Raw genomic sequence first — 45,417 nt, forward strand, 5'->3', positions numbered from 1 at the left:
CTTTCTTGGATGTATGGTTTATAGTTTCTCGTCAACTCTATTATACCATATCCGGTGAGGGGTTATTTGTTTTTTGTAGTTAAAAAATGCCGTATTTATGCGGCTTGTGGCGTTTCGCAAACGCCTAACAAACCATTACTATTAGGAGGGACGGAAATGTCAAAGGAAATAACCAACAGGATTACAGCATTGCTTTCAAGACTTAATATGAGTCAAAAAGAGTTGTCAGTAGCAACAGGAATAACAGAATCAGCAATTTCACATTATGTGAAAGGTGACCGAGTTCCAAGAGGGGTAAATCTTATGAAAATTGCAAAAGCACTTGATACAACAGTAGATTATCTTTTGGGAAATGCAGAAGATGATCGTGAAAAAGATTTAAAAGAAGCTAAAACATTAATTGCAAGAAATGCATCAAAGATGACAAAGGAAGAAAAGATGGAACTGGTAAGTATATTGCTGAGTGAATAGCAGGGGGTAACATGCGATTATCAGATGAACAGTATGAAAACATTAAACAGACAGTAATTGATACATTTATAGAGTATGATATTAAGTGTATTCCAATAAATGCATTTGAGATGGCGTTAAAAATGAATTTGAAAATAATTCCATACTCGGCGTTAGAAGATGAAAAGAAAGAAACTGCCTTAAAGATTAGTACAGACGGATATTCTCTTGAAACTAAAGATAATGAGTGGCGTATTTATTACAATGACGCTTGCGAAAATTACGGAAGAATCAATCAAACTATTATGCATGAGATAGGTCATTTTGCTCTTGGGCATATTGATGAAGGTGAAGAGGAAGAGGCAGAAGCCAAGTTTTTTGCAAAATATGCATTAGTGCCACCACCATTGGTTCATAATATGGGCGAAGAAATAACCATCGATAACATAAAGAATAGATTTGATGTTAGTTATCAAGCCGCAAGATATGCGTATACGTATTATTGGAAATGGTTGAATCTTGGAGAAGATGATTACACAGAGTATGAGTTGAGAATGCTGGATTTGTTTGAAGTCGCTTAACAGAATATGTGATGGCAGAAATGCTTGATACATAGAAAAAAACCAAGCACCGAAGTACTTGGTCGCTTGCTGAAAGTGTTACCACATGTCAGCTGGTTATAAATTATTCTCACAAAATAATTGTAACATTGTGGTACCGCCTTTGCAAGTGAAAACTGAAAAAGGAGGGATATCTATGTACATTTTTCGTGCGTGGATTACCACAAAGGATGGCACAAAGATTTATGCAAAAACTTATGGTAAAAGAGCCTTCAGAATTTGGATTGGTCCAGGTCCTGAACCCGTAAAAGGTAACTAGAGAACTAATGAGGCGTATTTTACCAGCTGAATACGCTTCTACGCATCCAGGAAGAAAGGAGTTGTAGAAGCCATGGCAAAGACGAAGACAAGCACACGAGGTGTGCAGAACAAGAAAATCGTTGTAGTGAAACCATACAAGAGAAGTGACGGGACTAAGGTTGGCGGCCACAGAAGATCTACACCGAACTAATGAAAAGAGGCATCCTGAAGGGTGCCTTTGGTATTTTACTGATAATACTTAAGGAGAAAAATATGAGATATAAAGAATGCAAGATGATAAATGGAAAAAGGGTGTACATTAGTTTTGGCATGCATTCAAAATGTAAAAAGCATGCAATAAAGATGGTTTTAAAAACTGTAGAGATATACATGAATCTTTTTCCTGGAATTGATTTAAAGTATATTGGAGATTCCCTTTCGGTGAAAGAGTATGATGATATTTATGGTGTAGAAAGATATACAGAAGATGCAATGGGGAGTAAAGTATTTATGGATATAAACTCCCCAGACATACATGCAGTATTTACAACAATAGGATTTAATTCTGGTTGTATAGTATTTAATGCATATAATTTTAATAGTTTGTCTCTTTTGCCGTGGTTAAATTATAAAAATCGGAAGCCAGAAGCTGATATTGAAGGAAAAGAAAAATACCATGGAATTAAGGGCATGAAAAGAATAGAGGATTATGACTAACTAGAGTTGACGGTTGTTCATGAAATAGGACATGCTATTGAACGCAAATACGGCATATATAATGATCAAAATATGAAAGAGCTATTTGAAAAATACAAGGAAGAATGGAAAACTGTTTTTGAAAACGATGATATACATGAATTTATAGCGATAGGATTTATGGTTAGCGAGTTGGTAAAAGATAATCAAGTGGCAAACAAAATCAGAGAGATAATTAATGAAAGACTAAAATAAAGTACTCTATACAGAGGTGTCATATCACAATCGGTGCTTGGTTTTCTAATATCGTGGATTAGTTGGAATGTGTAACACGATATAAAGCTGAAGATGGCAGCAGGACATTGAATCTCTGATTGGAATATGATAAAATCTCGGCATGGGAAACCAGAGCGAGGCGGCTTACCCTTCTTTACGGAGGGAACACCCTCCGGACGAAAGAAAGGAGGGCGATAGCATGGTTACATATTCTGATCTGATTCAGTTTTGTATACTCTTGGTTGCCCTTGTGGGTCTGTGCTATCAGATTTTCAAGGGGACACGAAAATAGCCGCCATTACTGCGAATAATGACGGCTGTTGTAAAATAGCTTTAACATTATAATCGGGTAAGCCGCTTCCGGTTTCCCTCTTTGTGTCTTTAATATAGCATATCTGGCAGCAGGACGCAAGAATAAGCTCAAAATTGAGCATGTTCCTAAAATGGGAATAGGGTCTTAAAACGCGACCCCATAAAGGGTGGATTCTTTAACCATATTGTCGAGGTCAACCACTTTTTCCCCATACTGGCAAACCCCGCTGCATAATCAATTATCAGTTATTTCTTCGTCTGTAAACTATCATACCCGTCAGGACAGTTCCGCTTAAGAATATCAAAGCAATCCATACTTCCATCATAAAATTGCTGCCTGTCTCAGGAGCCTTTTTAACAGCAGACTGGTTAGAGGTATTAATTTGCTTATCCTTATCGGAAGTCTGACTGCCACCTTTATTTTCCGACTCCATCACCTTTTCCGTCCATTTTGCCTGTAATGTGATATCGCTGGTAATAAAAGTGTTAAAATCAAACAGGTTTTCTCCCAGATACCATCCTGCAAAAACACATCCTTCCTTCGTAGGATCTGCCGGTCTCTCTATGGAAGAATTATAAGGTATCATTATCTGCTCAACTGCAGTTCCACCATCGGAATCAAAAGAAACGGTACGATATCCCATCAGTTCTTCAAAAGTCTGGCTGAGAAACGGTTCCATATCCGGAACTTCTGCAACTTTGACGTAAAGATATTGCAAAGCCTCTGCTTTTCCGGCCTGTACTTTTTTAGATTGAAAATTGGTAATATTTACATCCAACTGCTTCAGGAGATCTATAAAATATTTTTTCTGATCCGGAGTCTCTGCTAATGCTTCAATTACTTTACCGCATGGCGTTGTCATAACTGCCTGCACCATTTCGGAATCCGGATTGTTAATATCCGGGCTAAACTGCTCTTCCAAATTCATCAATGCATCTCTTCCCTCCGGATTCATTGAAATAGCCTCTATCAATGCTCCCAAACTCTTTACAGCAGCAGCCTGCACACGTTCGGAAGGATTTACCGGTTTAGAGCCAAGATAACCTTCAAACAACTCACACAACCCCGATCCCATTTCCGGCTGTCTCGCTACATTCAGGTAAAGATAGGACAATGCTTCTGCTCTTGCCTCCTGTACCATTTCGGAATCCAGATTGTTAATATCCGGGCTAAGCTGTTCTTCCAAATCCAACAACTTACTCTTTGTCTCCGGCTGATGTGAAATCGCTTCCATCAATGCTCCCAAACTCTTTACAGCAGCTGCCTGTACACGTTCGGAAGGATTTACCGGTTTAGAGCCAAGAAAACCTTCAAACAATTCACACAACCCCGATCCCATTTCCGGCTGTCTCGCTACATTCAGGTAAAGATAGGACAATGCTTCTGCTCTTGCCTCCTGTACCATTTCGGAATCCAAATTGTTAATATCCGGGCTAAGCTGTTCTTCCAAATCCAACAACTTACTCTTTGTCTCCGGCTGATGTGAAATCGCTTCCATCAATGCTCCCAAACTCTTTACAGCAGCTGCCTGCACACGTTCGGAAGGATTTACCGGTTTCCCGCCAAGATAATCTTCAAACAACTCACACAACAAAGATTCTATTTCCGGCTGTTTCGCTACACTCAGGTAAAGATCAGCCAATGCTTCTGCTCGTGCCGCCTGTACCATTTCGGAATCCAGATTGACAATATCCGGGCTGAGTCGCTCTTCCAAATCCAAAAACGTATCTGTTGCCTCCGGATTCATTGAAATTGCTTTCAGCAATGCGCCAAAACTTTTTACAGCAGCTGCCTGCACGCGTTCGGATGGATTTACCGGTTTTCCGCCAAAATAACTTTCAAACAGCTCACATAACCCGGATTCCATTTCCGGCTGTTTCGCTACACTCAGGTAAAGATCAGCCAATGCTTCTGCTCTTGCCTCCTGTACCTTCTCACTTTCCAGATTTTGAATTGGAAGACTTAAATTTTCTTTTACAGATAAAAGAGTATCTTTACTCTCCGGCTGAACAGCTATACTATAGATTAATTCTCCATAGCTTCTGGCAACAGCAGCATCCACATCATCCTGTCCCACCTCTGCATTCATTGGGGATGTCTGCAATTCCTCTGTTGCTGATGCTTTCACTGACAAAATTCCTGATGCCAGACATATCCCGCATAAAACCGCCAAAACTCTCTTTCCCTTTTTCAACAAACCTTTCTCTCCTTTCATTCCTGCTCTTTATTTCTGCAATTTAAAAATCATACCAAATGTTTTATAATCAGTTCATATTATAGCAATATTTCATTGTATATACCAATTAAAAATATTCCAGATTTTCTCCCATAATTATATCAAGTTTTGAATAATATTTTTCTTTTTTTATCGTCTTACCATAGCAGATATTTTCAAAAAGAAGTCTGCATGCCAGATATGTCTGGGCTTCCAGGTTCTGGAAAACAACAGCATCTATCGTATTATCGGCAATATAACTGCGAATCTCCGGGAAAAGGTCGATTCCGACCAGTTTCAGATCTTCACGATGTCTGGCGCGAACAACCTTAGATATCAGTTCCAGTTGGCAGGTTTTATTGTTCCGATTCAGACACTTGCCTTCCTGTTCGCAGGTATCTGCCTCTTTACAACGTTTGGTGGAAAGACATTTGAAAACTCTGACTATGTAATGCTTACTTTTATTACACAGTATCTTCCGGTAGGGATTGCCGGATTGGTCACTGCAGGTGTTTTTGCCGCAGGTATGTCCAGTGTTGACTCTGCTTTGAATTCACTTGCAACCGTAACGATTAATGATTTCTATAAAAAATGGAAACCGGAAGCAACAGATGAACAATGTCTGAAAGTATCACGCTATATGACATTATTCTGGGGTGTTTTTGCAACAATATTTGCTTTGTTCCTCGGAGGACTCGGAACTGTACTTGACATCATAAATGTGATTGGACCAATGTTCTATCCATGTATGCTCAGTGCATTTACACTCGCTGTATTCTGTAAAAAAGGAAATGAAAAGGGCTGTATTGCAGCGATTATTACTGGCCTTATAGTAGACCTTTATATGTTCCTCTGTACAGATATTGGATCTTTGTGGTGGAATTTCTTTGGTTTCCTGGTAGCGTTTGCAGTGGGTTATATTGTAAGTATTCTTACAAATCGCAGGGAAGCACAGAAAGAAGTTGTCGGAGAATTTGCATTTGAGACAGCAACCGGAGATCAGCTGACAATCAGCAATGTGATGCAGATTGTCGTTGCAGGAAAGATTGAAGAAAAAGATGCTGATGGTTACTATGTTGTTCCTGGAAAACTGGACAAGATCGGATATGCATTGATTGCGTTCTTTGTAATTCAGTGTATTATCCTTGCATTAATCTAATCAAAATCGAGGTGAAGATCGGATGAAAATAGAATGTCTTCAGCGTGAAAATGGACGTGAGAATCGAGAGGTTCTGGCTGATTTTCTTCGAACAATGATTGCGGTAACAAAATATGGAAGAACAACGATCTATGATGGAGAACTGTACTACATCCCTTACACAGCGGTCTCTTATTATGTGCGGGAAACTGCAGAAAGATATGATTTTATTGCCAGCGAAATCAGTGAAGACGTTTCTGTATATAAGCAGGACGAACGGAACTGTCTGAAACTTCGGACGCTTGACGTAGATGAGGATTATGTTCTGAAGGGAACCCGGAGTAGTGGAGCGCTTCTGGAAGAAGTGGAAAAAAAGATTCAGTTAAATAAAAAGATGAGAAAAATGTTTCAGAAATATCATTTTGAACTGACGGAACAAAAGACGATCTATCTGCCGGAGCAGACATTTTATGGCCGTGGAAAAAAGATACACTATTTTTGGTGGATGGTTTTCTACAAAAAGTGGACTTTAAAAATTTACCATCGGTAGAAAAAAGATTTGCGGAAAATTTTCTGAAGACACAGTCACTTCTGTCTTGATATATTACAGAGCAGCAAAGAACTCACACAAATCACAATGTGTGAGTTCTTTGTTGTCTGCCTGACGGTCAGAATTACTGTGGCAAAAGAAAAAACGATCAGATTGCAAAATTGACTTTTTATAATTGCTATACTAAAATTATATTATGTTAAGCAGAGAAGGTTTCAGCAGATTCAGAAGTCGGCAAAGGCTGAAAGGGGTAGTTTGAAATGTCAGATGTCGTATTGAAAAACGAATATATAAAGATTGAAGTGAATCTTCATGGTGCAGAGCTTAAGTCTTTATATAAAATGGATACGGATACCGAATATTTATGGTGCGCTGATCCTGCGTACTGGAACCGGACGTCACCGGTACTGTTTCCATTTGTAGGAGGAGTGAAAAATGGTGTGTACCGGCATAATGGTGTGGAATACAGGATCGGACAGCATGGATTCGCAAGAGACAGAGAATTTGTGCCGGTAAGCCGGACAGAGGATACAGTGTGGTTTTCATTGGAGGATGATGAGAGCAGCAGAATGATCTATCCGTTTGCGTTTCGCCTGGAGATTGGCTACCAGCTTTTGAAAGACGGAGTGAAAGTCATGTGGAGAGTAAAGAATCCGGCAGAAACGGATATGTATTTTTCAATCGGAGCACATCCTGCCTTTAATTGTCCGTTGCGTAAAGATGAGAAGCAGACGGATTATTCTATTCGGCTTCAGGATGGAGATGACAATGATGTGGAAGCCTTTGTAAATACGATCTTCGGACAGGGAGGGACGGTTACCGCAGAGCATGAAACGGTTGAATTATATCACGGATTGTTGCCGATTACAGAGCATACATTTGATAAGGATGCAAAAGTGATTGAGAATGCACAGGTACAGAGAGTGGCATTGGTAGATGAGAGTGGGGAAGAGATTCTTGCAGTAGAATTTGATGCGCCATTGGTAGGAATCTGGTCACCTCCGAAGAAAAATGCTCCGTTTGTCTGTATTGAGCCGTGGTACGGACGCTGTGACAGCGAAGTGTTTGCAGGTGAACTGAAAGACCGGGAATGGGAGCAGGTATTAAAGCCGGGGGAAGAATTTGCCGCAGAGTATAAGATCAGAGTGTAAGAAGGGATAATGTGAGGGTGAAGAGCAGTGGCTGGAATTAAAGATGTTGCCAAGAGAGCAGGTGTCGGTGTAGGAACAGTATCCAGAATGTTGAACGACAGCGGATATGTTGCAGAAGAGACCAGAGAAAAGATTGAAGTTGCGATGCGGGAGCTTAATTATACTCCGAATGAACTGGCAAGAAATCTTTATCATAAACGGTCAGGGATCATTGCTGTGCTGGTGCCAAATGTGTCGAATCCGTTTTTTACAGAGTTTGTGGATTATGCGGAAGCGGAATTGTATGAAGCGGGATATAAGATGATGATCTGTAATACCGTAAAAGAAAGGAATGCAGAACTGGAATACCTGGATATGCTGAATCGTCATATTGTAGATGGTGTGATTACGGGTGTTCATTCACTTGACGTTGAAGAGTACAAAAAGATTCATAAACCAATCGTTGCGCTGGATCGATATCTTGGAGAGCATATCCCGGTAGTTGCAGTGAATCACAAAGAAGGCGGACGTCTGGCAGCAGAAACGTTAATTCGTAATGGCTGTAAAAAAGTGCTTCATTTTATGGGATCAAGAGCTGTTGAGTCGCCGTATCATGAAAGACATTATGAGTTTGAACGTATTATGAAAGCGAATCATATCAAAACTTATACATATGAACTGGAATGGAACCGCTTTGATTCAGAATATCACAGAGAGGCTGTACGGGACGTATTCTCGAAAGGGATAGAGTTTGACGGGGTTTTTGGGGCAGATGGACTTGCGATCGAGTGCATGAATGAGTCGATTCGGAGACATCTTAAAGTGCCGCGAGATGTAAAATTTGTTGCCTATGACGGGACCTTTATTACGGAATTAGTCGAACCGCAGATGACTTCTATTGTACAGCCGATAGAGGGTCTTGCAAAGGAGTCCGTGCGCTTGCTGCGCAATCTGATAGGAGGTAAAGAGTATAATAATAAAGAAGTGGTGCTTGGTGTGCTGCTTAGAAAGGGGAACACCACGATTGTATAATGGAATATGCATAAAAATCAACGGATGAAATTGTTGAAAACAAACAAAAAACGCCTCTTGATAAAAAGTGTATTGACATATATGCCAAAAAAGATATAATGAAATCATAGAGAAGATGATTCTCTTATGTTTTATAGCAAATGTGGAACGGGTTCCACCACTGCTATAAAACAGGAATCATTGGTAAAACAATTATTTTTTTACTCAATATGGAACCCGTTCCATGTTGAGGCATAGGTGGGAGAATATGATGGACCGGAGCTCGGAATCCTGTAAGTATATACAGGAGTAGTCTGAGAATGGGTCATTATATAAAAGTAACCTATAAGTCTAAGTCAAAAAAAGGAGGAAAAGGTATGAAAAGAAGACTTATAAGCCTGTTGCTTGTAACGGCAATGGTAGGAACTATGTTGGTTGGATGCGGAAGCTCTAAAGAGGAAGAGAGTTCCGGAGAGGAATCCAAAGGGGACAGCATTACGGTTTTAGTTGAGAGTGGTTCTCCGGCAGAAGCATTAGCTAATGAGACGGCAGCAGCATTTGAAGAAGAGACGGGATGTAAAGTTGTTGTTGATGCAGTTGCTTATACGGGTATGTATGACAAGCTTTCAACAGAGATTAAGGCAGGGGAAGCTACACACGATGTGGGATGTCTGGATGTTGTATGGCTGGCAGCATTTAAAGATGCTATTGAGCCGGTTAATGATGCAGATACAAGTGATTTTCTTCCTACACTTCAGGAGAGCGGAACGATTGATGGCAACCTGTTAGGATATCCAATGTGGGTAAATGCAAAAATTCTTATTTACAGAAAAGATCTGATTCCGGAAGATAAGGTTCCGACAACATGGGAAGAATATCAGGCACTTGCAGAAGAACTTAAAACAGATGATATGTACGGAACAACCGTATTTGGAAGTGGTTCCGATGCAGTTTGCTCATTCCTTGATTTTGCCTGCCAGGCAGGAGCAGAAGGCCTTGTGTTTGATAAAGATGGAAAAGTAAATATTACAGATCAGGCATACGTAGATGCTCTGAACTTCATGGTTGAAAATGCAAATGCAGATTATACACCGGCAGATTCTCTGTCAACAGCAGCAACTGAATCTCAGGAATTATTCACAAATGGAAAAGTTGCTATGCAGCTGAACTGGAGCCATCAGTATCCGGCAGCAGTTGAAGCATTAGGCGCAGATAAAGTTGGCTGTGCTCCGATGATTGGCGGAAGTGCAGGAGTTGGTGCTACAACAGGTCCATGGTATGAGTGCGTTATGAAGAATTCTGCTAACAAAGAGATGGCTAAAAAATACGTTGAGTATATGTATGAGCATAATGGGGATTATATGGATCTTACATTAAAGATTGCAGGAAGAACATCTGTATATGAAGAAGCAGGAAAAGAAGCAGGAAATGAACATACAACAGCAGTTCTTGAGACATTAGGAGCTGCACAGTCTCAGGCAAGACCAATGGTAACTACATGGCCTCAGATTGAGGAAGTTCTTGTGGGAGTTGTAGAATCCTGTCTTGGCGGAGCTGATATTGAGTCTACACTGGAATCAGCAGCAGCAGAGATTGAAGCAATCGGTCAATAACTGACAATGAAGTAGATAATAGAGGGCGTTTCCGAGGTGTCAGGTGTGCCGAGGGATCGCCCTCTATATTAAAAAGGTGGTTAACCAAGATGAGATTAATTTCAAGAAAAACATTATTACTATTCTTCTTACCCGGTGCGATATTTATGGGTGCGTTTCTGATATATCCCATAATCACGATGGTAATTGACAGCTTTTTTGAAATAGGAATAACCGGAGAAAAAACGTTTATAGGCTTAGATAATTACATACGGGCATTTACCGCTGGAGGATTCCTGAAACAGCTGAAAAACACGGTGGTATATATTGTTGTTGCCGTAGGTTTAGAAACGGTAATCGGACTGCTTTTTGCTTTGTTTTTTGAATTGAATTATCGTGGAAGCAAAATTATCCGCTCGCTAATGATGGCTCCGCTTATGATTGCACCGCTGGTTGCTGGTCTTACATGGAAATTGATGATGAGCTCCAGCTTTGGTATTGTAAATGAACTTCTTACAAGAGTCGGAATTTTGGCAAGCAGCAGTGATATTCTGTGGCTTGCCGATACAAAATGGTCGTTGCTTGCATGCTGTATTGCAGATATATGGTTGACAACGCCATTTATGATGTTGATGACACTTGCCGGACTTCAGGGGCTGGATTCCAGCATGCTGGAAGCTGCAAAAATCGATGGTGCGAATATGTTCCAGCAGATTATGATGATTAAACTTCCGAATATTAAACCGGTATTGCTGACTGCACTGTCTGTAAGAATTATTGATGCGGCAAGGACATTTGATATTATCTGGGCTATGACAGAAGGCGGACCAAACAGTTCATCAGAAACCATTAGTATTATTATCTATAAGACACTGGCAAGATATAATCAGGTTGGATATGCAAGTGCCATGGCTGTGATCTTCATTGCTGTATTAGTTATATTTACTTTGGTATTTATGCAGAGTTTATGGAATCCAAAGAAAAAACTGAACTAGCAGGTAAATGAAGTGTAAGGAGGATAAGAAAGTGAAGAGAAAAATTAGCATAGGAAAAAATATAGGAATTGCTTTGTCTGTGATCCTTACGGTATTCTGGCTGTTCCCATATATTTATGTAGTGTGCTGTTCTTTTAAGCCTGGCTCAGAAGTAATTGCTGTCCCTCCGAAGTTCTTTCCGAAAGTTTTTTCGGTGGAAAATTTTCTGGGACTGTTTGAACGAATGGATGCAGCACAGTATCTGGTTAATAGTTTGACGGCGGCCATTTTAAGTACGATTATTGCTCTTATATTAGGATCCCTTGCAGCATATGCGATTCAACGATCCGGAGCAAAATTGTCGGTCTTTCTTGTAGTGCTTGTACTGTGTCTGAAAATGATACCAACATCAAGTATTGTAGTTCCAATCTATGAACTGATATGTGATCTGGGACTGTATGATACAAGGATAGCATTGGTTATTGTATATGCGGCTATTAATATGCCTTTTGTCATGTGGACGATGTTAAGTTTCTATGAAGGAATACCGACAACTCTGGATGAGGCGGCATATGTTGATGGAGCCAGCAGCCTTCAGACATTCAGAAAAGTCATATTACCAATTTGTACGCCGGGACTGGCAACTGCATTTATATTTACACTGTTTCTTGCATGGAATGACTTCCTTGTTGCTCTGCTTCTTACAAGTACGGAAGCAAAGACGTTTACAGTCGGCCTTGCGGGATTCCTGTCTGCATATAATCTGGATCTTGGACCAATGTGCGCCGGAGCATTTGTATTCAGCTTCCCGGTAATGATTATATCTCTTGCAGCGCAAAAATATATTGTAAGTGGTATGACAGCGGGAGCAGTAAAAGGATAGAAAGGTAACAGAGAAAGGAGTCTTATGTCTAAAGAATTAATGCTGAAAAATATTGAAAAGGCTCAACATGAAATTGATGCAAAAAAAGATATCGTAAAAAACGGCAAAATGCGTCAGCATTATCATTTTATGGCGCAGACCGGATGGCTGAATGACCCTAATGGATTGATTTACTTCAGGGGAAAATATCACTTCTTTTTCCAGTACAATCCATATAGTGGCTTTTGGGACAGTATGCATTGGGGACATGCAGTCAGTGATGACATGGTGCACTGGGAGTATCTCCCACTGGCACTTGCACCTAGTGAAACATATGATGATCACCAGAAAGGTGGTTGCTTTTCGGGAAGCGCCATTGAACATGACGGAAAATTGTTTCTGATGTATACGGGAGTCACGAATGAAGGAAATGGTTTTGAGCCGACGCAGTGCATCGCTTACAGTGATGATGGGATTCATTTTGAAAAATATTCAGGGAATCCGGTAGTGAAGGCGCCGGAGGGGGTAACTCCGGAATTGTTCAGAGACCCCAAGATATGGAAACATGAGGATACTTTTTATATGGTGTGTGGTGCCAGTTGTAATAATAACGGGCAGGCATTGCTGTATCGGTCTAAGGATATGTTTCACTGGTCATTTTTCAATGTACTGGCAGAAAGTCGTGGAGAATGGGGCTTTATGTGGGAGTGCCCGGACTTTTTTCAACTGGGTGACAAGTATGTTCTGACATTTTCACCCATGAAATCAGGAGAGCATACTTCCGTATATCTGGTCGGAGACTTTGACTATAAAACAGGGAGATTCGACTACAGTATCTGCAATGAGATTGACTGGGGATTTGACTATTATGCACCACAGTCATTTCTTGCACCGGACGGAAGAAGAATTTTGGTCAGCTGGTCTAATGAATGGGAATGGATGCCGTTATGGAAAGACTGGGGACCGACATACAAAGAAGGTTGGTGTGGATTCTTCAACGTTCCGCGTGAAGTACGCATGATGGAAGATGGAACATTACAATTTTTACCAATCAATGAATTACAAATGATCCGAGAAAATCCAAGGCATGAAGATGTACTTGTTGTGACAGAAGAGGAAACAGAACTGACGGCAGGAGACGGAATTTCTTTTGAGATGAAATTTAAAATAGATCTCAATGAAACAGATGCAGATCAACTGGAAGTAAGTATGCGCTGTGGAGAAGGAAAAAGAACCGTGTGCCTGTTTGATTTCCAGAAAGCAGAAATGCGGGTGGACAGAGATGAAGCTGATGCATGGAGCAGGGGAATCTCAAGAAGTGTAATGAATTTGAAAGGGAAAAAAGAATTGGATGTTCATATATTTTCTGATCAGAGTTCGCTTGAGATCTTTACTGACCAGTACCGAAAGAATCAGTCCAACAATATATTTGCTTCGGATGGACAGAATCAGCTGAAGATTCGTACATACGGAGGAAAAGCAGTGATTAAAGCGTACGAGTCTTACGGAATGAAGGATTGTTTCAGATAGAAATTGAACGTATAATCAAGACATATCAGTGAAGACTTGCAGGAGGAGTTGTGAATGGCGAGTAAAAATTATTATGACGTAACGGAATGGAAAGTTGGAAACCCATATGAAGATATCGGGGAAGTAATTAATAGTATCATTGCAGACATTAAAAGCAGGCAGACGGAAAAGGACAGAAATGAGGAAGGAAAGCCGGGTGCGGTAATCTATATTCCGTCAGGCGATTATCATCTTCGCACGCAGGTGATCATAGATATCAGCTATTTGAAAATAATGGGATCCGGGCATGGGTTTACTTCTTCCAGTATTCGATTTAATACTTCGGAGAGTGACTTGTCACGTTGGCATGAAGTATGGCCGGGAGGCAGTCGGGTGCTTGTGGAACTCAAGCCGGAGGATGGCGATGATGGAGGTTCCGGAGCAGCGTTTTATGTAAAACGGAGCGGAGATCCCCGTATCAGTTCTGTAGAATTTGAAAATTTCTGTATTGACGGTCTTCATTTTGTTGATGATGGTTCTGGGAATCATGACCCGGAAAATACATATATGAATGGAAAAACGGGCATTTATATTGCAAGTGCGCAGGATTCATTCAGAATTACGGGAATGGGAATTATCTATCTGGAGCATGGAGTTGTGAGCTACAATGCAGATGCTATGTCCATTCATGACAATTTTATTGCAGAGTGTGGCAATTGTATTGAGCTTCGCGGATCAGGACAGGCATCCAAGATTACGGATAATCTGATTGGTGCGGGGTACAATGGATATTCCATTTATGCGCAGAACTTCGGGGGATTATTGATTACGTCAAACAATGTATTCCCGCGCGGTACAAGCAGTGTTCATTTTGATGGTGTGGTGCGTTCATCCGTTACCGGTAACAGATTTCATTCCTTTTATCCGGGAATGCTGGTGATGACAGGAAATTGCTCGGAAAATCTTGTTTCATCCAATCATTTCCTGCGCGATCATGAGCCATGGCCGCCGATGCAGGGATATGATAATGGGCTGGATGACCGGTATGGACTCATCCGTATCAGCGGAAATCATAATTCTGTGATAGCCAATCATATATCCGAAACAATTGATACGCAGTATATTAAGCCGACAGGAACGGTTCCGGTAATTATACATGTTGTTGCAGGAAAGGGCAACTATATTGCTAACAATCATATTGTTACGACTACAGAATCAAAGGAAACGGATTATTCTGTGGAAACGCAGACGGCAATGCTTCAGGATGAAGATGCATGTTTCTCGGCACAGGTAGGTGCACTCCTTACGATTGACAGGTTAAAAGCGCTTGATGCGGTGGCTGTGCTTGTGGAAAAAGAAGCAATGCAGAATGTAGTCCTGGACTGCGGAAGTGAAAGCCAGGTGGTGATGGACAGGACTGTGAATGTGTTCAGAGCTATTCCAGAGATTGGACTGTAAAGAAATATAGAATAGAATTAACGATACATGAACAGGACAGCCATGCGCTGTCCTGTTTGTGTTGTCCTGACTGTGGTAGCAGGTGTCATGCTGTTGATATATGCAGATTCATATGACTAGGAAAAGGGATCATTGTTCTGCCCTTTAAAATATTTTGTAAATGTGTTATAATTACTGCAAAGTGCCTATATACATGAGGAATAAATAAAAGGAGTAAAATGGTATGGATTTGATAACGATTCGAGAATTATATAAGAATAAGGAGAAGTATATTGATCAGAAGCTTACGATTGGGGGATGGGTTCGAAGTATCAGAGATTCCAAAACATTTGGATTTATTGTGGTGAATGATGGAACATTTTTTGAGCCACTCCAGGTGGTATACCATGACAAAATGGATAATTTTGCAGAGATATCCAAGCTGAATGTAGGAGCAGCGATCATCGTGACAGGAACACTGGTTGCAACACCTCAGGCAAAGCAGCCCTTTGAGATACAGGCAGATACCGTAGAAGTGGAAGGCGCATCTGCTCCGGACTATCCGCTTCAGAAGAAGCGTCACAGCTTTGAATTCCTGCGTACGATCTCACATCTGAGACCGAGGACTAATACGTTTCAGGCAGTATTCCGTGTGCGTTCACTGACTGCCTATGCGATTCACAAGTTCTTTCAGGAGAGAGGGTTTGTCTATGTGCATACGCCACTGATCACAGGAAGTGACTGTGAGGGTGCGGGTGAGATGTTCAGAGTCACAACACTGGATATGGAGAATGTCCCAAAGAATGAAGATGGAAGCGTGGATTATTCACAGGATTTCTTTGGAAAAGAGACAAGCCTTACGGTAAGTGGACAGTTAAATGGAGAGACCTATGCGCAGGCATTCCGCAATATTTACACATTTGGTCCGACATTCCGTGCAGAGAATTCCAACACAACACGTCACGCGGCGGAATTCTGGATGATTGAACCAGAGATGGCATTTGCTGATCTGGATGACGATATGATTCTTGCGGAGTCCATGCTGAAATATGTGATTAATTATGTGCTGGAGAATGCGCCGGAAGAGATGAATTTCTTTAACTCCTTTGTAGATAAGGGGCTCCTGGAAAGGCTCCATAACGTAGCATCTTCTGATTTTGCAAGAATCACCTATACAGAAGCAGTGGAACTTCTGGAAAAACATAATGACAAATTTGAATATAAGGTATCCTGGGGAACCGATCTTCAGACAGAGCATGAACGTTATCTGACAGAAGAGGTATTTAAGCGTCCGGTATTCGTTACGGATTATCCGAAGGAAATCAAAGCATTCTATATGAAATTAAATGATGATGGCAAGACTGTCGCAGCTGTGGATTGCCTTGTGCCGGGAATCGGTGAGATCATCGGAGGAAGCCAGAGAGAAGACGATTATGAAAAACTTCTGACCAGAATGAATGAACTTGGATTAAAAGAAGAAGATTATAAATTCTATCTGGATCTTCGAAAGTATGGATCCACCAGACATTCCGGATTCGGACTGGGATTTGAAAGATGCGTTATGTATCTGACCGGAATGGGCAACATCCGCGATGTTGTACCTTTCCCAAGAACTGTGGGAAACTGCGAATTATAAATGTGGATAATGTGGACAACTTTATGAGCAAAAGGGGACAGGGCATTTTTAATTTGGGACGGAGGATTTTTAAAAATCCTCCGTCCCCATACAGGAGGGTAGTATGAATATTTTAGTAGTTGATGATGAAAAGGAAATTGCTGATGTAGTGGAACTTTACCTTCAGAATGACCAGTATAAGGTATTCAAATTCTATACCGGGCAGGATGCGCTGGACTGTATCAACAGTGTGAAGATTGATCTTGCGATTCTGGATATTATGTTGCCGGACATTGATGGATTTCAGATTCTGAAGCAGATTCGTCAGAAGTATACGTTTCCGGTCATTATGCTGACGGCTAAGACGGAGTATATGGATAAGATTACCGGTCTTACACTGGGCGCAGATGATTATATTCCGAAACCGTTCAATCCTCTGGAGCTGGTTGCACGCGTGAAGGCACAGCTTCGCCGGTATACGCAGTATAATGATGGGGGAAAAGAGGAAGGAGATATTATTGATTTTGGAGGATTGTTTCTGAACCGTACTTCTCATGAGTGCGTATACAATGAGATGCAGCTTACGCTTACGCCGATTGAGTTTGATATCCTCTGGCTGCTCTGCGAGAACCGGGGAAAAGTGATCAGTTCGGAAGAACTGTTCGAAAAAGTATGGCATGAAAAATACTATAAAAACAGTAACAATACAGTTATGGTGCACATCCGTCATTTGCGGGAAAAGATGAGTGCGCCGACCGGGAAGTCTGATTTTATCAAGACAGTATGGGGAGTAGGTTATAAGGTTGAAGAATAACTATCGAAAGTTAAAATTCAGTATCCTGCTGCAGACGGTTCTTGTAACGGCACTTACCGTTCTGGTAGGAGGCTTTCTGCTGAATTATGTAATTGACGGAGTATATAATGACAGTTTTGCGGAGACCTTTGTAGGTCTTCTGGAAGCATTTAATGTACAGGAAGAAACAGCAAAGCAATTGTACTGGAAACTGATAGGCGACAATAAGATCTTCTTCATGGTTGTCGGTTATCTGATACTTTTTGCTCTTTTTTTCTATATAGCACTTTCGAAGATGACCAGTTATCTTGACCAGATTGATCATGGAATTGAAAACATTATTTCGGATTCCACAGAACCGATTCACCTGATTACGGAGCTTAAGCCGATTGAAATCCGTCTGAATGAAATTAAAGCAACATTAAAACGTCAAGAACTAGAGGCAGAAGAGAGTGAGAAGAAGAAAAATGATCTGGTAATCTTTCTGGCACATGATCTGAAGACACCGCTGACCTCTATCGTTGCATATCTCAGTATGCTGGACAGTCATCAGGAGATGCCGGAAGAAGAACGGGAAAAATATACACATATTGCGCTTGAAAAATCACTTCGCCTGGGCGAATTGATCAATGAGTTCTTCGATATTACAAGATATAATCTGCAAAATATAGAGATTGAACCGCTGGAGATTAATCTGACCATGATGCTGGAACAGATTGCAGATGAATTGTATGGTGTACTCCAGGAAAAATGTCTGACATGCGAAGTTGGTGTAGAAGAGGATCTGGTGGTATATGGAGATCCGGACAAGCTTGCCCGGGTGTTCGATAATATATTGAAAAATGCGATTGCGTATTGTTACGAAAATACAGTGATCCGAATAGAAGCATGCAAGAAAAACGGAGATATTGAGATTGTATTTATTAATCAGGGCGATAAGATTCCGGGGGCAATGTTGCAGACGATATTTGAAAAATTCTACCGGGTAGATAATTCCCGTTCCAGCGGAACGGGAGGAGCAGGCCTGGGACTTGCGATCGCCAAACAGATCGTGGAACTGCATGGAGGGCTGATTCGTGCAAAGAGTGACGATCATCAGACACAGTTTATCGTGACGCTTCCGGGAAAAGCTGAGGACAAGAAGGAAGAAGGGGCAACACATGAGGTTCATACACATCGCAGACTTACATTTAGGAGTAAGCCCGGACGCAGGAAGCGCATACAGTAAGAAAAGACCGGGTGAGATATGGGATACGTTCCGGAAAATAATCGGGATATGTAAAGAAGAGAAAACAGAACTTTTGCTGATTGCGGGAGACATTTTTCACCGGCAGCCGCTGCTTCGCGAACTGAAGGAGATGAATTCTATTCTGGCATCAGCCTCTGACACGGAAGTGGTCATGATTGCAGGAAATCATGATTATATAAAAAAGAATTCCTATTACCAGACGTTTGGCTGGGCGGGAAATGTACATATGATTCTGAGCGAGGATATTTCCTGTGTGGAACTTCCAAAGCTTCATACAGCAGTCTATGGCAGCAGTTTTCATACGAGAGAGATTGAGGAAGCGAGATATGCAGCCGCAGTGCCTGAAAAAAGACAAAAGTATGAGATTTTGCTGGCTCATGGTGGAGATGAAAAGCACATTCCTTTTCAGAGCCGGGAACTGAAACGGTTGGGATATGATTATGTGGCGCTTGGCCATATTCATAAAATGCAGATACTTGAAGAGAATCGTGTCGCCTATGCCGGCTCGCTGGAACCGACAGATATCAATGATACGGGTGTACATGGATATATTGCCGGAGAGATTACAGACAAAGGGTGCAGGATCCGATTTGTGCCTGCGGCATCCAGAGCTTATATTCACATGAATGTGGAAGTAGACAGGAATATGACAGGACATCTGCTGAAGAATGCAATCAGGAGGCAGATAGAAATGTCTGGTGTTGCCAATATGTATAAGATCATTCTGACAGGACAACGAGATCCGGATATGATATTTGATCTTGCAGATATGGATCCTTTCGGAAATATTGTTGGAATTGCAGATCACACAAGACCTGCATATCATTTTGAAAAGTTGATGGAGGAAAATAAAGATAACATTCTTGGACAATTTATTCACAGCCTGCAGGGATATGATCAGGAAAGCGTAGAATATCAGGCACTTTGTGAGGGAGTGCAGGCATTGATTGAGACGAGAAGAGGATAGGGAATGAAGATATGTGAACTGATATTAAAAAACTATGGGAAATTTTCAGACAGACACATAGAACTGGGAGAAGGGATCAATGTTCTGTATGGAGAAAATGAGTCGGGGAAGTCTACCATTCATGCATTTATCCGGGGAATGTTGTTTGGAATGGAACGCGGACGTGGACGGGCAGCCGTAAATGATGCGTTCAGCATCTATGAACCGTGGGAAAACCCGAACTATTATTCCGGTACTTTGCGATTTGAGAGCGGCGGAAAGATATTCCGGATTGACAGAAATTTTGACAGATATTCAAAGCGGGCAGAACTTATCTGTGAAAATGATGGAGAGCAGCTGTCCATAGAAGACGGAGATCTGACGGTGCTGCTCGGAGGACTTCAGGCAGAAAGTTATGATAATACGATATCTGTACGTCAGATGAAGGTACAGACGGAGCAGAGCCTTGTCGGAGAACTGCGGAATTTTGCGATGAACTGCTATACTTCAGGTGCTTCGGGAATCGATCTGGAGGCGGCGATTCAAAGATTGCAGGAAAAACGCAGGGAGCAGGAACGTTCAGCGAAAGATTTTCTGGTGGAAAAGCAGCAGAAACGGGAACTGTTAGAACAGGAAGCGTCTTATGTCTGGCGGGATGTTCATCGCCTGGAGGAAGAAAAAAACAGTCTGGAAGAGGAACTGGAGCATCGGAGAGAAAAAGAAGAGCATGAAAAAAATGACAGGGAAGATGTGAAAACGGGAATGATGGATGAATTACGGCCGGCCAAATGGAGAATTCATCCATTTGAAATTATATTGTTTGCCATGATTATTGTACTTCCGTTTGCACTTGTTTCAAAACCATGGAGCTATCTGATATCGATCGTTCTGTTTTTGCTCAGCGTAATCTATGTCTGGAATCGGATGAAGGTGGGAAAGAGGCCTGAGAAGACAGAACCGGAGAAGATACTGGAAGAGATTACCTCGAAGGAGGAGAAAATCTCAACGGAACAGCTGGAATGGTCATGCAGGCATCTTGCGATGGAATTAAAAGAAAAACGAATTCAATATGAGAATCTTCAGGAAAAGCTGGAAGAGCTGGATGAAGTGGGAGAAGATTACAGAGCGTATGATAAGAGGAAAGATGCAATTTGGCTTGCGATAGAACGTCTACAGGAGCTTTCCGCCGATATGCAGAAACGGATGCGTAAAGAACTGGATCAGAACATGTCAGAGATCATGTGTGAGATTACAAATGGAAAGTATGAGAAGATGCTGATCGATGATGAACTGCATGTCAGTCTGATGAGCGGGGGGCGCCGGATAGTGATGGAACAGGTCAGCAGAGGAACTGTGGAGCAGGTTTATTTTGCACTTCGCATGGCGTCCGGAAATATGCTGCAGGAAGAAGAACTTCCGATTATTCTGGACGATACGTTTGCATTTTATGATGACGAAAGACTGAGAGCAACTCTGAACTGGCTGGCGAAGAGCGGAAGACAGGTTATCATTTTCACCTGTCAGAAACGGGAAGAACAACTGTTAAAGGATATGGGAATTCCAATAAAAAGAGAGGAAATCTGATTAGATTTCCTCTCCTCTTTTATATTTATCCACAACATTCTGGATACGTTCGATCGGATTCAGAATACTGCTGATAGAACCGTCATGGTTCAAAGTGTCGATCATAAGTGCAATATATTTGCTCATGTCACAGCTGATGTAATATGGGCGTTCCAGAAGTTCTGGAGTCTGATAGATCAGGTTGGTAGTAAGTATCGCGTCGATGATGCCTTCTTCATATGCTTCATCGAATTTGGAAAGTCCGTTTGTAAACAGGCCGAAAGTTGCTGCGGCAAAGATTCGTTTTGCTTTGCGCTGTTTTAACTGACGTGCAACATCCAGCATACTGTCTCCGGAAGAGATCATATCATCCAGGATGATGACATCTTTACCTTCAACGGAAGAACCAAGAAACTCGTGAGCAACGATTGGGTTACGACCGTCAACGACTCTTGAAAAATCACGACGCTTATAGAACATTCCCATATCAAGGTTCAGAACGTTTGCAAGATAGATGGCACGTTCTGTTGCGCCTTCGTCCGGGCTGATTGCCATCATATGATCGCTGTCGATCTGCAGATCTTTGAAACGGCGGAACAGTCCTTTGATGAACTGATAAGTCGGACGTACGGTTTCAAATCCATTTAACGGAATGGCGTTCTGTACACGCGGATCGTGTGCGTCAAACGTTATGATATTGTCAACACCCATGCGGACAAGCTCCTGAAGTGCGAGTGCGCAGTCAAGGGATTCGCGGCTTCCTCTTTTGTGTTGACGGCTTTCGTACAGGAATGGCATGATAACATTAATACGGCGGGCCTTTCCTCCTACAGCAGCGATGATGCGCTTCAGATTCTGATAATGATCATCAGGTGACATATGGTTGATGTTGCCTGTTAGAGAGTAGGTCAGACTATAGTTGCAGACGTCTACCATCAGATACAGATCTTTTCCGCGGACAGATTCATTGATGATACCCTTAGCTTCCCCGGAGCCAAAACGCGGGACTTTTGCGTCAATCAGATACGTATCTTTTTCGTAGCCGGTAAAAGATACGTCGTTTTTGTGGATATGTCCATCCTCGCGTCTCCATTTGACAAGGTAATCATCTACCTTATTTCCCATGTCTTTACAGCCATCCAGAGCGATGAGACCAAGTGCTCCGACTGGTATGTTTTCCAGATTACGTTCGTTACGGCGTAACATCATTAGTACCTCCCAGGTTTTTTAATAATTTTTTTTGGATACGGATATCATCTCCGGTCAGTCTCAATATGGTGTAGTTGCTGCTGATGCGTGAGAAGATTCGTTCCGAATAAATAGATTTTATCTCTTCCAATGCAAGATTGGTAGATATTATCGTTGATTTCTGTCTCAGGATACGTTCATTCAGACAGACGAATAACTGTGATGTTGTAAATGAATTGGACAGTTCTGTACCAAGGTCATCAATGATTAAAAGATCACAGTCATAGATATGCTCGCTTGTTTCGGAAGAGGAATCATTCTTTCTTCCAAAGCGGGTGTCCGCGAACTGGTCAAAGAGCTGTGATGCCGAAAAGTAGATGACAGAATAAGATGCATCCATCAGTTCTTTGGCTATACAGTGAGAAAGAAAAGTCTTTCCCACACCAGTATCTCCATATAACAGAATATTATGAAATTCTCCGGAAAAAGTATCTGTGAATTCATGACAGACTTTTAGGGCTGTCTGCATGGCTTCCAGAGAGGATCTTCCGGTCAGCGGATCGATATGGTTGCTGGAATAATAATCAAGAGAACAAGTAGAAAAATTCTCCTTCTCCAGAATATCTCGGAGATTAGATTGCGTATATAATAGATCTATGATTGCCCTTTTAAAGCAGTGACATTTCCGGGATCCGATATATCCGGTGTCTTTGCAGTCAGGGCAGGAATAGTGAAGCTCCAAATAATCCGATGGAAATCCACGAGATACAAGCAGAGCTTTCTTTTTTTCTGATAATAATTCAACCTCTTCCTTTAGCGTGGAGAGAGCGGTTTCGTCTCCGTCCAGAAGGAGACCGGCTTTTTGGATACTCAAAGAAGAAATGGAATGATCCACTTCTTCCAGTTCCGGGATAAGAGAATATACTTTTTCATAGCGCATCCGAAGACGATATTCATTATCCAGTTGTCGTTGTTCGTATGTGCGCATCAGTTGGTCGTACTGAGAATTGGAAAGTGCCATGTCAGAGTCATTCTCCTTATGTCTGTTGATAGGTTCGTGGAATTATTGCTGTACCAGTTTACGTTCCAGCTCACTCATGTCATAGGATCGTCCGTCAAAATTATTGAATTTATTGCCGGTGCTGCCCTTAGAAGAAGCAGCTGGTCTGACAGCCTGTCTTTTCTGGCGCTCCTTTTCGCGCAGATGGTTTTCGTCAAGAACTTCGATGTCCTTCAGCGTATGTACGTTTTTATCAAACCATTTTTTTAGAATCGAGTCTGTGTAATCAAAGCTCGGCTGATGAATCATGTTCATTGTACGATCACAGGCTTCCAGAATGATCTCCTGAGAAAAATGGTACTCATCCGTCCATTTGCGGATATATGCGATCTCAGAAGCGGCAGGACCACGTCCTTTGATGCCATAAGCGTGCAATATGGAATAGTAATTTTTATTATATAGAACAGTAGTGGATTTTGCAACATCTACGGTTTTTATATTCTGTTCATGCCAGGACAGAGCAACCTTCCTGATATAATGCATGCTCTTGTGTCCGTTTTCCACACAATATTCAATCAGATATTCAATCAGTTCGGTTGACATGTGCAGCTCATCAAAAAAATAAGTGATCATGTCAATATCTGTTGCACAAAGCGTCTTTCCAAGATACTGTTCTGCTACAAACAAAAGCTCTTTAAACTCCTTGCGATCCTTACGGGTGCGATATTGCTGGATATTCTGGGGCTTTTCCTGAGGCATGTCCGTTGTCGGCTCATTTTTCCCGACTTCGGCATTTTTTGGGGAATCTTCGCTGTAGTTTATCAGTCCCTGGGATTTCCAGTATTTTAAAGCACGTAGAATATCTTTTTCTGTGCATTCTAAAAGATCAGCCATCTCGGATACGGACAGCATTCCGGAGGACTCATCCATATGGCGCAAAAGAAGAAGATATACCTTTACATATTCTCCGTTTGCTTTCACCATATAACGGTCAATAAATTCATTATCAAGCACGGTGGTATTCACCTGTGCATAATTGGTAAGGGTCAGTTCTTTCATAATCTTACGCCGGTCCTCCTCATTTGCTCGTTTTCCGTAGAGTCATTATAGCACTTGAAGGACGGACGCAAAAGAAATTTTTGAGTCAAAATCCGGGTTTTTTGTGGATAAAAACCTGTGGAAAATGTGGATAACTAACGCTTCAGGAGATCTTCCCCAATGTTTACAACGTCTCCGGCTCCCATAGTTATCAACATATCGCCTTTTTGACATCTCTGGATGCAGAATTCTTCGATTTCCTGGAAGGATGGGAAATAATAGGCATCACATCCGCTGTTTTTCAGCTCGCAGGCAATATCTGCAGAAGAGATTCCGAGAGTGTCTGTCTCACGGGCAGCGTAGATATCTGCGAGGATAATATGATCTGCGTGTGTCAGTGCTTCTACAAATTCCGGGAACAGAGCTTTTGTTCTGGTATAAGTGTGCGGCTGAAAAATGCACCAGATCTCTCTGTGTGGATACTGAGCAGCGGCTGTGAGGCTCGCTTTAATCTCTGTCGGATGATGTGCATAGTCATCGATAATCGTTACTCCGTTCAGTTCGCCTTTATGCTCGAAACGGCGGTTGGTTCCCTGAAATTCTTTTAAGCCTTTTTTTATTGTTTCGGCAGGGATATGAAGCTGGTCTGCAACAGCAATAGCGGCCAGAGCATTGGACACGTTGTGATCTCCGTTCACAGACAAGGCAATGCGATCCACAAATTCTCCGGATCTTACAAGATCAAAAGATGCCTCTCCGAGCTGATTGTGGAGAATGTTGGACGCACAGTAATCCAGGGAGCTGTTATTGCCATAGACAAGAACCTTGCAGTCAAGATCAGCAATGAAATCCTGAAGATCGGGAATCTCACTGTTGATGATCAAAGTTCCGTCAGGCGGAAGCAGTTTGGCAAATTGGTGGAAAGAGTTGCGTATATCGTCCAGATCTTTGAAAAAATCCAGATGATCTTCATCTATATTTAATATTATACTGATCTTTGGAAAGAAATGAAGGAAGCTGTTGGTGTATTCACAGGCTTCTGTTACAAAGTATTCGGAATCTCCGACACGGATATTGCCGCCGATTGTCTTCAGAATTCCGCCCACGGATATGGTAGGATCCAGCTCTCCTGCGAGCAGGATATGAGAAAGCATGGAAGTAGTCGTAGTCTTGCCGTGCGTGCCGGAAACCGCGATCGGAACATCATAATTGGTCATAAGCTGTCCGAGAAGTTCGGCGCGGCTTAACATAGGAAGGTTCTGGCGTTTGGCTGCTGCAAATTCTTCGTTATCTTCGTGAATCGCGGCAGTATATACCACTACATCGATTCCGGGAATGATGTTGGAGGCCTTTTGCCCATAGAATACAGTAGCACCCAGTGTCTCCAGATGATCTGTCAGGGCGGATTCTTTATTATCTGAACCGGAAATGGTAAACCCTTCTTTCAGAAGAATCTCGGCAAGTCCACTCATGCTGATGCCGCCAATTCCAATAAAATGTACGTGTACCGGTTTTTCGAAATTGATTTTATACATAAGATTCATCCTCTTTCATTACGATATGTTTCTGGGAAAACTATTCATAAAAATACCTTTCTATTCATATTATTATAAACATATATGAAAAAAAAGCCAAGCCATATCTTTTTGTTATATATTCACAAAAAGTTAACGGATAATTCAAAAAAAGTGTAAAATTTGTTCACCATATATAAAATATATGTTATAATGTGGGCAATAAGACAACTGAGAAGGGGTGATGACATGAGAAAGAAAGAGATGATAGCAATGTTGCTGGCAGGAGGACAGGGCAGCAGACTGGGAGTCCTCACAGCGAAAGTAGCAAAGCCGGCCGTTGCATTTGGAGGGAAATATCGAATTATTGACTTCCCGCTCAGCAACTGTATTAACTCAGGAATCGATACGGTCGGTGTATTGACACAATATCAACCATTACGTCTGAATGCTCATATCGGAATAGGTATTCCGTGGGATTTGGATCGCAGTTACGGAGGAGTAACAGTTCTTCCGCCGTATGAAAAGAGCGAGAACAGTGAATGGTATACAGGAACTGCGAACGCAATTTATCAGAATATGGACTATATGGAACAGTTTGATCCGGATTATGTTCTGATTCTGTCCGGGGATCATATTTATAAAATGGACTACGAAGTGATGCTGGATTACCATAAGGCAAATCAGGCAGATGTTACGATTGCTGCCATGCCTGTGCCGATGGAAGAGGCAAGTCGTTTTGGAATCGTAATTACGGACGGAGATGGAAAAATTACGGAATTTCAGGAGAAACCTCCACAGCCGAAGAGCAATCTGGCATCTATGGGAATCTACATCTTTTCATGGCCGGCGTTAAAGGAAGCTCTTCGGGTGCTTAAGGACGAGCCGGGATGTGACTTCGGAAAACATATCATTCCATATTGTCATGAAAAAGGAGAAAGACTTTTCGCGTATGAGTATAACGGATATTGGAAAGATGTTGGAACATTGGGATCCTATTGGGAAGCGAATATGGAACTGATCGATATTATTCCGGAATTTAATCTGTATGAGGAATTCTGGAAGATCTATACGAACAGTGAGATCCTTCCGCCGCAGTATATTTCTGCACAGTCCGTAATTGACAGGAGTATTGTCTGTAACGGAGCAGAGATATACGGCGAAGTACATAACAGTGTGATCGGTTCAGGAGTAATTATAGGAGAAGGCACAGTTGTCCGGGATTCCATCATTATGAAAGATGTTAAGACTGGAAGAAACTGTGTGATCGATAAGTCAATTATTGCAGAAGATTGTGTGATTGGAGATAATGTTACATTTGGAATCGGAAGTGATGTGCCGAATAAACTAAAACCGGCAATTTATTCCTTTGGTCTGGTGGCAGTTGGAGAAAAATCTGTGATACCGGATGGAGTACAGGTCGGAAAGAATACTGCTATCAGCGGTGTTACATCCAGAGAAGACTACCCGAATGGAATACTGGAAAGTGGAGAAACATTGATAAAGGCAGGTGAGCAGGCATGAGAGCAGTAGGTATTATATTGGCAGGCGGAAACAACAACAAGATGCGTGCACTCACGCAGAAGAGAGCAGCGGCAGCTATGCCGATCGCCGGAAGTTACAGAGCAATTGATTTCGCTCTCAGCAACATGTCAAATTCCCATATACAGAAAGTAGCGGTACTGACTCAGTATAATGCGCGTTCGTTAAATGAACACCTGAATTCCTCCAAGTGGTGGGATTTTGGAAGAAAACAGGGAGGGTTGTATGTATTTACACCGACAATCACTGCTGAAAACGGATATTGGTACAGAGGAACTGCTGATGCGATCTATCAGAATCTTGACTTCCTGAAGAGATGTCATGAGCCTTACGTGATTATCACATCGGGGGATGCTGTATATAAGATGGATTACAATAAGGTGCTGGAGTACCATATTGAGAAGATGGCCGATATTACGGTCGTGTGTAAAGATCTGGAACCGGGCGAGGATGCCAGCCGCTTCGGAACTCTCAGGATGAACGAATCCATGCGTATTGAAGAGTTCGAAGAAAAACCGATGGTGGCTAATTTCAATACAATCTCAACCGGAATCTATGTAATCAGAAGAAGGCTTCTGATTGACCTGATAGAGCATTGTGCAGAAGATGACAGACATGATTTTGTAACTGATATTCTGATCAGATATAAGAATCTGAAGAAGATATACGGTTATAAGATAAAGGATTACTGGAGCAACATAACAACGGTGGACGCATATTATCGAACGAATATGGATTTCCTGAAACCGGAGGTAAGAGATTACTTTTTCAGGCAGCAGCCAAGTATCTATTCAAAGGTCAATGACCTGCCGCCTGCAAAATACAATCCGGGTTCGGTGGTTAAGAACAGTCTTGTGGCAAGCGGAAGTATTATCAATGGTACGGTAGAAAATTCTATCCTTTTCAAGAAAACGTTTGTAGGCAATAATTGTGTGATCAAGAATTCTATTATTCTGAATGACGTTTATCTTGGAGACAATACATACATTGAAAACTGTATTGTGGAAAGTCGTGATACTATAAGAGCAAACACACGATATGTTGGGGAAAATGGAGTGAAAGTAGTCGTGGAAAAGAACGAGAGGTATGTGCTGTAATTTTGGGATATTACAGTACAGTGGCTTGAAAGAAAGGGGCAGAATTAGTATGCAGATCACAGATGTACGAGTACGTAAGGTAGCAAAGGAGGGCAAGCTGAAAGCAGTAGTATCAATTACAATGGATGATGAGTTTGTTGTACATGATATTAAGGTTATCGAAGGCGAAAAAGGGCTCTTTATTGCGATGCCGAGTAAGAAGGCGTTAGATGGAGAATACCGTGATATTGCACATCCGATTAATTCGGGAACAAGAGAGCGTATTCAGCGTATTATTCTTGAAAAGTATGAAGAAGCGCTGAGCGAAGAAGCTGAGGAAGAATAAAAATGAATGAAAAAGGAACTGTTGCATGGAAGCGGCGGTTCCTTTTTGCGTGTGAAATTTGGCATAAATGCAATCCTGATATCATACATTAGAAGGAATATTGAATGTGAAATGCAGGGGATGGTTATGCTGGAGTATGAATGGAATATCCTGGAACAGTATGAGATAGATGTTACAGATATCAGAAAAATAAGGGGAGCTTTTTTGTGTGATTCCGGACAGGGATTTTTTTTGTTAAAAGAAGTGGAAGCGTCGGAGAAGAGAATTCCTGCGCTTTATGAGCTTTATGAATATCTGTATAGTCAGGGATACACAGGAATTGACAGAGTTGTTCTGAACAAGGAGGGAAAGTGTGTCACAGAAACGGAAGACGGAAGACGTTTTCTGTTGAAGGAATGGCCGGCTGGAAGGGAATGTGATGTAAGAAGACCGACCGAACTTCTTGCGGCTTCAGGAAACCTTGCAAAACTTCATATATTAATGAGGCATCAGATGGAACATCCGGTTACTGCGGGAATACATCTGAAGGAAGAATATCTGCGTCACAACAGAGAATTGAAAAAGGTCCGCAAGTTTGCAAGAGGGATCGCGCCGAAAGGGGAATTTGAATTTGCGTTTCTTAAGTATTTTGACCAGATGTATCAATGGGCAGATATGGCGCTTCGTGAACTGGAGGCTTCCGGATATGAAGAACTGTACCAGGAAAGTATCGAATCCGGTTGTATGACGCATGGAGAGTATAATTACCATAACGTATTAATCCTCAGACAGGGCGGACATGTCGCAGTTACCGGTTTTGAGAAATTCAAGAGAGATGTCCAGGTAGAGGATCTGTATTATTTCCTGAGAAAAGTAATGGAGAAGAACGGGTGGAAGATCAGACTCGGAGATAATATGATGAATGCATATTCGGCAATTCGGCCGCTCGAAAAAAAAGAGCTTGAGTATCTGAAAATCCGTCTGATCTATCCGGAAAAATTCTGGAAGGTTGTGAGTACTTATTATTATTCCAATAAGGCTTGGGTTTCGGTAAAAAACGTAGAAAAATTAACGATGGCGATTCATCAGAATGAAGAGAAGAAACGATTTTTAGAGGAGATATTTGCTTTTCATCTGTAGTCTGCTGTTATCTGCATGGAATCAAGGGAACATCTCCTGAAGATGCAGATGAAAAGTCCGCGAAAATGGGTGAAGAAGTCCGGACTATGATCAGTGCAATGCTTTAGAAAAAATCAGTCCTTTGAATTCTGAAAATGGAGGGCAAAACGAAGGAATTACCTTGACAATCGGCGGGAAAACGGGTATAACAATATTTATAGGCGTATCATACAAAAAAGGTATGTTAGCTTTCTATCGCATTGGTAGAATGAAAATAAGGGATTTTTAACGCAAACAAGAGGAGGAAACTATCCATGAACAAAACAGAATTAATCGCTGCAATTGCTGACAAAGCAGAATTGTCTAAAAAGGATTCCGAAAAAGCATTAAAGGCTTTTATCGATGTTGTAACAGATGAATTAAAGAAGGAGCACAAGGTACAGTTAGTTGGCTTTGGTACTTTTGAAGTAAGTAAGAGAGCTGCTAGAGAAGGAAGAAATCCACAGACAGGAAAGACAATGGAAATTGCTGCTTGTAAGGCACCAAAATTCAAAGCTGGTAAAGCATTGAAGGATGCTGTAAACGAATAATTCGATACAGGGATAAGACTATAAACGATAAGGATAGAGAGCGTTGCCGCGCTCTCTATTTTCATATAAGATTTGGAACAGGAGAAGTTATGAGATTAGACAAGTTTTTAAAGGTGTCCAGACTAATCAAGCGGAGAACGGTTGCAAATGAGGCCTGTGATGCGGGGCGAGTTCTGGTAAATGGAAATGTAGCGAAAGCATCTGTAAAGGTAAAACAGGGTGACATAATAGAAATTCAGTTCGGGACAAAAACGGTAAAGGCAGAAGTTCTGGATATCAGAGAGACTACGAAAAAAGAAGAAGCGGGAGAGCTTTTCAGATATTTGTAATAATATAAGACGGCCTTTCATAGAATGATTAAGAAAGGTTGTGAAGTATATGGAAGAGAGAACTGTACAGAAAAGCCATAAACTGGTAATCAATAACCGGAAAACAGGACTTGTAACAGGGGTCCTGGATGTGCTGTCATTTAATCTGAATGAGATTCTGCTGGAAACAGAGCAGGGAATGCTGATGGTAAAAGGAACCGATCTGCATGTGAACAGGATAACACTGGAAAAAGGAGAGGTGGATCTGTCCGGAAATATTGACAGTATCGCTTATTCTGATATTCAGGCACATGGGAAACAAGGAGATAATCTCTTTTCCAGATTGTTCAGGTGATGGTGATGCGTGAAATCAGACAGGAAGTGATGGTGTTTATACTGGCGCTGCTGGCAGGAGAGATTGTACGCCTGGTCTATCAGGTAATCGTGTGTGTACGACGGATGATCAGACATACAAGGCTTGCGGTAGAGATAGAGGATCTGGTGTATTGGCTTGGAGTTGCAGTGTATATGTTTGTGCAGATTTACCATACAAGTGATGGTAGTATTCGGTGGAATTTTGTACTAGGTGTTGTGCTCGGGGCGATTTTGACATCAATTATGATTTTGAAGGCAGAAAAACTGCACAAAAAAATCTACATTTGGCGCAGGAAGGATTTTTCGTAAAAGACTTGATAAAAAAAACGAAAAAAGTTAAGATATTACTATTAATAAGGTGAGTAATGTCGGCAGGGGTGCTGACGTAAGGGTGAGTATAATGACAAATGATGTAAAACAGAAAAACCGCAGAAAGCGGCAGCGCAGGAGAGCGCAGAAGCACAGGAGGAGTGTATTTGCAATCAGTGCAGTCGTACTTCTTCTTACTGTAATTGTATCCGTAGACAGTCTGACTTTAAAAGCAAAGGATCAGGCATATCGCGCACAGGAAGCAGAGCTTGAAGAGAAGATTGAAGAAGAAAAGGCACGTGCGGAAGAGATTAAAAATCTTGATGAATATGTCGGAACAGATGAATATATCGAAAAAGTCGCAAAGGATAAACTTGGCCTGGTATATGAAAATGAGATTGTATTCAAGGCAAAATAACGAACAAGCAGAAAAGCTTTAGGAGAATTCCTAAAGCTTTTTTCTTACTATTTTTTGAAAGGGGAGCTTTGGATTGTCAGAAGTAAAAGAAAAAGAGAGGTTCGTAAATCCTTATGTGATACAGATGGACAAGTTTGCAGATTCGCTGGTACACCTATCTCGTACTTTTTTAACACTTGAAAAATATAAGGGGACGTTTTCAAAAGAAGAGACGGATGAGATGTTTTTAAAGGTTACCGGAAAGGTTTGCGAGAATTGTGAACGGAAAGAAAAGTGCCTGGGAGAGAATCGGGCCCATACGTATCAGATGATGTATGAAATCATGTGTGCGGCGGAAGAATACGGGGCAGAGCTGAATGTGGAACTGAAGCGGAAGATTCAGAAAAAATGTCTTCTGGCGCCTCGTTTCTTCAGGGAATCGCTCGAAACTTTCGAGAATGCAAAGCAGATTCTGATGTGGAACAATCGTATGGTCCTGAATCGGGAAGGATATGCAGGTCAGCTTGACTGTCTTGCAAAGATGATACAAAGCGCAACCAGGGAATTGGATGCAGGTATTTTTCGTGATGATCATATGGAAAAGAGATTGAAAGTTCAGTTAAAAAAAGCAGGGATACGTATGCTGTCATCTGTATTTTATATGACCCCGCATGGAAAGTATGAGATCCATCTTACGGTAAAAACCGGAAAAGACAGTCTTGTATCAACAAAAGAGATCGCGGCACTTGCAGGAAAATGTATGGGGCGGACTCTGGTTCCGCGTCAGGGCGAGCGGCCAATGGTTGGGAGTGATTACTGCACGATCGCATGTGTGGAAAATGCAGGATATCATACGATTCAGGGAATTGCAAGGATTGGGAAAGGATGCGAAAAAATATCGGGAGATACCTTCCTGATGACGGATCTTCCGGGGGGCAAAAAAGGGATCGCGCTGTCAGATGGAATGGGATCCGGCGAGGTAGCCTTTCGGGAAAGTGCGATGGTCGTGGAGATGCTTGAGGAATTGCTGGAGGCTGGATTCCCGGTGAAAACGGCTGTTCAGATGATGAATACTGCGCTGGTGATCGGGAGAGAAGAAGTCCGGTTTTCTACAATCGATGTCAGTCTGTTTGATCTGTACAGCGGGACCTGTGAATTTGTGAAGGCCGGTGCGGCGGCGACCTATATCAAGAGGGAGGATGAGATTGAAAAGATCTGTTCAGAGACTCTGCCGATTGGAGTTGTTCGGGAGATGGAGGTTGATACGCAGGAGCGGAAACTTCAGTCGGGAGATTTTGTGATCATGCTTACAGATGGCGTAATGGATGCATTGCCGCCAGGAGAGCAGGATGCGCTTCTGGAAACATTTATACGGGATTCACATATTGTGAATCCGAAGGAACTGGCACATCATATTCTCGGGAGAGTACTGGAATGGTCGGGAGAAGTGCCAGTGGATGATATGACGGTTCTTGTTGTAGGGATCTGGAAGCTTCCATAGGCCATATGAATCATGTGCTGGTTCGATAAAAGTCTGGAAGCGTGGTTTGTTGACTTTCGAACAGAAATTATATATAGTACAATTATGTTCGCTTATTCGAAATTATGGAGTTACGGCGGGAATGAGACAGTGTGTTCACAGAAGAGGGATAGAATATGTATCAGCGGGTAAAAGCATATATTGAAAAGCATCATATGCTGCAAAATGGTGATAAGGTGATTGTGGGTATATCGGGAGGTGCAGATTCCGTATGCCTTCTTTTCATGCTTCTGGAATTAAAAAAAGAGATGGATATATCAATTGTGGCAGTTCATATACATCACGGGCTTAGAGCGGGAACCGCAGACGCGGATGAAGCCTATGTCAGAGAACTTTGCGAGAAACAGCAGATCCGGCTTTTCGTTTGTCATGAAGATGTGAAAGCATATGCACAACAACAGAAGCTTACAGTGGAAGAAGCAGGAAGAAACATCAGAAGAATTCGGTTTGAGGAGACGCTTCGGGGGTGTGGCGGCAATAAAATTGCGCTGGCACATCATCAGAATGACAATGCGGAGACTCTCTTGTGGAACCTGTGCAGGGGATGTGGCCTTCGGGGCGCAGGGGGAATTGCTCCGGCGGAGGGAGCTTATATCCGTCCGCTTCTGTGTCTGGAAAGAAGAGAGATTGAGGGTTATCTTTCAGACCGGGGAATATCTTATTGTATAGATGAGACAAATCTGGAAGATACTTATACGAGAAACCGGATTCGAAGTCGTGTAATTCCGTATCTGGAAGCTGAGATTAATCCCCGGGCAGTGCAGCACATGTCAGATACCATGGAACAGCTGCGGCTTCTGGGAGAGTATGTAGAACATGAAATGTCAGTCTATGCAAGGAAATGCATAGATTATGAGCGAAAATCAGGAAAAAGGGTGCTGATAAAAAAGGAAGAGTTCATGAAAACACCGGAAGTGCTGAGGTCTTATATGCTCCATGAGCTTTTGTGCAGGGTCGCAGGGAGACGTAAGGATATTGAACAGATTCATGTGAAAATGCTTGGAGAGCTGTTTGAGCATCAGGTGGGAAGAGAAATTTCGCTTCCTTATAGCATAACTGCAGGACGAAGTTATGAAGGAATTGAGCTGTATCGAAATGAGACGAACTCCGAGGAGGAAGAGGTCGGTATGTCGTTGCGGGTGTTTGAAAAAACGCCAGATATGCAGGCATTTCCGAAAAAAACCTACACGAAATGGTTTGATTATGATATAATAAAAAATACTGTAAAATTGAGGCATAAAGAGCCTGGAGACTGGATTGTGATTGACCGTTCCGGGAGAAAGCAGAAGTTGAAACAGTATTTTATAAATGAGAAGATACCTCGTGAGGACAGAGAAAAGATCTGGATTGTAGCAGACGGACAGGAGATTCTGTGGATTGTGGGGTACAGACAGAGTCAGAAATATCAGGTTACAGAAAATACCAGAAGAATTCTGGAAATAGAAATATGCGGAGGAAAAAGAGATGGCAGAGAATGTTAGAGTATTAGTCCCTGAAAAAGAAGTTGCGGCAAGAATTGAAGAGCTGGGTAAAAAAATCAGTGAAGATTATGCAGGAAAGCAGGTACACCTGATCTGTGTGCTGAAGGGAGGCGTTTTCTTCATGTGTGAACTGGCTAAGCGAATCAGTGTGCCGGTTTCCATGGATTTCATGAGCGTCAGCAGCTATGGAGACGGAACGTCTTCAAGCGGAGTTGTCAAGATTGCAAAAGATCTGGATGAATCACTGGAAGGAAAGGATGTACTGATTGTAGAGGATATTATTGATTCCGGAAGAACCCTGTATTATCTGATGGAAATCTTATCCAAGCGTAATCCGAAGAGTATGCATCTGTGTACGCTTCTTGACAAGCCGGAAAGAAGAGTGAAAGATGTGAAGGTTGATTATGTAGGATTTAATATTCCGGATGAATTTGTTGTAGGATATGGACTGGACTATGCACAGAAATATAGAAATCTGCCATTTATCGGAGTTGTAGAAGGCGTGGAGTAGAAAGGGGCTTTTAGGTTGAATATGAAGAGAGCAAGAGGACTGAACAGTGCCGCGCTGCTGATATTTGTCATATTTTTATTTGCTGCGTTGTGGTTTACGAATCAGTTTGACCAGAGAGAAAAAGAGATTTCCTGGAAAGAATTTGAACAGATCATTCAGGAAGATAATGCTAAGACTGTGGTTGTGAATCAGAATAAAAATGTTCCGACCGGACGGGTCGATATCAAGATCATCAGCGGAACGGATGAAGAAGATCAGGTGAAGTATCTGTATGTGTCTGATGTAAATGAGATTCAGGATTATCTGAAGGAACATGAAATTGATTACAGTATGCCGGACGTTCCTCAGGACAGCTGGTTTGCAACAACACTGATGCCGATGATTCTTGTAGTAGGCGGTATGATGCTTCTGTTTGCCCTGATGAATCGTCAGGGAGGCGGTGCAAATGCCAAAGCTATGAATTTCGGCAAAAGTCGTGCGAAAATGACGACTGATAGAGATCGTAAGGTTACATTTGCCCAGGTGGCAGGACTTCAGGAAGAGAAGGAAGAACTGGAGGAGATCGTGGACTTTCTGAAGTCTCCGAAAAAATATATTCAGGTGGGCGCCAGAATTCCGAAGGGCGTGCTTCTCGTAGGCCCTCCGGGAACCGGTAAGACGCTGCTTGCGAAGGCAGTTGCAGGAGAGGCAGGAGTTCCGTTCTTTACGATTTCAGGTTCTGATTTTGTGGAAATGTTCGTAGGTGTGGGGGCATCCCGTGTGCGTGATTTGTTTGAAGAAGCAAAAAAGAATGCTCCATGTATCATCTTTATCGATGAGATTGACGCAGTTGCAAGAAGACGTGGTACTGGTATGGGCGGCGGACACGATGAGAGAGAGCAGACACTGAATCAGCTGCTGGTAGAGATGGATGGTTTTGGTGTAAATGAAGGAATCATCGTTATGGCAGCTACCAACCGTGTGGATATTCTGGATCCGGCTATCCTGCGTCCGGGACGTTTTGACCGGAAGGTTATGGTTGGAAGACCGGATGTTCAGGGAAGAGAAGAGATTCTGAAGGTGCACGCAAAGGGAAAACCGCTCAGTGAAGAGATCGATCTGAAACAGATTGCACAGACCACAGCGGGATTTACGGGTGCGGATCTTGAGAATCTACTGAATGAGGCTGCAATTCTTGCGGCAAAGGAAGATCGTGTATTCCTGAAACAGGATGATATAAAAAAGGCGTTTGTGAAAGTTGGTATCGGTGCCGAGAAGAAGAGTCGTGTAATATCAGAAAAAGAAAAACGAATCACAGCATTCCATGAAGCCGGTCATGCGATTCTGTTCCATGTGCTTCCGGATGTCGGGCCGGTATACAGTGTGTCTATCATTCCGACCGGCGGAGCAGGCGGATATACGATGCCGCTTCCGGAGAAGGATGAGATGTTTAACACAAAAGGCAAGATGCTTCAGGATATTACGGTTGCACTTGGCGGCCGAGTAGCGGAAGAGGAAGTGTTTGATGATATTACAACCGGTGCTTCACAGGATATCAAGCAGGCAACCAGTCTGGCAAAATCTATGGTTACCAAGTTTGGTATGTCTGAGGCAGTGGGACTGATTAATTATGATGATGATAATAATGAAGTGTTTATCGGGCGGGATCTCGCCCATCCTGCAAGAGGCTATGGAGAGGGCGTGGCTACCGTAATTGATCAGGAGGTTAAGCGTATTATCGATGAATGTTATGACAGAGCGCGTCATATCATTCGAAAATATAATGATGTTCTGCAGGCATGTGCGGAATTGCTCCTGGAGAAGGAAAAAATCTCCAGAGACGAATTTGAAGCATTGTTTACCGAAGAAGTATCAGAGGCATAGTGAAAGAACAGAATAGATTAGAGAGGTGCAGCATGAGGGAAGCAGCTTTGTTTTGTGATGGGACGGCCAGTTACGTGTATCCGGCTGAGCCGGTAGAGAATGAATTGGTAACGCTGCGTTTTCGAACGGCAAAGGATGATGCAAAGAGAGTACGGCTGATGACGAAAGTCGGAGGCTATGATATGGAGAAGGAAAAGTCGGAAGGTGAATTTGACTATTATCAGATCAGCTGGAGACTGAATGAAGATCCCTTCCGGTATTGCTTTGAAATTCAAAATAACGAAGAAAAATGTTATTATAACAGGTGTGGCGTATCGAAGGAAATCGTAGAATTTTACAATTTTGTGATTGTTCCCGGTTTCTCGACGCCGGACTGGGCGAAAGGGGCGGTCATGTATCAGATATATACAGACCGCTTTTATAACGGAGATCCAACGAATGACGTGGAAACAAATGAGTATTATTATATCGGAGATTATTCCCAGAAAGTAACGGATTGGAATAAATATCCCGCGGCGATGGGGGTTCGTGAATTTTACGGCGGCGATCTTCAGGGAGTCATTGATAAGCTGGATTATCTGCAGGATCTGGGGGTAGAGGTGCTGTATTTTAACCCGTTGTTTGTCTCTCCTTCTAACCATAAATATGATATTCAGGATTATGATTATATTGATCCTCACTATGGCAGGATTGTAAATGACGGAGGAGAAGTACTGGAAGCGGGTGTAACAGATAACAGCAAAGCGACAAAATATCAGAAAAGAACGACAGACCCGGAAAATCTGAAAGCCAGCAATCAGCTGTTTATTCAACTGGTAGAAGAATTGCACAAGCGAGGGATGAAAATTATTCTGGACGGTGTGTTCAATCATTGCGGATCTTTTAATAAATGGATGGATCGGGAAAGAGTATATGAAAAGCAGGAAGGGTACGCTCCCGGAGCATACGTTTCCCCGGACAGTCCCTATAGAAGTTACTTCCGTTTTTTTAAAGAAGAGCCGGAAAACTGGCCGTATAATCATAATTATGACGGCTGGTGGGGACATGATACGCTTCCAAAGCTCAATTACGAAGATTCGGTAAAACTCGAAAACTATATATTATATATCGGAAGAAAATGGGTGTCCCCGCCGTACAATGTAGATGGATGGCGCCTTGATGTGGCGGCGGATCTTGGCCGCAGCAATGAATATAATCATAACTTCTGGAAAAAATTCCGGCGTGCAGTGAAAAATGCCAATCCCAATGCACTGATTCTGGCTGAACATTATGGGGATCCAAGCGAATGGCTTCAGGGAGACGAGTGGGATACCGTTATGAATTACGATGCATTTATGGAGCCTGTAACCTGGTTTTTGACGGGAATGGAAAAACACAGTGATGAGGCCAGAGAGGAACTTCTGGGAAATGCGGATAATTTCATCAGTTCCATTTCACATCATATGTCAAATATGCTGACACCATCACTGCAGGTGGCTATGAATGAACTTTCAAATCATGATCATTCCAGATTTCTTACCCGAACCAATCATATGGTGGGACGCGTGGAAAAACTTGGGTCAAAGGCTGCAAATGAGTACATTAATCTGGGTGTTATGCGGGAAGCCGTTGTCATGCAGATGACATGGATTGGAGCGCCTACGGTGTATTACGGAGATGAGGCCGGCGTCTGCGGCTTCACAGATCCGGACAATAGAAGGACTTATCCGTGGGGGCATGAAGACAAAGAACTGCTTGCATTTCATCGGGAAATGATCCGGATTCACAAGGAACATCCGGCACTTCGAACTGGTTCTCTGAAAATCATCAAGGGTGATGAAAATATACTTGCTTATGGACGATTCAAGGAGAATGATAAAGTAATTGTTATCATTAATAATCGCAGTGAATTAACACAGATAACCGTTCCGGTATGGGAGGCCGAAGTTCCCGTAAAATGCAGAATGAAAAAAGAGATATATTCTTACCTCGATGGATATACAACAGATTACGAAGAATATCTGGTTGAAGATGGTGAAGTAGTTGTAAATATGGGGGCATATTCTGCTTTAGTGATGTACTACGATAACTAGGGGACGGGGAATTTTTAAAAATTCCCCGTCCCCTAGTAACGTTTTTGTTTCTTTATTTTGTTAAAACTTCTACACCGGTTTCTGTAATCAGAACCATATATTCGACTTGAGCAGAGAGCCCATCATCGTCTGTATATACAGTCCATCCATTATCTTCGTCAATATAAAAGTCAGGTCCGCCCTCGTTGATCATCGGTTCTATCGTAAATATCATTCCAGGAACCAGTACCATTTCACTGCCTTTCGGAGTAACGTAACTCACAAAAGGCTCTTCGTGAAAAGCTAGTCCGATTCCATGACCGCCAATTTCTTCAACCACGGAATACCCATTTGACCTTGCATGTGTGTTGATTGCATATGCGATATCTCCGAGATGCCCCCATGGTTTTGCTGCTCTTAAACCAAGTTCAACGCATTCTCTGGTAACGCGTACGAGTTTTTCGGCCTTTGGAGATATGTTTCCAATAGTAAACATACGTGAAGCATCAGAAAAATATCCGTTCAGTATGGTAGATACATCAACGTTAACGATATCTCCATCAACAAGAATCTCGTTTTCATCTGGAATGCCATGGCAGATTACGTTATTGATAGAAGTGCAGACGCTTTTCGGGAAACCCTGATAATGTAAAGGCGCCGGAACTCCACCGTGTTCTACAGTATAATCATATACAAGCTGATCGATTTCAGCTGTACTCATACCGGCATGGATATGTGATGCGACATGATCAAGAACAGCAGTGTTTAGATCAGCACTTTTTTTAATTGCATCAATTTGTTCAGGTGTTTTTAGAAGAGAGCGGTCAGGGACAATGTGCCCCTTCGCTTCCAGCGTCCATAATTTTATATCCAACTTATCCACATGATTACCTACTTTCTACACAATATTATCCACATGTTATTATAGCACGTTTGCTAAAAAGGGACAGGGGATTTTTAATTTGGGACGGAGGATTTTTAAAAATCCTCCGTCCCTATTGTGCGTTTTTTTAAAATACGTTATAATTTTTACTGTATTCCGGGCAATTTTATGTGGAATATAGTTTTGGTGAGACATATGTAAGTAAGAGGAAAGGAGCGGGCGTATGTTAAGAATAGGAATGTTAACAAGCGGCGGAGATTGTCAGGCTTTGAATGCTGCTATGCGAGGTGTAGTAAAAGGACTTTGCTCGAAAAGAGATGATGTTGAAATCTATGGGTTTCAGGATGGATATAAGGGGCTGATTTATTCAAATTTTAAAATGCTTACTTCAAGAGATTTTTCGGGAATATTAACGCAGGGTGGAACGATTCTGGGGACATCCAGACAGCCGTTTAAATTAATGCGTGTTCCGGATGAGAATGGATTGGATAAAGTTGAGGCGATGAAGCATACTTATCATAAGTTGAATCTGAATTGTCTTGTGGTTCTGGGAGGCAATGGTACACATAAAACTGCCAACATGCTGAGAGAAGAGGGACTGAATGTAATTACACTTCCGAAGACGATCGATAATGACTTGTGGGGAACAGATATGACATTTGGTTTCCAGAGTGCGGTTGATATTGCAACGGATACCATTGATAAGATTCATACGACGGCGACATCTCACAGCCGTGTGTTTATTATTGAAGTAATGGGACATAAAGTGGGGTGGGTTACGCTTCATGCAGGTATTGCCGGTGGAGCAGACATTATTCTTCTACCTGAGATTCCATATGATATTAATGTTGTAGTAGATGCGATAGAAAAACGTGATAAAGCAGGCAAGAGATTTACGATCATTGCAGTTGCGGAGGGAGCTATTTCAAAAGGAGATGCAGCTCTTAGTAAAAAGGAATTAAAAGAGAAAAAAGAAAAGAAAAAATATCCATCTGTTGCATATGAGCTGGCAGAGAGAATTCAGAAAAAATCGGATAAAGAAGTAAGAATCACTGTACCGGGACATACGCAAAGAGGTGGATCTCCATGTGCTTATGACAGAGTGTTGTCAACAAGACTTGGAGCGGCTGCGGCAGAAGCAATTCTGAAAGGTGAGTATGGTTATATGCTTGGAACCAAGAATCAGGATATTGTAAAAGTGCCGCTGCAGGAAGTAGCGGGAAAGTTAAAATATGTGGATCCTAAGGCAGATATTATTAAAGAGGCAAAACTGACAGGAATCAGTTTTGGTGACGAATAAGACAGCGAATTGAAAGACGGGGAGTGTAACGAATGTCATATACGGCATTATACCGAAAGTTTCGTCCAAGTGAATTTGAGGATGTAAAAGGGCAGGATGCCATTGTGAAAACATTAAAAAATCAGATAAAATCTGATCGTATCGGTCATGCATATCTGTTCTGCGGGACGAGGGGAACAGGAAAAACAACCGTGGCGAAAATATTTGCAAAAGCAGTGAACTGTGAACATCCGGTTGATGGAAGTCCATGTGGCGAGTGTGTAATGTGCCGGTCAATTGCGGCCGGCACATCCATGAATGTAATCGAGATTGATGCGGCTTCTAACAATGGTGTGGATAATATCCGGGAAATCCGTGAAGAAGTAACGTATAGGCCGACAGAGGGAAGATATAAGGTATATATCATAGATGAAGTTCACATGCTGTCTATTGGTGCGTTTAACGCACTTTTGAAAACACTGGAAGAACCGCCGGAATATGTAATATTTATTCTGGCGACTACGGAGGCGCACAAGATTCCGATTACAATACTGAGTCGATGTCAGCGATATGATTTTAAACGCATTTCCATTGACACGATTTCAGACAGACTAAGAGAACTGATCGATAAGGAACAGTGGGATGTTGAAGAGAAAGCTGTGCGTTATATTGCAAGAGCAGCGGATGGATCCATGCGAGATTCCTTAAGTCTTCTTGACCAATGTGCGGCATTTTACATGGGGGAAAGGCTGACCTATGATCATGTGCTGGAAGTATTGGGGGCGGTGGATACAGAAGTGTTCAGCAGGCTGCTCAGAGAACTGATTGCAATGGATGTGCATAAAGTAATGGAAATCGTGGATGAACTGGTAATGCAGGGCAGAGAACTGTCTCAGCTTTCGACGGATTTTACATGGTATCTTCGTAATCTTTTGCTGGTGAAATGTTCAGATGATATGGAAGACGTACTGGATGTATCAACAGAAAATCTGTTGCTTTTAAAAGAAGAGGCGCAGATGATCGATAACGATACATTGATTCGTTATATCCGGATTTTTTCGGATCTTAGCGGTCAGTTAAAATATGCGACGCAGAAGAGGGTGCTTCTGGAGGTGACATTGATCAAGCTTTGCTGTCCGGCTATGGATCAGAGTCAAGATGCACTTCTTGATCGTATCCGCGCAGTTGAAAAGAGATTGGATGAGGGAGATATTGATACCTACACCAGAGAGAAAGTAATCTATGTAAATGAAACCTCAGAGGAAGTAAAGCCAAAGCCAGAACTTCCGGCCGCCTTGAACGAAGAGGTAAAGACAGTTGCCAAAGATTTCCGGATGATTACCAGTCAGGCATCACCGATGCTTCGTACTTATCTGAAAAAAGCACGGCTTAGTGCGGGTGAAGGCAATCGTCTGCTGATTGTATTGCCGGATGAGATGAGTGCCGGGATAGTTGCAACGCCGGAACATCGGGGAGAGATAGAAGGACTGATAGAAGAAAAGATTGGAAAGCGAATTGAAGTAGAAGTTCGACATATTGAAGAAGGACGAAGATTTGAAGATAATTTTGTGGATCTTGAAAATATGATTCATATGGATATAACAATAGAAGATTAGATAATATAAAAAACAGGAGGATTGTATTATGGCAAAAAGAGGAGGATTCCCAGGTGGAGGAATGCCGGGAAATATGGCAAATCTAATGAAGCAGGCCCAGAAAATGCAGCGGCAGATGGAAGAACAGGCAAAAGAGATGGAGACAAAAGAGTTCAGTGCGACTGCTGGGGGCGGCGCGGTTGAGGCGACTGTTTCCGGAACAAAGAAATTGCTGAAAATTAAACTGGATGAAGAAGTTGTTGATCCGGATGATGTTGAGATGTTAGAAGATCTTATTGTGGCAGCGATTAATGAAGCATTTGATAAAGTAGACGAAGAGTCTGCCTCTGCAATGTCAAAGTTTACCGGTGGCATGGGTGGAGGAATGCCGGGATTATTCTAGCAGGGAGTTGCATAATATGGATTATTACAGCAGCCAGATGAGCAGGTTGATAGAAGAATTATCATGTCTTCCGGGCATAGGAGCAAAGTCAGCGTCAAGGCTGGCTTTTCACTTGATTCATATGCCGTTGGAAGATGTAAAAAGACTTGCTTCAACAATGGTGGAAGCGAGAGAAAATATAAAATATTGCAAAGAGTGCTGTACTCTTACCGATCAGGAATTGTGTCCAATATGCAGTAACAGCGGAAGAGACCACAATACAATTATGGTGGTAGAAAACACAAGAGACTTGGCGGCTTATGAAAAAACAGGAAAATACAATGGAGTATATCATGTGCTACACGGTGCAATTTCCCCCATGCTGGGGATCGGACCGGAAGATATCAAACTAAAAGAGTTGATTGCGCGTCTTCAGGGAGATGTGGATGAAGTGATTATTGCTACTAACTCAAGCCTGGAAGGCGAAACGACGGCTATGTATATCAGTAAACTGATAAAACCGACGGGAATTAAAGTGAGCAGGATTGCAAGCGGCGTTCCTGTAGGAGGGGATCTTGAATATATTGACGAAGTAACATTACTTCGGGCACTGGAGGGCAGAACGGAGCTTTAATTTGGGACGGAGGATTTTTAAAAATCCTCCGTCCCAAATTAAAAATCCCCTGTCCCTAATGAGGTATTAAGATGAAGAAGAAGATAACATCTGTAGATATTGCCCGCGCTGCGGGGGTATCTCAATCTACGGTATCGATGATATTGAATAAGAAGTATAACATGTCTTTTGCGAAGGAGACTGTGGAAAAGGTGGAAAAGGCGGCAAAAGATTTGGGATATCTTCCGCCTAAAAGGAAGGCAAGAAAGGGAACACGCCAGGAGAAGCTGTTGGTGGTTTTTTGCCCGAATCTTACCAATCCTTATTATGTGATGCTTCTTCAGGGGATTGAGTCTCGTGCGAAAGAGCAGGGATTTGGACTGTTTGTGTGTAATACTCAGCGTGACCTGAAAATGGAGGAAAGATATCTTAAGATGATGTGGCAGATGCGTCCACTGGGAATTATCTATACGTGTAATCCCAGCCATTGCTTTATGGATTTGGTAGAGGAGATCGGGCAGCAGATTCCCGTAGCAATTGTGAATAATCAGAATGAAAAAATGGATGTTGATGCGGTAGAACTGGATAATGAGAAACTGGGACGTGTCATGGCCAGGCATCTGTTGGAACTAGGACACTTTAAAGTTGCTTATATTGCACCGCCTCTTACGGCCAGGCAAAAACAGCGTTCTAAACGTGTAGAAGGTTTTTTAAAGGAATATGAAAAAATGGGATTCAAGGATCAGGTGATCATCAAGGCTGCAAAGGAAGAAATTGACCTGGATGTTGCGCATATTGATTCGGAGTATATGATTGGATATGAACTAACGCATGAAGTGGTGATGGAGGACCCAGATGTTACGGCAATTGTTGGACTGAATGATATGATTGCATTTGGGATCATGGACGCCCTCCATGAATTTAAGATTAAAGTGCCTTCGGAAGTATCGGTTATGGGATGCGATAATACGTTGTTTGCTCGAATGCATAACGTGGATCTGACCACAATAGAGCATTTTGTCATATATAAGGGAAGGGACGCCTGCGATATTATTATGAAAAAGATTGCGCTCCATCATTCAACGTATTCGGAGATGCCTCCAATCAGTACCTATCATGTTGAATATGAGCCGAGATTGATTGTCAGAGGGACAACGGGGTATGCAAAAAATCAAAGAAGAAAATAAAATTAATTCTTTTGGGGAAATTATTACTAATAAATGCGGCAATAGAAACATTTATTTACATCATTTTCGCAG

General features: G+C 42.1%; 44 protein-coding genes. 38 read left to right on the top strand and 6 right to left on the bottom strand.

Features of this window, described 5'->3' with window-relative positions:
• Positions 1-156 precede the first annotated feature (156 nt).
• The 5 genes from JQM82_RS02495 (at position 157) to JQM82_RS16470 (ending at position 2,574) form a co-directional block, all read left to right on the top strand.
• A complete protein-coding gene (locus JQM82_RS02495) occupies positions 157-471 on the top strand; it encodes a helix-turn-helix domain-containing protein (protein ID WP_235248389.1) in 315 nt (104 codons plus the stop codon).
• 11 nt (positions 472-482) lie between these two features.
• Positions 483-1,031, top strand: a complete 549-nt coding sequence (locus JQM82_RS02500) for an ImmA/IrrE family metallo-endopeptidase (protein WP_235248390.1) — start codon at positions 483-485, stop codon at positions 1,029-1,031.
• A gap of 552 nt (positions 1,032-1,583) precedes the next feature.
• A complete protein-coding gene (locus JQM82_RS02505) occupies positions 1,584-2,027 on the top strand; it encodes a hypothetical protein (RefSeq protein ID WP_235248391.1) in 444 nt (147 codons plus the stop codon).
• 6 nt (positions 2,028-2,033) lie between these two features.
• Positions 2,034-2,261: a hypothetical protein gene (locus tag JQM82_RS02510; RefSeq protein ID WP_235248392.1), complete on the top strand. Its 228-nt coding sequence runs from the start codon at positions 2,034-2,036 to the stop codon at positions 2,259-2,261.
• Positions 2,262-2,481: 220 nt separating this feature from the next.
• A complete protein-coding gene (locus JQM82_RS16470) occupies positions 2,482-2,574 on the top strand; it encodes a putative holin-like toxin (protein ID WP_235396831.1) in 93 nt (30 codons plus the stop codon).
• 262 nt (positions 2,575-2,836) lie between these two features.
• Here the strand turns inward: JQM82_RS16470 and JQM82_RS02515 are convergent, their stop codons facing one another.
• Positions 2,837-4,792, bottom strand: a complete 1,956-nt coding sequence (locus JQM82_RS02515; RefSeq protein WP_235248393.1) for an InlB B-repeat-containing protein — start codon at positions 4,790-4,792, stop codon at positions 2,837-2,839.
• Positions 4,793-5,120: 328 nt separating this feature from the next.
• Between JQM82_RS02515 and JQM82_RS02520 the strand changes: the two genes are divergently transcribed.
• The 14 genes from JQM82_RS02520 (at position 5,121) to JQM82_RS02585 (ending at position 21,200) form a co-directional block, all read left to right on the top strand.
• The gene (locus JQM82_RS02520) at positions 5,121-5,969 is read left to right on the top strand and encodes a sodium:solute symporter family transporter (protein ID WP_235248394.1); all 849 of its coding nucleotides are present in this window, start codon (positions 5,121-5,123) and stop codon (positions 5,967-5,969) included.
• Positions 5,970-5,991: 22 nt separating this feature from the next.
• Complete coding sequence (locus JQM82_RS02525) at positions 5,992-6,498, top strand: hypothetical protein (RefSeq protein WP_235248396.1); 507 nt, start codon at positions 5,992-5,994, stop codon at positions 6,496-6,498.
• A 260-nt stretch (positions 6,499-6,758) separates the two neighbouring features.
• Complete coding sequence (locus JQM82_RS02530; RefSeq protein ID WP_235248402.1) at positions 6,759-7,649, top strand: aldose 1-epimerase family protein; 891 nt, start codon at positions 6,759-6,761, stop codon at positions 7,647-7,649.
• A gap of 27 nt (positions 7,650-7,676) precedes the next feature.
• Entirely contained in the window at positions 7,677-8,660 is a 984-nt protein-coding gene (locus JQM82_RS02535; RefSeq protein ID WP_235248403.1) for a LacI family DNA-binding transcriptional regulator, read from the top strand.
• Between the two features lie 356 nt (positions 8,661-9,016).
• Entirely contained in the window at positions 9,017-10,252 is a 1,236-nt protein-coding gene (locus JQM82_RS02540; RefSeq protein WP_235248404.1) for an ABC transporter substrate-binding protein, read from the top strand.
• 89 nt (positions 10,253-10,341) lie between these two features.
• Entirely contained in the window at positions 10,342-11,226 is an 885-nt protein-coding gene (locus JQM82_RS02545; protein ID WP_235248406.1) for a carbohydrate ABC transporter permease, read from the top strand.
• 31 nt (positions 11,227-11,257) lie between these two features.
• Positions 11,258-12,088 (top strand): carbohydrate ABC transporter permease, encoded by an 831-nt coding sequence (locus JQM82_RS02550; protein ID WP_235248408.1) that lies wholly within the window; start codon positions 11,258-11,260, stop codon positions 12,086-12,088.
• Between the two features lie 24 nt (positions 12,089-12,112).
• Positions 12,113-13,597: a glycoside hydrolase family 32 protein gene (locus tag JQM82_RS02555; protein ID WP_235248410.1), complete on the top strand. Its 1,485-nt coding sequence runs from the start codon at positions 12,113-12,115 to the stop codon at positions 13,595-13,597.
• Between the two features lie 54 nt (positions 13,598-13,651).
• Entirely contained in the window at positions 13,652-15,034 is a 1,383-nt protein-coding gene (locus tag JQM82_RS02560) for a NosD domain-containing protein (protein ID WP_235248412.1), read from the top strand.
• A 223-nt stretch (positions 15,035-15,257) separates the two neighbouring features.
• Positions 15,258-16,649: an asparagine--tRNA ligase gene (asnS, locus tag JQM82_RS02565; protein WP_235248414.1), complete on the top strand. Its 1,392-nt coding sequence runs from the start codon at positions 15,258-15,260 to the stop codon at positions 16,647-16,649.
• Between the two features lie 103 nt (positions 16,650-16,752).
• Entirely contained in the window at positions 16,753-17,442 is a 690-nt protein-coding gene (vanR, locus tag JQM82_RS02570; RefSeq protein WP_235248415.1) for a VanR-ABDEGLN family response regulator transcription factor, read from the top strand.
• On the top strand, positions 17,432-18,649 hold the full coding sequence (locus JQM82_RS02575; RefSeq protein ID WP_235248417.1) for a sensor histidine kinase: 1,218 nt from the start codon (positions 17,432-17,434) through the stop codon (positions 18,647-18,649). Before vanR ends, JQM82_RS02575 begins: the two co-directional genes overlap by 11 nt.
• Positions 18,582-19,637, top strand: coding sequence for a metallophosphoesterase family protein (locus JQM82_RS02580; protein ID WP_235248418.1), 1,056 nt, complete (start codon positions 18,582-18,584; stop codon positions 19,635-19,637). Before JQM82_RS02575 ends, JQM82_RS02580 begins: the two co-directional genes overlap by 68 nt.
• A 3-nt stretch (positions 19,638-19,640) precedes the next feature.
• Complete coding sequence (locus JQM82_RS02585; protein ID WP_235248420.1) at positions 19,641-21,200, top strand: ATP-binding protein; 1,560 nt, start codon at positions 19,641-19,643, stop codon at positions 21,198-21,200.
• Here JQM82_RS02585 and JQM82_RS02590 read toward each other — a convergent pair whose 3' ends face one another.
• The 4 genes from JQM82_RS02590 to murC all read right to left on the bottom strand — a co-directional run bounded on the left by JQM82_RS02590 (position 21,201) and on the right by murC (position 25,940).
• Positions 21,201-22,385 carry a ribose-phosphate pyrophosphokinase gene (locus JQM82_RS02590; protein ID WP_235248421.1) on the bottom strand — a complete coding sequence of 395 codons (1,185 nt, stop codon included), beginning with the start codon at positions 22,383-22,385 and terminating at the stop codon, positions 21,201-21,203. It abuts the gene before it with no gap.
• Complete coding sequence (locus tag JQM82_RS02595) at positions 22,372-23,388, bottom strand: ATP-binding protein (RefSeq protein ID WP_235248422.1); 1,017 nt, start codon at positions 23,386-23,388, stop codon at positions 22,372-22,374. Before JQM82_RS02595 ends, JQM82_RS02590 begins: the two co-directional genes overlap by 14 nt.
• Positions 23,389-23,430: 42 nt before the next feature.
• Positions 23,431-24,426: a DnaD domain protein gene (locus JQM82_RS02600; RefSeq protein WP_235248423.1), complete on the bottom strand. Its 996-nt coding sequence runs from the start codon at positions 24,424-24,426 to the stop codon at positions 23,431-23,433.
• Positions 24,427-24,560: 134 nt separating this feature from the next.
• The gene (murC, locus tag JQM82_RS02605) at positions 24,561-25,940 is read right to left on the bottom strand and encodes a UDP-N-acetylmuramate--L-alanine ligase (RefSeq protein ID WP_235248424.1); all 1,380 of its coding nucleotides are present in this window, start codon (positions 25,938-25,940) and stop codon (positions 24,561-24,563) included.
• Positions 25,941-26,168: 228 nt separating this feature from the next.
• Here murC and JQM82_RS02610 point away from each other — a divergent pair, with 228 nt between their 5' ends.
• The 14 genes from JQM82_RS02610 to JQM82_RS02675 all read left to right on the top strand — a co-directional run bounded on the left by JQM82_RS02610 (position 26,169) and on the right by JQM82_RS02675 (position 39,427).
• Positions 26,169-27,443: a glucose-1-phosphate adenylyltransferase gene (locus JQM82_RS02610; RefSeq protein ID WP_235248425.1), complete on the top strand. Its 1,275-nt coding sequence runs from the start codon at positions 26,169-26,171 to the stop codon at positions 27,441-27,443.
• On the top strand, positions 27,440-28,558 hold the full coding sequence (gene glgD / locus JQM82_RS02615) for a glucose-1-phosphate adenylyltransferase subunit GlgD (RefSeq protein ID WP_235248426.1): 1,119 nt from the start codon (positions 27,440-27,442) through the stop codon (positions 28,556-28,558). Before JQM82_RS02610 ends, glgD begins: the two co-directional genes overlap by 4 nt.
• Before the next feature lie 49 nt (positions 28,559-28,607).
• Positions 28,608-28,883: a septation regulator SpoVG gene (gene spoVG / locus JQM82_RS02620; RefSeq protein WP_235248427.1), complete on the top strand. Its 276-nt coding sequence runs from the start codon at positions 28,608-28,610 to the stop codon at positions 28,881-28,883.
• Between the two features lie 6 nt (positions 28,884-28,889).
• Positions 28,890-30,002 (top strand): CotS family spore coat protein, encoded by a 1,113-nt coding sequence (locus JQM82_RS02625; RefSeq protein ID WP_331472751.1) that lies wholly within the window; start codon positions 28,890-28,892, stop codon positions 30,000-30,002.
• Positions 30,003-30,295: 293 nt separating this feature from the next.
• On the top strand, positions 30,296-30,571 hold the full coding sequence (locus tag JQM82_RS02630) for an HU family DNA-binding protein (protein WP_235248428.1): 276 nt from the start codon (positions 30,296-30,298) through the stop codon (positions 30,569-30,571).
• Positions 30,572-30,660: 89 nt separating this feature from the next.
• Positions 30,661-30,900 (top strand): RNA-binding S4 domain-containing protein, encoded by a 240-nt coding sequence (locus tag JQM82_RS02635; RefSeq protein WP_235248429.1) that lies wholly within the window; start codon positions 30,661-30,663, stop codon positions 30,898-30,900.
• 49 nt (positions 30,901-30,949) lie between these two features.
• Positions 30,950-31,234, top strand: a complete 285-nt coding sequence (gene yabP / locus JQM82_RS02640) for a sporulation protein YabP (RefSeq protein WP_235248430.1) — start codon at positions 30,950-30,952, stop codon at positions 31,232-31,234.
• Between the two features lie 5 nt (positions 31,235-31,239).
• Entirely contained in the window at positions 31,240-31,563 is a 324-nt protein-coding gene (yabQ, locus tag JQM82_RS02645; RefSeq protein WP_235248431.1) for a spore cortex biosynthesis protein YabQ, read from the top strand.
• A 91-nt stretch (positions 31,564-31,654) separates the two neighbouring features.
• Entirely contained in the window at positions 31,655-31,981 is a 327-nt protein-coding gene (locus JQM82_RS02650; RefSeq protein ID WP_235248432.1) for a septum formation initiator family protein, read from the top strand.
• 73 nt (positions 31,982-32,054) lie between these two features.
• Positions 32,055-33,461, top strand: a complete 1,407-nt coding sequence (locus JQM82_RS02655; RefSeq protein WP_235248433.1) for a SpoIIE family protein phosphatase — start codon at positions 32,055-32,057, stop codon at positions 33,459-33,461.
• A 155-nt stretch (positions 33,462-33,616) separates the two neighbouring features.
• Positions 33,617-34,981: a tRNA lysidine(34) synthetase TilS gene (gene tilS / locus JQM82_RS02660; protein WP_235248435.1), complete on the top strand. Its 1,365-nt coding sequence runs from the start codon at positions 33,617-33,619 to the stop codon at positions 34,979-34,981.
• Positions 34,965-35,492, top strand: a complete 528-nt coding sequence (gene hpt, locus JQM82_RS02665; protein ID WP_235248436.1) for a hypoxanthine phosphoribosyltransferase — start codon at positions 34,965-34,967, stop codon at positions 35,490-35,492. Before tilS ends, hpt begins: the two co-directional genes overlap by 17 nt.
• Positions 35,493-35,507: 15 nt before the next feature.
• Complete coding sequence (gene ftsH, locus JQM82_RS02670) at positions 35,508-37,355, top strand: ATP-dependent zinc metalloprotease FtsH (RefSeq protein ID WP_235248437.1); 1,848 nt, start codon at positions 35,508-35,510, stop codon at positions 37,353-37,355.
• A 32-nt stretch (positions 37,356-37,387) separates the two neighbouring features.
• The gene (locus JQM82_RS02675; protein ID WP_235248438.1) at positions 37,388-39,427 is read left to right on the top strand and encodes a glycoside hydrolase family 13 protein; all 2,040 of its coding nucleotides are present in this window, start codon (positions 37,388-37,390) and stop codon (positions 39,425-39,427) included.
• Positions 39,428-39,479: 52 nt separating this feature from the next.
• Here JQM82_RS02675 and map read toward each other — a convergent pair whose 3' ends face one another.
• Positions 39,480-40,289, bottom strand: coding sequence for a type I methionyl aminopeptidase (map, locus tag JQM82_RS02680; RefSeq protein ID WP_235248439.1), 810 nt, complete (start codon positions 40,287-40,289; stop codon positions 39,480-39,482).
• Between the two features lie 223 nt (positions 40,290-40,512).
• Here map and JQM82_RS02685 point away from each other — a divergent pair, with 223 nt between their 5' ends.
• From JQM82_RS02685 to JQM82_RS02705, 5 genes are all read left to right on the top strand, one after another.
• The gene (locus JQM82_RS02685; protein ID WP_235248440.1) at positions 40,513-41,589 is read left to right on the top strand and encodes a 6-phosphofructokinase; all 1,077 of its coding nucleotides are present in this window, start codon (positions 40,513-40,515) and stop codon (positions 41,587-41,589) included.
• 32 nt (positions 41,590-41,621) lie between these two features.
• A complete protein-coding gene (dnaX, locus tag JQM82_RS02690; RefSeq protein WP_235248442.1) occupies positions 41,622-43,184 on the top strand; it encodes a DNA polymerase III subunit gamma/tau in 1,563 nt (520 codons plus the stop codon).
• Positions 43,185-43,212: 28 nt separating this feature from the next.
• A complete protein-coding gene (locus tag JQM82_RS02695) occupies positions 43,213-43,566 on the top strand; it encodes a YbaB/EbfC family nucleoid-associated protein (protein WP_235248443.1) in 354 nt (117 codons plus the stop codon).
• A gap of 16 nt (positions 43,567-43,582) precedes the next feature.
• Positions 43,583-44,179 carry a recombination mediator RecR gene (recR, locus tag JQM82_RS02700; protein ID WP_235248444.1) on the top strand — a complete coding sequence of 199 codons (597 nt, stop codon included), beginning with the start codon at positions 43,583-43,585 and terminating at the stop codon, positions 44,177-44,179.
• Between the two features lie 71 nt (positions 44,180-44,250).
• The gene (locus tag JQM82_RS02705; RefSeq protein WP_235248445.1) at positions 44,251-45,345 is read left to right on the top strand and encodes a LacI family DNA-binding transcriptional regulator; all 1,095 of its coding nucleotides are present in this window, start codon (positions 44,251-44,253) and stop codon (positions 45,343-45,345) included.
• Positions 45,346-45,417 lie beyond the last annotated feature (72 nt).

It is taken from the genome of Faecalicatena contorta (assembly GCF_021531995.1).
GTDB classification, from domain to species: domain Bacteria; phylum Bacillota; class Clostridia; order Lachnospirales; family Lachnospiraceae; genus Dorea_A; species Dorea_A contorta_A.

What these genes read in the sequence shown, in the direction of transcription:
- JQM82_RS02495 (WP_235248389.1), top strand. Translation starts at nt 157, where the DNA reads ATGTCAAAGGAAATAACCAACAGGATTACAGCATTGCTTTCAAGACTT.
- JQM82_RS02500 (WP_235248390.1), top strand. Translation starts at nt 483, where the DNA reads ATGCGATTATCAGATGAACAGTATGAAAACATTAAACAGACAGTAATT.
- JQM82_RS02505 (WP_235248391.1), top strand. Translation starts at nt 1,584, where the DNA reads ATGAGATATAAAGAATGCAAGATGATAAATGGAAAAAGGGTGTACATT.
- JQM82_RS16470 (WP_235396831.1), top strand. Translation starts at nt 2,482, where the DNA reads ATGGTTACATATTCTGATCTGATTCAGTTTTGTATACTCTTGGTTGCC.
- JQM82_RS02520 (WP_235248394.1), top strand. Translation starts at nt 5,121, where the DNA reads ATGTCTGGCGCGAACAACCTTAGATATCAGTTCCAGTTGGCAGGTTTT.
- JQM82_RS02525 (WP_235248396.1), top strand. Translation starts at nt 5,992, where the DNA reads ATGAAAATAGAATGTCTTCAGCGTGAAAATGGACGTGAGAATCGAGAG.
- JQM82_RS02530 (WP_235248402.1), top strand. Translation starts at nt 6,759, where the DNA reads ATGTCAGATGTCGTATTGAAAAACGAATATATAAAGATTGAAGTGAAT.
- JQM82_RS02540 (WP_235248404.1), top strand. Translation starts at nt 9,017, where the DNA reads ATGAAAAGAAGACTTATAAGCCTGTTGCTTGTAACGGCAATGGTAGGA.
- JQM82_RS02545 (WP_235248406.1), top strand. Translation starts at nt 10,342, where the DNA reads ATGAGATTAATTTCAAGAAAAACATTATTACTATTCTTCTTACCCGGT.
- JQM82_RS02555 (WP_235248410.1), top strand. Translation starts at nt 12,113, where the DNA reads ATGTCTAAAGAATTAATGCTGAAAAATATTGAAAAGGCTCAACATGAA.
- JQM82_RS02560 (WP_235248412.1), top strand. Translation starts at nt 13,652, where the DNA reads ATGGCGAGTAAAAATTATTATGACGTAACGGAATGGAAAGTTGGAAAC.
- asnS (WP_235248414.1), top strand. Translation starts at nt 15,258, where the DNA reads ATGGATTTGATAACGATTCGAGAATTATATAAGAATAAGGAGAAGTAT.
- vanR (WP_235248415.1), top strand. Translation starts at nt 16,753, where the DNA reads ATGAATATTTTAGTAGTTGATGATGAAAAGGAAATTGCTGATGTAGTG.
- JQM82_RS02580 (WP_235248418.1), top strand. Translation starts at nt 18,582, where the DNA reads ATGAGGTTCATACACATCGCAGACTTACATTTAGGAGTAAGCCCGGAC.
- JQM82_RS02585 (WP_235248420.1), top strand. Translation starts at nt 19,641, where the DNA reads ATGAAGATATGTGAACTGATATTAAAAAACTATGGGAAATTTTCAGAC.
- JQM82_RS02590 (WP_235248421.1), bottom strand. Translation starts at nt 22,385, where the DNA reads ATGTTACGCCGTAACGAACGTAATCTGGAAAACATACCAGTCGGAGCA.
- JQM82_RS02595 (WP_235248422.1), bottom strand. Translation starts at nt 23,388, where the DNA reads ATGGCACTTTCCAATTCTCAGTACGACCAACTGATGCGCACATACGAA.
- JQM82_RS02600 (WP_235248423.1), bottom strand. Translation starts at nt 24,426, where the DNA reads ATGAAAGAACTGACCCTTACCAATTATGCACAGGTGAATACCACCGTG.
- murC (WP_235248424.1), bottom strand. Translation starts at nt 25,940, where the DNA reads ATGTATAAAATCAATTTCGAAAAACCGGTACACGTACATTTTATTGGA.
- JQM82_RS02610 (WP_235248425.1), top strand. Translation starts at nt 26,169, where the DNA reads ATGAGAAAGAAAGAGATGATAGCAATGTTGCTGGCAGGAGGACAGGGC.
- glgD (WP_235248426.1), top strand. Translation starts at nt 27,440, where the DNA reads ATGAGAGCAGTAGGTATTATATTGGCAGGCGGAAACAACAACAAGATG.
- spoVG (WP_235248427.1), top strand. Translation starts at nt 28,608, where the DNA reads ATGCAGATCACAGATGTACGAGTACGTAAGGTAGCAAAGGAGGGCAAG.
- JQM82_RS02625 (WP_331472751.1), top strand. Translation starts at nt 28,890, where the DNA reads ATGAAAAAGGAACTGTTGCATGGAAGCGGCGGTTCCTTTTTGCGTGTG.
- JQM82_RS02630 (WP_235248428.1), top strand. Translation starts at nt 30,296, where the DNA reads ATGAACAAAACAGAATTAATCGCTGCAATTGCTGACAAAGCAGAATTG.
- JQM82_RS02635 (WP_235248429.1), top strand. Translation starts at nt 30,661, where the DNA reads ATGAGATTAGACAAGTTTTTAAAGGTGTCCAGACTAATCAAGCGGAGA.
- yabP (WP_235248430.1), top strand. Translation starts at nt 30,950, where the DNA reads ATGGAAGAGAGAACTGTACAGAAAAGCCATAAACTGGTAATCAATAAC.
- yabQ (WP_235248431.1), top strand. Translation starts at nt 31,240, where the DNA reads ATGCGTGAAATCAGACAGGAAGTGATGGTGTTTATACTGGCGCTGCTG.
- JQM82_RS02650 (WP_235248432.1), top strand. Translation starts at nt 31,655, where the DNA reads ATGACAAATGATGTAAAACAGAAAAACCGCAGAAAGCGGCAGCGCAGG.
- tilS (WP_235248435.1), top strand. Translation starts at nt 33,617, where the DNA reads ATGTATCAGCGGGTAAAAGCATATATTGAAAAGCATCATATGCTGCAA.
- hpt (WP_235248436.1), top strand. Translation starts at nt 34,965, where the DNA reads ATGGCAGAGAATGTTAGAGTATTAGTCCCTGAAAAAGAAGTTGCGGCA.
- JQM82_RS02675 (WP_235248438.1), top strand. Translation starts at nt 37,388, where the DNA reads ATGAGGGAAGCAGCTTTGTTTTGTGATGGGACGGCCAGTTACGTGTAT.
- JQM82_RS02685 (WP_235248440.1), top strand. Translation starts at nt 40,513, where the DNA reads ATGTTAAGAATAGGAATGTTAACAAGCGGCGGAGATTGTCAGGCTTTG.
- dnaX (WP_235248442.1), top strand. Translation starts at nt 41,622, where the DNA reads ATGTCATATACGGCATTATACCGAAAGTTTCGTCCAAGTGAATTTGAG.
- JQM82_RS02695 (WP_235248443.1), top strand. Translation starts at nt 43,213, where the DNA reads ATGGCAAAAAGAGGAGGATTCCCAGGTGGAGGAATGCCGGGAAATATG.
- recR (WP_235248444.1), top strand. Translation starts at nt 43,583, where the DNA reads ATGGATTATTACAGCAGCCAGATGAGCAGGTTGATAGAAGAATTATCA.
- JQM82_RS02705 (WP_235248445.1), top strand. Translation starts at nt 44,251, where the DNA reads ATGAAGAAGAAGATAACATCTGTAGATATTGCCCGCGCTGCGGGGGTA.